The sequence below is a fragment of the Sphaerisporangium sp. NBC_01403 genome, assembly GCF_045040145.1.
Taxonomy (GTDB): domain Bacteria; phylum Actinomycetota; class Actinomycetes; order Streptosporangiales; family Streptosporangiaceae; genus Sphaerisporangium; species Sphaerisporangium viridialbum.
This window is the reverse complement of the sequence record NZ_CP109534.1, coordinates 6,462,589-6,520,259: the sequence shown is the minus strand read 5'-3', so window position 1 is coordinate 6,520,259 and position 57,671 is coordinate 6,462,589. Positions and strand designations below refer to the sequence as shown.

Below are 57,671 nucleotides of genomic sequence, written 5' to 3'. Positions count from 1 at the left end.
ATCACGAGGTCCGTGCCGACGGTGGCGATCGCGTCGAGGACGACGTCCGGGTCCTCCGAGAGCAGAGCGTAGGCGTGCGTGCTTGAGACGGTGAGCCCGAGATCGTCGATCACCCGCCGGAAGCCCTTGGGATCGTCGGTCGGGTCGTACGGTTCCACGGAGCCGTAGCCGATCTCCGCCATCCGCCGTAACACCCCGTCACGATCGGCCTTCATGTGATCACGAACGGTGTACAGCTGCACGCCCAGCGGCTTCACCATCAGGGTCGAATCCTCCTGGCTCACATGGCGGAGTGCTCGTGCGGAGGTGCCGCACGCACTTGCCGGTAATGATTCGGTAAAACGCTAAAACTTCGCATATCGAATGACAACGGGTTAGTGCCGTTCCGACTCGGAAAAGGCGGCTTGATCCCGTCTCCCGGCTGGCGGTTGGCCGGTCGCGGCCATTTACCGAACAATGTTCTGGACATGCGGAGGGGAGGCCGTCACCGGCCTCCCCTCCACTGGTCGCTACGGCCTGCCCGCGCCGCTCACGGCGGGCTCGCTCGGCGCCTCCTCGATGGGAGGCGTCGTGGGCCGCCCGCCCCGGCGCCGCTCCCGCCGGGCCCGGCTCTTCTCCTTGCGGGTCTCGACCATGGTGTACAGGGTCGGCACCAGCAGGAGGGTGAGCAGGGTCGAGCTGATCAGGCCGCCGATGACGACGATCGCGAGCGGCTTGGAGATGAAGCCGCCCCCGCCGGTGATCCCGAGCGCCATGGGCAGCAGCGCGAAGATCGTGGCCAGCGCCGTCATCAGGATCGGGCGCAGCCGCCGCCTGCCGCCCTCGACCACCGCCTCGTGCAGCGGCATGCCCTGCTCGCGGTACTGGTTGATCAGGTCGAGCAGGACGATGGCGTTGGTGACCACGATGCCGACGAGCATCAGCATGCCGATCATCGCCGCCAGGCCCAGCGAGGTGCCGGTCGCCAGCAGCAGGCCGATGGCGCCGGTCGCCGCGAACGGGATCGACACCAGCAGCACCAGCGGCTGGATCAGGCTGCGGAACGTCGCCACCATGACGAAGAACACCAGGGCGATGGCGGCCACCAGCGCGAGCCCGAGGCTGCCGAAGGCCTCCGCCTGGTCGGCGCTCACCCCGCCGATCTCGTACGTCGCGCCGGCCGGGAGCGTGAGGGACGCCAGCTTGGTCTTCAGCGCGGCGCTGGTGGCTCCGAGGTTGGAGCCGGTGGCCTTACCGGAGACCGTGGCACTGCGGTCGCCGTCGATGCGGGTGACCTCGACGGGCCCGTTCACGGTCCTGACGCTCGCCACGTCCCCGACGGTGACCTTCCCGGCGATCTTCAGATCGCGCAGGTCCGCCAGTGACGTGGGGGTGTCGCCGCTCCGCAGGATGACGTCGGCCGTGGTGCCGTCGAAGGCGAGCTGGGTGACGGTGGTCCCCCTGAACGCCTGGGACACGGCCTGGCCGATGGCCAGCTCGCTGAGGCCCTTCTCCGCCGCCTTCTTGCGGTCGACGGTGACGTCGATGCGCGGGGCGGTGTCGGCCACCGTGCTGGTGACCTCGCTGACGTCCGGGACGTCGGCCATGGCCCGCTGGACCGTCTGCGCGGCGGTGCGCAGGGTGTCGAGCTCGGCCGCGCGGACGACGACCTGCATGGAGTCGCCGCCGAAGCCGCCGGACTGGCCGACGGTGATCTCGCCGGCGTCGCTCAGCCCGGCGAGCCGGTCGGTCAGCCTCTTCTCGACGGCGCCCGCGTCGGTGCCGTCGCGGAGCGTCAGAGAGTAGCTGGCGCGGGACGTGCCGCCTCCGCCGCCGCGGAAGCCTCCGAACCCGCCGCCGCCACCACCCACGGTGACCTGGTACGACTCGACCTCGCTCGTGCTGGTGACCACCTGCTCGACCTTCTTGGCCATGGCGTCGGCCGAGGCGAGCGAGGTGCTCACCGGGAAGCTCTGCCTGACGCTGATGGTGTTCTGGCCGGAGTTGTCGATGAAGCTCGTGCGCAGCAGCGGGACCAGGCCGAGGGTGCCGACGAAGATGACCATGGCGATGGCCACCGTGGTCATCCGGTGCCGGGTGGCGAAGCGGATGACCGGGACGTACATGCGCTGGAGCGGGCTCCTGCGCTCCTTCTCGTCGGCGGCCCGCCGGATCGCCTCGGAGTCGCCCTCCTTGGGCCGCTTGAGGAACCAGTAGCTCAGCACGGGGACGACGGTCAGCGACACCAGCAGCGAGGCGAGCAGCGCGACCGTCACCGTGATCGCGAACGGGCTGAACAGCTCGCCCACGAGGCCGCCGACGAACGCGATGGGCAGGAAGACCGCCACCGTGGTCAGCGTGGACGCGGTGACCGCGCCCGCCACCTCGCGCACGCCGCTCTCGACGGCCCGGCGCTTGTCCTCGCCGTACGACAGGTGGCGCTTGATGTTCTCAAGGACCACGATCGAGTCGTCCACCACCCGCCCGATGGCGATGGTGAGCGCGCCCAGGGTCAGCATGTTCAGCGAGTAGTCCTGGGTCCACAGGGCGATCAGGGCGATCAGCACCGACAGCGGGATCGACACCGCCGTCACGATCGTGGAACGCAGCGAGAACAGGAACAGCAGGATGATCAGCACGGCCATCGCCAGGCCGAGCAGGCCCTCGGTGGTGAGGCTCTCGATGGCCTGCTCCACCGACGGCGCCTGGTCGAATATCACGGTGAACTGCGCGCCGCCGCCGAGGGACTTGGCCAGCCCGGGCAGCTTGGCCCGCACGTCGTGCGAGATCGCCACCGCGTTGCCGTCGGGCTTCATGGTGATCGAGACGCCGAGGCTGGGCTTGCCGTTGGTACGGGTCAGCGTGGTGGAGTCGGCGAGACCCAGCTTGACCGTGGCGACGTCGCCGAGCCGCGCGGGTTTGGGAGCGGCGGCCGGACGGGCGGGTGCCGCCGCGCCCTGCGCGCCGGGAACGCCCTGGCCACCCGGCCGCTGTGCCTGCGCCTGACCGCTGGGGACGGCGGCGGACGGCGGGAGGTAGAGGTCGGCGATGTCCTTCACCGAGCCGAGCGCGGTGCCGACCTGAACGGTGAGGGACTGGCCGGTCTTGGTGAGCGTGCCCGCGGGCACCGGCGTGCCGGCCGACTGGATCGCGCCGGCGATCGCCGAGGCGGTGAGCCCCCGCTTGGCGAGCTCCTTGTCGTCGGGCGTGATCGTGATGACCTGCTCGCGCGTGCCGGTCACCGACACGTCCCTGACCCCGGCCACGCCGCTGAGCGCGGGGACCGCCTGCTCGTTCAGCTTGTCGGCGAGCTGCTGCTGGCCCTCGGACGAGGCGACGGCGAGCTGCACCACGGGGATGTCGTCGGTGCTGCCGACGACCGCCTGCGGGTCGACGTCGGAGGGGAGCTGCGGCTTGATCCGGCTGATCGCCTGCTGGATCTGGCCCTGGGCCGCGTCGATGTCGGTCCCGAAGTCGAACTGCACCTGGAGCGTCGCGCTGGACTCGCGGGAGGTGGAGGTGACCCCCGTGACGCCCGTCAGGCTCCGGACGCTGTCCTCAAGCGGCCGGGTGACGCGGTCCTCGACGATCTGCGGCGCGGCCCCGGGGTAGGGCGCGACGATCGACACCGCGGGGAAGGACAGCGAGGGCAGGAGCTGTTGTTTGAGCGCCGGGATGGTGTACACGCCGAAGGCGGCGACCACGATCGTGATGAGGGCGACGAGCCCGCGATTGGCGAGGCTCAGTCTGGCGAGTAACGACATCGGTCCACTTCTTGTCGGTGCGGCGGGGATGCCGGTTGGCGTCCTGGGGAGAGGTCACGGCTCGTGCGAGGCCGGGAGACCGGCCCGCTCTTCAAGGCTTATCGCTGCTGGAGGGGCGGACGTCCGTCGCGGGGAGGGTCTTGGACTACCGCGATCGCCGTAGGCCCCGCCATGGAGTACCACGCGCGCCGGTCCGGGCGGGGGATTCAGCGTGGCTGGGGGCGCACCAGGCCGGTCTCGTAGGCGATCACGACGAGCTGGGCGCGGTCGTGCGCGCCGAGCTTGAGCATCGCCCGGTTGGCGTGCGTCTTGGCGGTCATGCGGCTGATGCCGAGGTGGTCGGCGATCTCGTCGTTGGTCAGCCCGCCCGCGACGAGCGTCATCACCTCGCGTTCGCGGTCGGTCAGCACGGCGAGGACGTCCGGCGCGTGCTCCACCCGCGCGCCGGGAGCCGACAGGAAGCGGGCGATGAGGCTCTTGGTGGCGCCGGGGGAGAGCAGGGCGTCGCCGCGCGCCACGACGCGGATGGCGTCCTGCAGCTCGCCGGCCTCCACGCCCTTGCCGAGGAACCCGCTCGCCCCCGCGCGGAGCGCGGCGAAGACGTACTCGTCGATCTCGAAGGTCGTCAGCACCAGCACCCGAACCGCGGCGAGGCTCGGATCGGAGGTGATGGCCTGGGTCGCGGCGAGCCCGTCCATCTCGGGCATGCGGATGTCCATCAGCACCACGTCGGCCTTGGTCTCCCCGGCGAGCCGCACCGCCTCGACGCCGGTCTGGGCCTCGCCCACCACTTCCAGGTCGGGCGCGGAGTCGACCAGGACGCGGAACCCGGCCCGTACGAGGGCCTGGTCGTCGGCCAGCAACACGCGGATGGTCACAGGGCGCTCGTCTCGGGCGCGGGCAGGACGGCGTGGACGCGGAAGCCCCGGCCCGGGGACGGCCCGACGCTGAACGTCCCGCCCACCGACAGGGCCCGCTCGCGCATCCCCACCAGCCCGTGGCCGGCGGGCGTGCCCGCGTCCGCCTCCGGTTCGGCGGCGGTGCCCGTTCCGGCCCGGACGGCCGCGCCAGCCCGCAGGGTCGTCCGGGTGGCGCCGGCGCCGGTAGCGGTGGTGAGGCCGAGGCCGTCGTCGGTGACGTCCACGGTCAGGTCGCGATGCCCGTAGGTGATGCGCACCCGCGTCGTCGCGTCGCCCGCGTGCTTGCTGACGTTCGTCAGCGCCTCCTGGACGACGCGGAATGCCGTCAGCTCCACCGGAGAGGGGAGCGGTCGCGGGGTGCCTTCGAGATGGCAGTCGACCCTGAGGCCCGCCGACGTGAACGAGCTGATGAGCTGGGGGAGGCGGTCGAGGCCCGGCGCGGGCTCGGTGGGCAGCTCCTCGGTCGTGCCGGGCTGGCGCAGCAGCCCGACCGTGGTGCGCAGCTCGTCGAGCGCGGCCCGCCCGGCCTGGCGGATGTGGCCGAGCGCCTCGCGGGCCTGCCGTGGCTCGTCGTCCATCACGTGCGAGGCGACCTGCGCCTGGACGTTGATGAGCGCTATGTGGTGGGCGAGCACGTCGTGCAGCTCCCTGGCGATGCGCAGGCGCTCCTCCATCACCCGCCGCTGGGCCTCCTCCTCCCGGGTCTGCTCGGCCCGGCGCGCGCGCTCCTCGACGGCGGCGACGTACGCGCGGCGGCTGCGCGCCGAGTCGCCCGCCGCCGTCGCCATGCCGATCCACGCGATCTGACCGGCCACCTCCGGCCCGTACCACGACACGTCGGCGAAGGTGATGCGCGCCGCGGCGAGGACGAGCGCGCAGATCGCTCCCACCGTCCACGCGGCGCGGCGGGGGCTGTGCGTGGCCATGGTGGCGATCGCTATGGCGGGGATGAGGTCGAGGGTGCTGCGCGTGCCGCCGACGACCACGACCACGTGGGCGACGAGGGCGGCCAGGGTCACGGCGACGACCACGCGGGGCCACGCCCGCCGGAACACCAGGGCCGCGCACATCACCGAGCCCAGCACCACGCCGGTGGGGGTCAGCGGCAGGTTCTCCCTGGGGGGCGCCATGACCGTCACCGCGAAGGTCACGGCCGCGATGACGGTGTCCACCAAGTACGGGCGGGCGCGGATGGCGTCGCGCAGTCCGATCAGACGACTCACCTTCCCACGGTAGGGCTGACCTGGTCCTGTTTCCTCGTCCGTGGGGAGAATACGCCGCTACGGCGATCGCAGTACGCGGCCGCGGGCCGTACGGCCGCCGCGTCACGGGGGCCGGCATCCACAGGGGAGGGCATCTCGCGGTGGAAAATCCGTGTCAACTCTTCATAGTCGGGAACCGTGACTCGTGCGGAGATGGTAACAGTGCCGAACATAACCACCCGAGTCAGGATATGTCAGCAAAGGATTCTTGGCTCTGCCGTGAACGCGGCTTGCTTGGTCATGGGTGCAGTGTTGCTGCAGGTCACAGGGTCAGCGAGGTGTCAGTCCCCACAGGGTGGCCGGCGGTGTGACCGGTCTTCGCCTTGACGGCGGTCCCGGGACCGCAGTGAGTCGCACGGCGACAGAGTAAGGAGAAGACATGGCCGGACCGAGGGAAGCTCCCAGCCTGCTCGGTGAACTGGCCGCGGAGTTCGCGGGCACGTTGATCCTCATCCTCTTCGGAACGGCCGTCGTGGCGCAGGTGGTCGCGGGCGGCATCGGCGACCACGACAGCATCGCGTGGGCCTGGGGCCTCGGCGTCACGCTCGGCGTCTACGTGGCCGGCCGCATCAGCGGCGCGCACCTCAACCCCGCCGTCACGGTCGCCCTGGCCGTCTTCAAGGGCTTCGAGTGGCGCAAGGTCCTGCCGTACTCCCTCGCGCAGGTGGCAGGGGCCTTCGTCGCCGCGCTGCTGGTCAGGTGGAACTTCAGCGAAGTGCTCGCCATGGCCGACCCCGGCCACACCATCAAGACCCAGGGCGTCTTCTCCACGCTGCCGGGCAACGGCGCCCTCCCCGTGCACGAGTGGGGGGCCTTCCGCGACCAGGTGATCGGCACGGCGATCCTGCTGTTCCTCATTCTCGCCGTGACCGACCTGAGCAACAACTCCCCGGCCGCGAACCTGGCGCCGTTCGTCGTCGGCCTCATCGTCGTGGCGATCGGCATGGCCTGGGGCACCAACGCCGGCTACGCCATCAACCCCGCCCGTGACTTCGGCCCCCGCCTCGCCTCGTTCCTCACCGGGTACGGCACGGCCTGGCGAGATCAGTACGGCAACCTCTACTTCTGGGTGCCCATCGTGGCGCCCGTCATCGGGGGCGTGCTCGGGGCCGGGCTCTACCAGGTGCTCGTCGCCCGCTTCCTGCCCAAGTCGGGGGAGCCCGAGCCAGGTACCGTTCCCGCCGAGAGGGAAACCGTCTGAGGCCCCGGCCGGCACATCCGCAGGGCACAAAGGAGGCAACACTACATGGCTGACTTCGTTGGAGCGGTCGACCAGGGCACGACGAGCACCCGCTTCATGATCTTCGACCACGGCGGCAACGAGATCGCCCGCCACCAGCTCGAACACCAGCAGATCCTCCCGCAGGCGGGGTGGGTCGAGCACAACCCGGTGGAGATCTGGGAGCGCACCCGCGCGGTCGTCGAGACCGCGCTCGGCAAGGCCGACCTGTCCGCGTCCGACCTCGTCGCGCTCGGCATCACCAACCAGCGCGAGACCACCGTGGTCTGGAACCGCAGGACCGGACGGCCGTACTACAACGCCATCGTCTGGCAGGACACCCGCACCGACCGCATCGCGAGCGCGCTGGAGCGCGAGGGCAAGGGCGAGGTCATCCGCCGCAAGGCGGGGCTGCCCCCGGCGACGTACTTCTCCGGCGGCAAGATCAAGTGGATCCTCGACAACGTGGACGGCGTGCGCGAGGCCGCGGAGTCGGGGGAGGCGGTCTTCGGCAACACCGACACCTGGCTGCTGTGGAACCTCACCGGCGGCACCGACGGCGGCGTGCACGTCACCGACCCCACCAACGCCAGCCGCACGATGCTGATGAACCTCGAGACGCTCGACTGGGACGACGAGCTGCTGTCGTTCTTCGGCATTCCCCGCCGCATGCTGCCGGAGATCCAGCCGTCCGCCAACCCCGGCCTGTACGGCGTGACACGGGCCGACGGGCCCCTGCGCGGCGAGGTCCCGCTCTCCGGCGACCTCGGCGACCAGCAGGCGGCGACCGTGGGCCAGGTCTGCTTCGGCGTCGGCGAGGCCAAGAACACCTACGGCACCGGCAACTTCCTGCTGCTCAACACCGGCAACGAGCTGGTCAGGTCGCGGCACGGCCTCCTCACGACCGTCTGCTACCAGTTCGGCGACGAGAAGCCGGTGTACGCGCTGGAGGGCTCGATCGCCGTGACAGGCTCGGCCGTCCAGTGGCTGCGCGACCAGCTCGGCATCATCTCGGGCGCGGCGCAGAGCGAGTCGCTGGCACGGCAGGTCGACGACAACGGAGGGGTGTACTTCGTGCCCGCCTTCTCCGGGCTGTTCGCGCCCTACTGGCGCTCCGACGCGCGCGGCGCGATCGTCGGGCTGTCCCGGTACAACACCAACGCGCACATCGCCCGGGCCACGCTGGAGGCGATCTGCTACCAGACGCGGGACGTCGTCGAGGCCATGCAGAACGACTCGGGCGTCCACCTCGACGTCCTGCGGGTCGACGGCGGCGTCACCGCCAACGACCTGTGCATGCAGATCCAGTCCGACATCCTCGGCGTGCCGGTGTCCAAGCCGGTCGTGGCCGAGACCACCGCGCTCGGCGCCGCGTACGCCGCCGGCCTCGCCCTCGGCTTCTGGAGCTCCACCGATGAGCTCAAGAGCAACTGGAACGAGGACCGGCGCTGGCTGCCGACCTGGGCGGAGGAGAAGCGCGCGGAGGGTTACACCGGCTGGAAGAAGGCCGTCGACCGCACCATGAACTGGGTCGACGTCGACTGATTCGGCGTAGTCCCCCCCTTCTTCCCCGGAGGCCCGACCGGTACGCCGGCCGGGCCTCCGGCATGTTCGGGCACCCGCCTCGACGGGGCGCGGGCGACTCGGAACGCCGGGAAATCGCCCTGTTCATCGGAAGTTCGCGGGGCGTTCGGGCCGGGCGTGTGTCCGGTGGCGGGCGCCGGGCCGGTGTTCCCGCTGGTAAGCGACGTTCCCTCTGTGGCTAGCGGCATCTCCTGACCAATTTGACCGATTGGTGTCAGCAAAGGCTGATATTTCCCGACATGTGGTGCGGTGAAATGGTCCGTCTGTCTCATCAACCCCCCTTGGACCTGGCACTCCCCGCTGGGACGGGTCCAGAGACAGAAGGAGAGACTCGTGAGACGAGTCGCGTTCCTCGCCACGGCCACCGCCCTGACGTTCGCCGTCACCACAGTGACAACGAGCACCGCCGCAAACGCCTTCACCCCGCCGAACATCCCGTCCGTGACCACGGCGCGGTCCGAGCTGGCCGCCCTCACCGTCGACATCGAGAGGAACTCCGGCACCTACGACCGCAGCCTGTTCCCGCACTGGATCACCATCTCCGGCGCCTGCAACACCCGGGAGACCGTGCTCAAGCGCGACGGGTCCGGGGTGGTGACCGACTCCAGCTGTTACCCGACCTCGGGCAGGTGGACCTCCCCGTACGACGGCGCCACCTGGACCGCCGCCTCCGACGTGGACATCGACCACATGGTGCCGCTCGCCGAGGCATGGCGCTCCGGTGCGTACGCCTGGACCACCTCCAAGCGCCAGTCCTTCGCCAACGACCTGACGAACCCCCAGCTCTGGGCCGTGACCGACAACGTGAACCAGGCCAAGGGGGACTCCGATCCCGCGAGCTGGAAGCCCCCGCTCACCTCGTTCTGGTGCACGTACGCGAAGGCCTACGTCGACGTGAAGTACAAGTGGGGCCTCACCGTCCAGAGCAGCGAGAAGTCGGCGCTCTCCACCATGCTCGGCTACTGCTGACCCGGTAGCGCCGGCCGGTCACCGCGCTGACGGGCCACGAGGGCCGCCGTCCCCTCGCCGGGCGGCGGCCTTCGTCATGTGCCCGTGCCGGTCACCGGTGGTGGGAGACGAAACCGACGTGGATGTGCGGGGCGAGCGCCCGGTGCGGCGGTTCGTTCGCCGCGCGGCCGCACAGCGGCACCACCGGCGTGCCGGACGCGGTGCTCAGGTAGGCGTCCGCGATGTAGCCGCCGGTGCTGATCAGGTCCCAGTACCTGCTTGTGCCGTACGTGCCGGAGACCGGGTCGCCGACCTTGCGGCAGACGATGGTGACCCGCTGGCCGTCCCGGCGCGTGCCGATGATCCTGCTGTCGGCCGACGCCTCGGCCCGTACGTTGATGGGCTCGCCGGTCATGGTGTTCACGGTGACGGTCACGTCCCGCGCCGTGCCGGGCAGGGCGGCCTGCTCTGTGCCGGTCGCGGCCGCGTGGGCCGTGCCGCCGGCCACCGTCGAGAGGGCGGGCCCGGCCAAGGAGGTTACGGCGAACGGTAGCCCGAGCATCGCGATCCGCCCCCGGGACGCTCGCGAAGCGGGTGCGGTGATATCTGTACGCATGGTGACACCTCTTCCTGCCATGTGCCGGCGCTGGACCGGCGTCCCCCGAAATGACTGCCTATTCGAGTAATGTCACTACGCGCTGTCGCCGGTCCAGCGTGGCGCGCACACATGGGGGAACCGGGAAAGTGCCGTACACCAGACGTTCCGGACCACACACGGAACACCGGCGTGGCTTTCCGAAACTCGGAGACGTCACCTCAGAGTGAGCGGAGGTGGTCCACCGCCGCGCGGGCGACCGTGCCGATCGCCGCGTCGGCCCTCGGCTGGTTCTGGGCGGTGCCGATCGAGCGGGTGAACACGGCCACGGCGTAGCGCCCGCCGTCGGGGTACTCCACGACGCCGACCTCGTTGCGGATCGTCGGCAGCGACCCCGTCTTGCCGCTGACCACGACGTCGTCATAGGGGAACCCCGACGACAGGCGGTGCGGCCACACCTGCAGGCCGAGAAGCCGGCGGATCGCGGCGCACGCCTCGGGCCCCGCGGCCTGGTCCCGCCAGACCATGCCGAGCAGCCGGGTCATCTCCCTGGCGGTGCTGCGGTTGGTGCACGCCGGGTCCAGGACGCGCAGGAGGCCGACCGTACGGGGATCCAGCGGCTCGGTCAGGACGGCCGCGTCCGCCTCCAGCGCCGCCAGCAGCCCGCGGCAGTCGTGCTCGATCCAGGTGTCCTTCAGCCCGTGGGCCACGAGCATGGCGTTGACCGAGCCCAGCCCGACCCGGCGCGCCACGACGTCGGCGGCGGCGTTGTCGCTCACCGCGATCATCAGGTAGGCCAGGTCGCGCAGGGAGAGGGTGGCGTCGTCCAGCATGGCGGCGAGCCCCGTGCCGCCCGCCGTGCGTTCGGCGGTCGGCACGCGGCAGGGCTCGGCGGGGTCGAGGGTGCCGGCCTCGGCCTGCCGGTAGAACTCCACCAGCAGCGGCAGCTTGAAGACCGACGACAGGACCACGGGATCATCGGGGCCGATGCCGATCTCGGCGCCGGTGTCCAGGTCGATCGCGTGGAGGTTGCCCGTGACGGAGGCCGCGCGGAAGATGCCCGCCAGGTCCGGGGGCCTCATGCGAGCAGCCCGGAGGCCGGCCGGGGGCTGATGCGCCGGGCCCGCGCCGCGCCGTCGTCCACCATCCCGGCATTGTCCCGCAGCACGCGGACCGCCACTGCGCAGAACCCGGTCATGGTTTCGGACGGCCGCTGCCACGCCACGGACACCCGCCAGGCCAGCGGGTCGCCGAGCAGCGGGCGCCAGGCGACCCCCGGCTGCTCGGTGCGGGGACCGAAGGCGACGGCCGTGCCGGACAGGACGAGCCCCAGCGTGAACTGCGGGTGCCGGCCGTGGTGCACCTCGGCAGGGACGAAGCCGTGGCGGCGGCACTCGGTCAGCGTCTCCTCGTACAGGCCGGGCTCGCTCTCGCGGGGGAACAGGACCAGGTGCCGCGCCGCCAGGTCGGCCAGGTGCACGGAGGAGAAGGCGACCAGCGGATCGCCCTCGGGCAGCAGCACGCCGGGATGCTGCACCAGCACGGGGCCGAAGCTCAGCCCGGCGCCGCTCACCGGGTGGCGCATCACGCCGCCGTCCAGGCCGCCCTCGGCCAGAGCCCTGACCTGGTCGGCCGTGCACATCTCTGTGAGCGCCAGCCGCGCCTCAGGGTGCGCGTCGCGGAACCCGGCCAGAAGCGCCGCGATGGCGGACCCGCCGAGGTCGGGTGGCACGCCGATGCGCAGGCTCTCGACGCCCTCGCCCGACGCGCGCGCCATGAGCTCGCGGAGGCGGTCGACGCGGCCGACGATGTCGCGCGCCTCGACGAGCAGGAGCCTGCCGGGCTCGGTGAGGCGCACCTGGCGGCTGGAGCGGTCGAACAGGCGCACGCCGAGCTCCTCCTCCAGCCGCTTGATGCGCTGGCTGAGAGGCGGCTGCGCCATGCCGAGCCGGACCGCCGCGTTGCCGAAGTGCAGCTCTTCGGCCACCACGGTGAAGTAGCGGAGGTGCCGTACGAGGTCCATCAGCAGCGACTATATCGGAATCACTATCAGTTCAAGCCATATACCAATATTGGACATCATGCCATCGCGTCTGCTGTCCTCCTGGTAGTCGAAGGGGGATCGATGAGACGCAAAGCCGTGATCGCGGCAGTGATGGTGCCGCTCGCCGTGGCGGGCGGTGTGGTGTGGGCGCTGCGCACCCAGGGTTCGGCCGAGGAGACGGCCGCCCGATATCTCGACGCCTGGTCGAAGAGCGACTACGCCGCCATGCGCACCCTGGTGGTGAACCCGCCGGGCGACTTCGAGCGGTGGTACAAGGGGTTCCACGACGACCTGAAGCTGACCTCGGCCCGCTTCACGCCGGGGGCGGCGCGCGAGGGCGAGGCCGGGACCACCGTGGACTTCCGCGCCGAGCTGCGGGGGCCGGTCGACTTCGGGTACACCGGCACGCTGCGGCTGGTCGAGCGCGACCACGGGTGGAGGGTGTCCTTCTCGCCCTCGGCCATCCACGGCGACCTGAAGGCCGGGACGCGCTTCAAGATCACCGAGGTCCCCGCCGAGTCGGCGCCGATCACGGCCGCCGACGGCACGCGCGTGGACACCCCGTCGGCCCCGGGGTCGGTGCTGCAGCTCGTGGAAGGGCTCAAGGCCGAGTACGGCCCGCGCCTGAAGGGGAAGCCCTCGGCGCGGGTCGAGATCGTGAAGGGCGGCCGGCCGCTGAAGACGGTCGCGACGGGCAAGGCGGTCTCGGGCTCGTCCATCCGCACCACCATCGACCTGCGGGTGCACCAGGCGGGGGCGGCGGCGCTCGAAGGGGTGTCCAAGCCCGCCTCCCTGGTGGCGCTGCGCCCGTCGACCGGCGAGGTGCTGGCCGTGGTCAACCGGCCGGGGGGCTTCAACAGGGCGCTGCTCGGCAAGTACCCGCCGGGCTCCACCTTCAAGGTGGTGACGGCCTCGGCACTGGTCGCCGGCGGCGTGGCCCCCGACGACACCGTCGAGTGCCCGCCCGAGCAGACGATCGGGGGGTTCGCCTTCCACAACGCGGAGTTCCACGACTACGGGCGGCTGTCGTTCCGCGACGCCTTCGCCCACTCGTGCAACACGACGTTCGGCAGCATGAGCGTGGACGACCTCGGCGGCTCGCGGCTCGCCGAGGTGGCCCGCAGCTTCGGGTTCGGCGCCCCGATCACGCCGGGAGTGCCCGCCGTGCGCGCGGAGTTCCCCGACCCCCACGACGACACCGACCTCGCCTCGGCCGCCATCGGCCAGGGCCGGGTGCTCGCCAGCCCGCTCAACATGGCGACGGTGGCCGCCGCCATCGCGGACGGCACCTGGCGTCAGCCCCGGCTCGTCCCGCCGTCGCTGGTCCCCGCGGGCGGAGCCGCGCCCCGCAGGCTGGAGCCCGCGGTCGTGAGCGCGCTGCGGAAGCTGATGCCGGCCGTGGTGAGCGAGGGCACGGCGAGCGCCGTCGCGTTCCCGCCGGGCACGGCGGGCAAGACCGGAACCGCCGAGTTCGGCTCGGGTGACGAGCCGCCGACGCACTCGTGGTTCATCGGCTACCAGGGCGACCTGGCGTTCGCGGTGATCGTCGAGGGCGGCGGCACCGGCGCCGCGGTCGCGGCCCCCATCGCCTCCCGCTTCCTCGCAGGCCTCAGCCGGTGAGAATCCTCGCGGGCCTCAGCCGGTGAGAATCCTCGCGGGCCTCAGCCGGTGAGAATCCTCGCGGGCCTCAGCCGGTGAGGATCCTCGCGGGCCTCAGCCGGTGAGGAGGCTCCCCAGGCCGGTGACGTGCGGCTCCGTCAGCGCCGGTCGCGGCCGGTCACCAGGTCGCGGAGCCGGTCGGCGGTGCCCACGAACGGGCTGGTCGCCTTGAGCAGCCCGGGCTTCGGCGGTGTGCGGGGGTGCGGGCGGGTCGGCGCCATCCGCTTGGCCCGCTCGACCTTCGCGCCGAGATCCATGGCCCGCTCGGGGCTGATGACCAGGCGCAGCTCCGGCCAGACCTGCTCCTCCTCGTAGGCGATGTGCTCGCGCGCATCGTTGATGAACCCGACGAGCATCTCCTCGTACCGGATGTGGCCCGGCTCGAAGTCGATCAGGTCGTTCAGCAGGAACTTGGCCTCCTGCTCCTGCTTGATCGCGTGGTCGGCCAGCTCGTTCCCGCGCGGGACCAGCTCGCGGACGGCCGGCCAGAAGTACTCCTCCTCCACGGCCTCGTGCTTGGACTCCTCGGTGATGAGCCTGTTCACCTGCTGCTTGCGCGCCAGCAGCCCCTGGTACTCGCTGACGCCCACCACGGGAGGCCCCGCTTCCAGCTGGTCCAGCAGGTGCCTGACCGCTTCGTGGTCCCGTTCGAGAACTTCGAACACGTTCGCCATGGCTTGCCTCCAATGCCGGTGGCGGCGTTCCCTCCTTTGGGCGTTGCCCGCGTCGTCGCAGGTAAACATGGGTTTCGGATCGAGAAATGATTTTGTCGGACGGCTCCCGTACGCTCCCGGTCATTCGATCAAGGAAGGGATGCCGGATGCCGCCGCGGAGCACATATCTCGAGCTGTCCGAGGACGCCGGAAGTGCGCACAAGTTCTACGAGGTCGTGGTCTCGGGCACGCAGGTGACCATCACCTACGGCCGCATCGGCGAGCAGGGGCAGACCAAGGTCTCCGCCTTCGCGACCGCCGAGAAGGCCGAGGCCGTGGCGGCGAAGAAGATCGGCGAGAAGGTCCGCAAGGGGTACGCCCAGGCGGTGCGCGGGGCGCGGGCGCGGCGCGCGGTCACCCGGCGCACCATGGTGAGCACCCGCTCGACCGCGAGCCAGGCTCCGGTGCTGTGGCGGTTCGCCAGCGGCGCGGCGGCGTTCGGCATCTTCGTCGACGAGGAGCGGTGCTGGGTCGGCAACCAGAACGGCGACGTCTACACCGTCACCCACGGCGGCACGGTCACCGGCCACATCCGGCTTCCCGACGGTGTGAAGTGCATCGTGGCCGACGACTTCTGGATCTACGCGGGGGCCGACGACGGCAGGGTCTACGACCTGAGCGGGAAGGTGCCGCGCGTGGCGTACGAGATCGCCGAGGACGTCGACATCTACTGGCTCGACATCCACGACGGCGTGCTCGGCGTCTCCGACCGCGCAGGGCGGCTCACCACGATCGACCACGAGGACGAGTTCCAGTGGGCCAGGAGCGGCGAGGGGAACGCCGCGTGGATGGTGCGCTGCGAGGACGACGCGGTCTACCACGGGCACTCCCGGGGCGTGGCCCGCTACGACGCCGCCGACGGCACGCCGGTGTGGCACACGGGCGTCGACGGCCAGGTGCTGTTCGGCTGGCAGGAGGAGGACGCCGTCTACGCGGGCACCAGCCACAACAAGGTCTACCGCCTCGGCAAGGAGGACGGCGCGGTCGGCGCGGTCTACCGCTGCGACGGCGCGGTGTTCTCCTGCGCCGCCGCGCCCGACGGGCGCTTCGTCTTCGCTGGGGACAACCACTCGTCCATCTACTGCTTCGACCAGAGCGGCGAGCGGCTGTGGAAGCTCGCCACCGGGTGCGGGTCGGCGTTCTCCATGCAGTTCCTCGACGACCGCCTGTACATCGTGACCACCAACGGCACCCTGGCCTGCGTCGACGCGAGCGAGGAGGCCATCAGGGCGGCCCAGGCGGGCACCGTCCCCGAGCCGGTGGACGTCAAGGCCGCAGCGAGCCTCGCCGTGGTGGAGCCGTCCGTCGTCCTCGAGAGCACCTCACGCGCGGACGACGGCATCGTGGTCGAGTGCGTCCGCGACGGCGACCGCCTCCGCGTCCGCGTGCTCAGCCCCGGGTACGACCCGCAGTGGAACGTCCAGTTCCCCAAGGGGGTGCGCCAGGCGGGTGCGCGCTACCTGGTGCAGGGCATCCGGTCGTCCGAGCGCGGCGGCTTCTACCGGGCGTACGGCGACATCAAGCGCCTGCTCTGACCGTCCTGGCCCGGCCCGAGGCGGGCCGGGCCGGTCGGGTCAGCCCTTCTCCGCGCCCTCGTTGGCGCCCCTGATGAAGTACCGCTGGAACACCACGAAGATGATCGCGACGGGGATGGTGGCGAGCACCGCCGCGCCGAGCTTCAGGGGGTACTGCGTGCCGGTGCCGAGGGAGCCGCTGACCAGGTCGGCCAGGCCGCGCGGCAGCGTGAACAGGCTCGGGCTCTGCACCGCCACCAGGCTGTGCGGGAACTCGTTCCACGTGCCCTGGAACGACATGATCGTCAGCGTGATCAGGGCGGGGCGCCCCATGGGCAGCACGACCGACCAGAAGGTGCGGAACACCCCCGCGCCGTCGATGCGCGCGGCCTCCTCGACGCTCACCGGGATCGAGTCGAAGAACTGCTTCATGATGAAGACCCCGGCCGCGTCCACGATCATCGGCAGGATCAGCGCCGAGTAGCTGTCGTACATGCCGAGCTGGTTGAGCACCAGGAACTTCGGGATGAACAGCACGACCCCGGGCACGGCGATGATCGCGACGATGGTGGCGAACATCGCCCGCCTGCCGCGGAAGCGCAGCCGCGCGAGCGCGTACCCCGCGAGCGAGTCGAAGAAGACCCGCCCGACGGTCACGGCGATCGTGACCAGGAGCGAGTTGCCCAGCCAGAGGGGCAGGTCCGTCACGAAGAAGACCCGGTCGTAGCTCGCCAGCGTGGCCGGGTGGGGTATCGGCGACAGCGGGTGCGCTGACGCGTCCGCCTGGGTCTTGAAGGAGTTCGCGATCTGGATGACGAACGGGTAGAGGAAGACCAGGGCCGAGAAGATCAGCACCGAGTACCCGACGAAGGTGGAGACCAGGCCCCTGCCGTCCGCCGGCCGGCGGTTCGGTCTCCGGTGGGTGTTCACGGCCATGTCACGAGCTCCTTCGCGTGCGAGGGCCCGCGTCGGCGACGCGCTCGCGCATCACCCATCGCTGCACCAGCGTCAGCACCACGATGATCAGGAAGAGGATGAACGAGATCGCCGTTCCCGACCCGTAGTCGAAGTTGCGGAACGCCGTCCGGTACGAGAGGTACGCGGGCGTCAGCGTGGTCTTGGCGGGGTTGCCCTGGCTCATCACGTACACCTGGTCGAACACCTGCCAGGTGCCGACCAGGCCGAGCGTCAGCACCAGGAAGAGGCTGGGCTTGAGCATCGGCAGCGTCACGTAGCGAAGGCGCTGCCAGCGGCCGGCCCCGTCCAGGAGGCTCGCCTCCTCCAGCGTGACCGGGATGTCCTGGAGCGCCGCGAGGAAGATCAGCATGAACGTGCCGGAGGTCGTCCAGACGACCAGGACGATGATCGTGCACATCGCGACGCTCGGGCCGGACAGCCAGTCCCACCACGACAGCCCGAGCGGCCCGCCGTCGGTCAGCGCGGCCGGGGGAGCGTCGGTGTCGACCAGGCCGAGGCCGCCGAGTAGCAGGTGGAGCAGGCCGCGCGAGTCGGAGAACCACTCGGGGCTGCTGATCCCGAACGTCGCCAGCAGGCTGCTGACCGCGCCGGAGTTGGCGAAGATGAACAGGAAGACGACGCTGATGGCCACCGAGCTGGTGACCGAGGGGAAGAAGAACGCGCTGCGGAAGAACGTCTTGCCCTTGAGCATGCGGCTGTTCACCACGAGCGCCAGGCCGAGCGCCAGCACGGTCTGCGCCGGCACGACGATCGCCACGTAGTACACGTTGTTGCGGATGCTCGTCATGAAGTCCTGGCGTGCCAGGTCGTCACGGGTGAACAGCCGGGTGTAGTTGTCGAGCCCAACGAACGGCACCTTGCCGGTGAACGGGCTGCCCTGGCCGTTCCAGGAGGTCAGGCTCACCCACAGCGCCATCACGATGGGCAGCAGCATGAACAGGCCGAGGATGACCACCACGGGCGCGAGGAACAGCCAGCCCGCGAGGTTCTCCCTGGTGGCGGACCTGCGGCCGATACGGCGGTGGGCGCTCTCGGAAGTGATGTCCACCTTGTCTACCTCCTTCCGGTAGAGATTCCCGAGGTGCCGTGGGCCCCGCCCGCGCCTCGCCCGCATCGCGGGACGAGGTGGCGGGCCGGGGCCTTACGCGGGAACGCTCAGCCGGTCAGAGCGCCTTCGGTGTTCTTCTGCACGCGCGCGAGGATGGTCTTCGGCGCGGTGGTGTCGAGCTGCTGGAGCCCGGCGTCGAAGTCGGCCAGCACGCTGTCCATCTTCGGGGCGTTGACGGGCCCCTGGGCGTAGTCGGCGCCGTTCACGAACGCCGTGTCGTCGGGGAACTCCTTGGTGAACTGCTCCTTCGCCGACTGGCGGGAGGGCATGACGCCGAACGCGCGGGCGAACGCCATCTGCTGGTCCACCTTCGTCATCGCCTCGACGAAGCTGATCGCCTGCTCCTTGTGCTTGCTCTTGGCCGCGATGCCCCAGCAGTTGGTGAAGGAGAGGGTGCCCTTGCCCTTCGGGCCGGCGGGCAGCTCGTAGGCGGTGTACTTGAGGTCGGGGTAGTCCGCCTTCATGGCGCCCTTGATCCAGTTGCCCTCGATGGTCATCACGGACTTGGCCTTGCCGAACGCCTCGCCGCCCCATCCGGAGTCGAGCTTCTTCGGGTACTTCGCCAGCCCGCCCTTGAGCATCGACCGGACGTAGTCCAGGGCCTTGAGGTTCTCGGGGGTGTCCGCGGTGGCCTGCTTGCCGTCGGGGCTGGTGATCCAGCCGCCCGCCTCGGCCATGAAGGCCCCGATGCGGTCGCGCGTGTCACCGAGGGCCAGCGGAACGAGCCCCTTCGCCTTGATCTTCTCGGCGACCGAGGTGAGCTGCTCCCAGGTGGCCGGCACGTCCGACTCGCCGAGCCCGGCCTTCTTCCACAGGTCGTCGTTGACGATCAGCGCGAGCGTGGAGAAGTCCTTGGGCGCGCAGTAGAACTTGCCGTCACGGGTGAAGGTGGTGCGCAAGCTCTCGTAGAAGTCGTCCGGGTTGGAGATCTTGTCCCCGTACGGCTCCAGCGCGCCGACGCTCGCGTAGTCGGCGAAGCGGGCGGCGTCCACGTAGAACACGTCGGGCGGGTTGTCCCCGGCGAAGGCCTGGCCGAGTTGCTGGGTGAGGTCCTGCGCGGGCGTCACGGTCGCGGTGTTGCCGCTGGCCGTGGCCCACGCCGCAGCGGCGTCCTTGACGGCGGCCGTCTCGGCGTCGCCCGAGGAGCCGATGAGGATCTGCAGGGAGGCCGGGCCGCTGCTCTGCGTGGTGGGGCTCTGGCCGGCCTTGTCGTCGAAGCCGCTGCCACAGGCCGCCGAGGCAAAGAGGGTGCCGCAGGCGGCCGCTGCCAACGCCGCCGTCCGGAGGTGTCTGCGTTTCATCGCGCTGTCCTGATCTTCGTGATGGGTGGTGAGTTTCCGGAACGCTCAGGCCGACCGTCTGCGGACCAGCGATGGCTGGAGCAGCACGTGTGCCGGCTGGGCCTCCGGGGTGGCGGTGGCCGTGGATCCCCGTTCCACGTCACCTTCGTCCGTGCGTCCCCCGACGTCCTTGCCCGCCTGCCGTGCCCGCGCGCCGTCCCCTTCCAGGGCCCTGATGAGCAGGGACACGCAGCGGGCGGCGACCTCGGCGAGCGGCTGGCTGACGCTGGTCAGCCCCACGGCCCTGGCCGCCGGCGTGTCGTCGAAGCCGATGACGGGGATGCCCCTGCCCGCCTGGAGCGCGCCGAGGGCGAGCGAGTCGCTCACGCAGACCAGCGCGGTCACCGGGCGGTCGGCGTCGAGCAGGGCATGGGCGGCGGCCTCCCCGTGGGGCACGCCGTCATGGGTCCGGTAGTCGAGCTCGGCGATCTCCGCCGGGCTCGCGCCCTCGGCGGCGAGGGTGCGGGCCCAGCCGTCCCTGCGGTCGTCGCCGACGCCGGACTGCGAGGGCCACCCGAGGAAGCCGATGCGCCGATGGCCGAGGTCGAGCAGGTAGCGGGTCGCCATGGCGGTGCCCGCCGCGCCGTCCACGTCGACCCACGGGTACTGCCGGTCCGGCGATACGCCCCACGGCCGTCCGAAGGCGACGAACGGGATCCGCTGTTCGAGCAGCCAGCCGGTGCGGGGGTCGCCGTAGTTGATGCTGGTGAGCACGAAGGCGTCCGGCTCGTGCACCCCGAGCAGGTCGTCGAACGTCTCCAGCTCCGCCTCGTGGTCGTCCGCGGTGTACAGCAGCACGCGGTAGCCGGCCCGTGCCCCGGACTCGGTCAGCCCGTGCAGGAAACGGTCGAAGACGAAGCCGTTGATGCCGTCGTCCTGTGCCGGCTCGATGCGCGCGGCGATCAGTTGTGATCTGCCGGTGCGCATCTGGCGCGCTGCCTGACTCGCCCGGTAGCCGAGCGCCTTCACGGCCTCCAGCACACGGCGGCGCGTCTCCTCGCGGACGACTTCCGGGGAGTTCAGCGCGTTCGACACCGTCTGCCGCGACACGCTCGCGTATCGCGCAACATCGGCGATCGTCACCTTGTCGGCCATGGGCACCTTTCGGCATTTGATCGTTCAACACGGACTATGGCACGATTGGATCGTTCAAGTAAAGACGATGTTTCGTAAGCTGCAAGCGGAGGCAATCCCGCCATGCGGCGCCGGCACGACGTGACCCAGGGGGCCCATCGGTGTTCGACCACGGAGCAACACCCGAAGTCGAGGACGTCTCCACCAGCGTGGCAGACCTCGAAACGGCTTTCGGGGCGCCCCCCGACGCGACTCCCGACGTCTCACCGAGGCTCCAGCCGCTGCTGCACGACCTCGTCAGCGCCGTCCTCGCGCCCACGAGCGCCCTGAGCGGCGCCGACGGGCAGATACGCCCGGTCGGCGCGCAGGGCTTCTTCCACGCGGACTCGCGGGCCCTGTCGCAGGTCAGGCTGCTGGTCGACGGCCGCGAGCCCGACCACATCGCCCACTCCCTCACCGGGCCGGGCGGCGCGCGGTTCGTCTCCCTGCCCCGGTGGCTCGGCGACGCCGGTCCCGACCCGACGGTGCGCGTCGACCGCGTCCGCCAGGTGACGCCGGGCGGCATGCAGGAGACCATCGACATGGTGTCCACCTCCTCGGCGACCGTGACGGCGACGGTCACGCTCGACCTGGAGTGCGACTTCGCCCCTATTGAGGTGGTGAAGTCCGGTGGTGACAGCCGCCCCGCCGCGGCGGCGGGCGGCGCGCCCGGCCGCCTCGCGTGGGGGGCCCACGGCATCCGCGTCACCGTCAACGGCGAGGACGCCCACGCGGAGACCGGCACGGCCGGGCGGGACGCCCGGCTGCGGTGGGAGGTCACGCTGGCGCCTCGCGGGCGGGCCACGCTGCGCTGGGAGGTCGGGGTCGAGGACCCCAAGGCCGTCGTGATGGCGCCCGTCCGTCCCGTCGAGTGGGGACGGCCGCGCGTGACCGCCGCCGACCACCGCCTGACCCGCCTGTTCGACCAGTCGCTCGACGACCTGCGCTCGCTGCGGCTGGCCGAGGTGGGCGCCCCCGGGGACACCTTCCTCGGCGCGGGCGTGCCGTGGTTCCTGACGCTGTTCGGGCGTGACAGCATCTGGGCCGCCCGCATGCTCCTGCCGCTCGGCACCGACCTGGCCGCCGGCACGCTGCGCGTCCTCGCGCGCCGCCAGGGCACGAAGACCGACCCCGGCTCCGGCGAGGCCCCCGGCAAGATCATGCACGAGCTGCGGCGGCACGAGTTCAACGTCGTGGGGAACGGCCTGCGTCTCCCCGCCGCGTACTACGGCACCATCGACGCCACCCCGCTCTGGGTGAGCCTGCTCCACGACGCCTGGCGCTGGGGGATGCCCGAGCAGGAGGTGGCGGAGCTGCTTCCCGCGCTGGAGGCCGCGCTCGAATGGCTCGGCGGCGACGCCGACCCCGACGGCGACGGCTTCCTCGAATACATCGACAGCAGCGGGCGCGGCCTCGCCAACCAGGGATGGAAGGACTCCGGCGACTCCGTGCGGTTCCGCGACGGGCTCCAGGCCGTGGCGCCGATCGCCCTGGTGGAGGTGCAGGGGTACGCCTACGAGGCGGCCAGGAACGGGGCGGCGCTGCTCACGGCCTTCGGGCGTCCCGGCGCCGACCGCTGGCACCAGTACGCGGACGCGCTCGCCGAGCGGTTCCGCGCGCACTTCTGGGTCGAAGGCCCGCACGGCAGGTACCCCGCCCTCGCCCTCGACCGGGACAAGCGGCCGGTGGACGCGCTCACCAGCAACATCGGCCATCTGCTCGGCACCGGCCTGCTGTCGGCGGATGAGTCGGCGGCCGTCGCGGGCCTGCTCGCCTCGCCCGCCATGGCCGGGGGCTTCGGCCTGCGCACGATGTCCGCGGAGGATGGCGGGTTCAGCCCGCTGTCGTACCACTGCGGGTCCATCTGGGCGCACGACACCGCGATCGTGGTGGGAGGCCTCGCCCGTGCCGGGTTCGGGGCCGAGGCCGCGGTGCTGGCCGAGGGTCTGCTGTCGGCGGGGGAGCTGTTCGAGTACCGGCTGCCGGAGCTGTACGCGGGCGACGCGCGCGAGGCGGTCATCCGGCCCGTGCCCTACCCCGCGGCCTGCCGTCCGCAGGCCTGGTCGGCGGCGGCGGCCGTCACCGTCCTGCACGCGGCCGTCGGCGTCTACCCCGACGTGCCCTCCGGCCGCGTGTCGCTCCGCCCTATGGCGGGGGCGCCGCTCGGCGCGGTCGCCGTGGAGGGGCTGCGGATCGCGGGGGCCGAGGTCCGCGCCGCCGTCGGCGAGGACGGCGCGGCCACCATGACCGGTCTCCCCGCCGGTCTCACGATTCCGGGCTGACCCCTGCCGGTGACCAGGCTCAGGCGACCGAGCCGGCGAGGTCGGAGACGGCCTGCTCCGGGTTGACGATGAGGATGTGGCAGCGCGCGTGCCGTCCCAGCTCGCGGCCGGCGCTGGCGTCCATCAGGGCCGCGATGCCGCCGTGGGTGGGGGCGCCGATCACGATGACCCGCGCCCCGATCTGGTTGGCGTGCTCGGCCACCATGCGCCCGACCGCCCCGTGGTCGGACGACCCCTGGTCGGCGGTGCCGAGCAGCACGTGCCCGACGGCGGGCACCTCGCTCGCGGCGAGCTGCTTCAGGTGCTCACGCACGGTCGCGCGGGCGGCGTCCAGGCTCTCGCCCTCGGCCGCCGCCTCGCCGGCCACGGCGCCCTCCCGCGCGTGCACCAGGTGGACGGGCCGCCCGCTCAGCACGGCCAGCCTGGCCGCGGCGGCGGTCACCCGCGTGGCCGCGGGGGAGTCGTCGATGGCGGCCACGATCGGCGCCAGGGTGGCCACGGCTCCGCTGCCGGGGGAGGAGTGACCGTTGGCGGGCGTTCCGCCGACGGCGACGAGGGCGACCTTCGGGGCCGGCTCCCCGGCCTCGGCCGTCTCGTCCACGCCGGACGCCTGGACCCGCTCCGAGTGGGCGAGGTGGCCGTGGGCCGTGGACAGGATCACGATGCCGAGGACGAGCGTCCCCGCGCCGATGTAGAAGGGGACGTGCACGTTGGTGTGCTCGACCAGCTTGCCCGCGGCGAACGGGGCGAGGCCGCCGCCGATGAAGCGGACGAACCCGTAGGCCGCTGAGGCGATCGGGCGCTCGACGGGGGAGACCGTCATCACGGCCTGCGTGGTGACGGTGTTGTTCACCCCGATGAAGACGCCCGCCACGATGACCGCGGCGATCAGCACGGGCGGGTGCGTCGTCCAGATGGCGATGACCAGCACCGTCACGGCGAAGAGCGCGAGGTTGGCGTACAGCGTGCGGGCGATGCCGAAGCGGCGCTGCAGCCAGGGCGCCCCGAAGACGGCGAAGAAGGCGACCAGCAGGCCCCAGCCGGTGAAGACGAAGCCCAGCTCGATCGCGCCGAGGCCCATCGGGAAGGGCGCGTACCCGAGGACGGTGAAGAAGGCCCAGTTGTAGCAGAGCGCGGTCAGCGACATCGTGAGCAGGCCGCGGTGCCGGAGGGCGCGCAGCGGCTCCAGCAGGCCGGTCTTGCGTTCGGGCAGCGGCATCGGGCGCACGAGCACGGCGGTCGCGATCATGGCGATGGCCATCAGGGCCGCGACCCCGAAGAACGGCCCCCGCCAGCTGATGTCGCCGAGCAGCCCACCGAGCAGCGGGCCCACCGCGATGCCCAGCCCGAGCGCCGCCTCGTACAGGATGATCGCGCCGACGAAGCCGCCGCTGGCCGAGGCGATGATCACCGCGAGGGAGGTGGCGATGAAGAGCGCGTTGCCGACCCCCCACCCGGCGCGGAAGCCGACGATCGCCCCGATGCCGGGCGAGGCGCCGGCGAGCGCGCTGAAGACGACGATCAGCGCCAGCCCGGCCAGCAGGGTGTACTTGGCGCCGATGCGGCTGGAGACCCAGCCGGTGATCAGCATGGCGACCGCGGTCACGACCAGGTAGCTCGTGAACAGCAGGGTGACCTGGCTCGGCGTGGCGTTCAGCTCATGGGAGATCGCGGGCAGGATCGGGTCGACCAGCCCGATGCCCATGAACGACACCACGCAGGCGAAGGCGACCGCGAACACGGCCTTGGGCTGCTTGAACGGGCTCACGTTCGCGCCGCCGGGATGACCACTCATCAATACGCTCCATCCAGGAATTCAGGGTTCACACGGACCGGCGGGCGGCCGAACGGTCGTCGGGAGCCAGGCGCGTCAGGCTGCGGACGGCCGGGAGTGCCGCGACGAGCGAGGCCCGCTCGGCCTCGCCGAGCTGGGCGAGCAGCTCGGTGAGCAGCGCGGCGCGGGCCTGCCGGCGCTCGGCAAGCGCGGCGCGCCCGGCGTCGGTGATGTGCACCTGCACCACGCGCCTGTCCTCCGGATCGCCGGCCCGTACGGCCAGCCCGGCCTCCTGGAGGCGGGAGACGAGCTGCGTCATCGCGGGCTGGGTCACGCCCTCGCTCGTGGCCAGGTCGGTCAGCCGGCAGGGCCCCGAACGGTCGAGCGTGGACAGCGTGGCCACCGAGGTGAGCGAGAGGTCGCCGCGGGGGCCCAGCCGCAGGACGAGCCGCGCGAGCCCTTCCAGGGCGGACGTCACTTCGGCGGCGGGGAAGTCACGCTTGGTGACCGTGTCCGGCAGATCCATAAGCAACTTATATCAGTGCATTATGTATATGTCGATGAGCGTCCCACTTGGTGGATGTTCGCGGGTTCAGCGGGGGAGGCGCCGGACTCTCAGCGGCGGGGGTGCTTGAACTTGATGGTGCCCATGCTGACCTGGCCGACCACGCGGAGGATCGGCAGGCCGGGGACGGGGGCGTCGTTGGCCTTGTTGACGATGTTCCCCATGCCGCTGGTCACCTTCTCCAGCCGGACGGTCCAGCCCCGGGGCACGATGACGAGGATGTTGCCGGCCCCGCACTTGGCGTCGAGCAGCACTTCCCGCTGGTGGCAGGTCGCCTGGGTGAAGTCGATCTTGATGTTGCCCCAGGCGCAGTCGGCGGTGATGTGCCTCGGCACCACCCACGGGCCGACCTGCTGGACGTTCCCCGAGCGCGTCTGCAGCGTCAGCGGCTCCTCGGCGACGGCCATGTGCGTCATGGTCGGCAGGTCGGCGATGAGCTCGTCCAGCTCGGCGTAGGTCTTCGCCCTGTAGGCCCGGTCGAGTCGCTCGTCCAGCTCTTCGAGGGAGATGCGGCCGTCGCCGGCGGCGACCCGCAGCCGTTCGGAGACCGCCTCGCGGTCGGCATCAGAAGCGCGCAGATTACCGGTCGCATCCGTCATATCACCACGGTAGCGGAGGATGCCGATCTGTCCGAGTCTCCGTACGGTAGAGATCATGGCCGGGGGTACGCGACAAGATGGGCGATTGTGCGGTACGACGGGAGACGTGGCGGATCCTCCCCCCGACATCTCGGCAGACCGGGATCCTATTGGTGTGATCGGCACCGGAACGGTTGAGATGGATCATCGTGAGCGACGGCAGTTGCCGCCGGCCGTACGCCGGTTGTTCGACGACGGCGGAAACGGGCGCACCCTGTCCGTGGAGCTCCCGGCGGGAGCCGTGGTGTGGCCCGACCCCACCTATGCCAGGTTCCCCTCGCAGCGGCGTCCGGCGTTCTGGCTGAGCCAGGCGCCCGTGACGGGATCCATGTGGGCCCGCCTGCGGGTCGAACATCCGCGCTCGGGCCTGTGGCCGGTGCTCATGGAGGACTCCGTCCAGCCGTGGTCGGTCGGGCAGATCGCCCCGGACGCGGCGGCCGAGATCGACAACTACAACGTGGACGCGTTCATGGCCGAGGTGTGGTCCGACTGGATCGAGCGGGCCGCCGAGGAGCAGGTCGAGATCCTCGACCCGTTCGGCCCCCACTGTCCCGGACCGGCCGAGCCGGCCGAGCTGCGGGCCGACCCCGACGGCCTGGCCGACCGGTACGCCGCCATGCTCGCGGAGCAGGGGACGCCGGTCGGCCTCGCGGCGGTGCAGCGCGGGGCGGACGCGCTGGCCGTCATGGGATGGCAGGGCGCGCTGCACCACAACGAGTGGAACGTCCCCCTCGCGGCCGTGGTGCGGAGCTGGGAGGACAGGTTCGCGGCCCGCCTGGTCGGCTTGGGGTTCAACACGCTCGACCTGAGCGTGGCCGCGCCCCCGGTCACCTCGCAGCACGCCCTGCACGTCGCCGCCGAGCACTGGGCGTTCTGCCCCGACGCCATCGTGCAGGGCGCGGGCACGCTGATCGACTACGCCGAGCAGATCAGGGGGAAGCACATCTGGTCCTTCTGGTGGGACTGACCTGGGACGCTTGTCACCTCATGTCAGCCGAGGTCAGGACGCGCGTACGAAGGGGCAGGGCGACCCGTGAGATGATGTACGGGTGCTTCGCCGGATCTGGGCGTGACGGAATCGGGGGCGGGGTGCAGGACACCGACGCCAGGCGGGCGGTCACGCACGCGCACGTGCGAGGCTGAGTGGTTGCCCCGTCCAAGAGCAGGAGGTCCGCATGACTGCCGACGCACCGGAGCCGGAATCCGAAACCCCGGACGACGAGTTGAAGCGCAAGTTCCGTGAGGCCCTGGAACGCAAGCGCCAGAGCCAGGCGGAGACCAACGCCAACGGCCGGGGGAAGGACGCATCCAAGATCCACGGTGCCCACGGCCCCGCCGGAGGCAAGCGTTCCTTCCGCCGCAAGAGCGGCGGCTGAGCGTCACCCGAGCCGTGTCCGCGGCGACCGGCTGAGCCGCGATGCCGTGCCCGCCGTGGAGCGGCCCCCCGTATGAGCGCCGGCAGGGCGTGAGAGGCCCCGGCCACCGGAGACGGTGGCGGTGACGCCTTGGACGTCCTGCCGGTCCGGCGGAGGTGCACCAGGGCGACGCCCACGGCCTGAAAGGCTCAAAGGGCTCACCGGTGGCCGGAGGCGTCCAGCGGTGTGACGGCGTCGCCGACGCGGATCTCGCCACGGCCGTCGGGAATCAGGCGGATCCCGAACCACGTCTTCCCGTCCCACTTGCGGTGCCGCGCGAGGGTGCGGATGGGCTCCTTGCCCTTGACGGTGGTGACCGGGTCGACGGTGGTGAGCGTGCAGCGGTCGCAGTGCTCCCCGACGCGGAACTCCACCTCTCCTATGCGCACCCGCGTCCAGGCGTCCTCGGCGAACGGCTCCGCTCCCTCGATCATGACGTTGGGCCGGAAGCGCAGCGCCGACAGCGGCTCGGGGATCTCCTCGCCGCGCTCCACGGCCCCCTCGGCGATCCAGTCGTCGAGCCGCCGCAGTGACGAGCCGGAGGTGAGCAGCAGCGGCCCGGTGTCCTGAAGCGTCAGGGTGTCTCCCGGCCTGCCGCCGTGGGATCTCCCGACCGCGCGGCGCAGGGGGTCCTCCAGCCAGAGCAGCAGGGAGGGCAGGCCGAGCGCCCGCGTCATCCACCGGTGGGCCTCCTCGCCCGCGGCGGTGGCCTGGTCCAGGCGGGTGATGCGCAGGGGCGCCGGCGTCCCGCCCACGGGCGGTGCCACCTCGATCGGCGGCAGGCCGGGGGCCGTGAGCCTCACCGCGCCACCCGGGGCGGGCGTGGCGGTCACCGAGAGCATCCTCGGCACCTCGCGGGCGGAGTGGATCTGGCCGTTCTCCGCGACGACGGCCCACCGCCGGTCGCCGTCCAGCCCCCACGGCTCCACCGTCGCGGCGTCGACCCCCACCCCGGTCGTCGACTTAACGGGATATATGCGGATATCGGCGAGCTGCACGATTGCCAGGTTACTCAGCTCATCGGGGCCCGCCCAGCGGATAACGGGCCGCCGCCCTTCTGGAGGCCGGAAAGGCTTCACGTGGCCTGTCGGTTGGGAGCGCTCCCAGACAACTTTCAGAGTTGAGCAGCAGAGCTGTGCCTGCTGAGGCATGAGTAATGCTATGAGGTGCGAGAACAGAGAGTCAGCCGTGTTCGACGGTGGACAGGGAGAGAAACAATCATGTTTCGAGTGATTCACAGCGCCGAACTATTGTCGTAATCTTAGTGGGAGCGCTCCCACGAAGGAGGAGCAGGTGTCCGTCACCTTCCGCGCCAACCACCCTTCCGCCTCGGACTTTCTAGGCTGTCTCCCGCTCCGCACGGCCGAGTGGATCCTGTCCGCCGACGCCGAGAGCGTCCACGCGGCGCGCGTGCTCGTCTGCCAGGAGCTGCGGCGCTGGGGCACCGGAGGGCTCGTCGACGACTGCTCGCTCATCGTGAGCGAGCTGGTGACGAACGCGATCCGGCACGGCGGCACCGCCTTCTCGCTCCGGCTCGGCAGCGACGGGTCCTCGGTCTACGGCGAGGTCTTCGACGCGGGGGACGGCCTGCCATGCGAGGCCCCCGGAGACCTCGACGCCACCGACGGCCGGGGTCTTCTGATCGTGGGCACGCTCGCTGACGAGTGGGGCGTCGTCCCGGCGGCCGGCGGCGGCAAGACGGTCTGGTTCGTCGCCGGTCTCGGCGGCGAACCCGCGAGCTGACCTCGCGGTTCAGGGGTCTGTGAGGTCTCGCCGGGGCACGGTCACCGGGCGGTGCCGTGCCCCGGCGGCGGTTGCGCGCCACCCCGTAAGCGGGGTCGAGCTGGAGGGGCCCGGGCGCCGCGGCCGTGCTCGCCACGGGCCGCTCGGCGGCCCGCCCGCCCGGCGGGCCGTCAGGCGTCCTCAGCGGAAGGCGTCGAGGCCGGTGACGGCCCGGCCGAGGGTGAGGGCGTGGACCTCCTCCGTGCCCTCGTACGTGGCGACCGTCTCGAGGTTCACCATGTGGCGCATGACCGGGTATTCGAGGGTGATGCCGTTGGCCCCGTGGATGCTCCGCGCCATGGCCGCGACGCGCTGCGCCGCCCGGACGTTGGCGAGCTTGCCGAAGCTGACGTGCGAGTGGTGGGCCAGCCCGGCGTCCTTGAGCCGTCCGATCCGCAGGGCGGTCATCGTGGCGTGGTTGACGTCGACGAGCATGTCGGCGAGCTTCCGCTGGGTGAGCTGGAACGCGCCGATCGGCCGGTCGAACTGCACGCGGGTCTTGGAGTAGTCGATCGAGGCCACCAGGCAGGCCCGCGCCGCCCCCGCCACTCCCCAGACGATGCCGAAGCGAGCCTCCGACAGGCAGGACAGCGGCGCCTTGAGCCCCTCGGCCCCGGGCAGCACCGCGTTGTTCGGCAGCCGCACGCCGTCGAGCACCAGCTCGGAGGTGATGGAGGCGCGCAGCGACAGCTTCTTGTGGATGACGTTGGCCGAGAAGCCCGGGGCCGACGTGGGCACGAGGAACCCCCTGATGCCCTCGTCGGTCGCCGCCCAGACGATCGCGACGTCGGCCACGGAGCCGTTGGTGATCCACATCTTGGTGCCGTCGAGCACCCAGTCGTCGCCGTCGCGCCGGGCGCGGGTGCGCATCGAGCCGGGGTCGCTTCCGGAGTCCGGCTCGGTGAGGCCGAAGCAGCCGAGCGCGTCGCCGGTCACCATGCGCGGCAGCCACTCCTCCTTCTGCTCTTCCGACCCGAACCTGTGGATCGCGGTCATCGCGAGCGACCCCTGGACCGAGACGAAGCTGCGCAGCCCGCTGTCGACGGCCTCCAGCTCACGGCAGGCGAGGCCGTAGCTCACGGCGTTGGTGTCCGCGCAGCCGTACCCGGACAGGTGCATGCCGAAGAGCCCCAGCTCGCCGAGGCCCTTGGCCAGCCCGCGCGGGTCGGGGATGGTGCCGGCGTCGAACCAGTCGGCCACGTGCGGCAGGAGCTCGGCGGTGGAGTAGTCGCGCACGGCGTCGCGGATCGCCCGCTCCTCGTCGGACAGGTCACGATCTACTTCGAGGAAGTCATGAGGGTTCATGCGCAGTCACCTAAGAGGGTCGTGGAGGTGCTCGTGGATGCCGCTCCTGTTACCCAGCACCCAATCACAGGCGCTCGGCGCGCCCTCAAGGCACCCGGGGCCGCGCACTTCAGGAGTCTTCGAGGCCCTGGCGGCGCTTCGCCCTCGGACTGAGGCGCTTGAGTACGCGGTCGAAGGCATTGCCGAAGGGGTTGTCCTGAACGAGGTAGGTCCAGGTGGCGGTGGGGCGCTTCAGGCCGCTGTCCAGCGGGTCGAGGCCGTCGGCGGTGATCGTCGCCGTCTCGAACGTCTCGACCGACCGGCTCTCGACCTCGTCCAGCAGCCGCCGGTACGCGGTGACGCCCTCGCGGTGGAACTCGTCGATGGGCTTGAGCCGGTGCCCGAGGGCCCGCAGGTGGATGCCCTCGCGGACGTCGGACATGAACCCCAGGTGCTCGGTCCAGCAGCGGTCGAGGTGGTACAGCAGGATCTCGCGTGCCGCCTCGCGGAGTGTTGGCTCGCCCACGCGCTCGCGAAGGTCGTTCCAGCGCTCGGGGGCGGCGCCGGCGAGGGCGTCCGCGGCGGCGTCGCCACGGAGCACCTTGTCGCGCTGCTCCAGCACCAGGTCGCGCTGCCGCTCCAGCAGCCGGGTGTAGCGCCAGGTGTTGCGGTGGATCTCCATGTGGGTGCCCTCGGCGACCCGCTGGGCGTGGCCGACGACGTACCCGGCCCGCCTGTGGCGCACGACGCCGTCGTCGTCGGCGCGCGGGATCGCCTCGTCGGGGGCGTAGTGGGTGATCAGATCGTCTTCGAGGCTGACCAGGAACACCGAGCCGCCGGGGTCGCCCTGGCGCCCGGCACGGCCCCTGAGCTGGTCGTCCAGGCGGCTGCTCGCGTGCCGGCCCGACCCGATGACGTACAGGCCGCCCAGCTCGGCGACCCCCTCGCCGAGCCGGATGTCGGTGCCCCGCCCCGCCATCTGGGTGGACACGGTGATCGCCGACCGGGCGCCGGCCCTGGCGATGATCGCGGCCTCCTCGGCGTCGTTCTTGGCGTTGAGCACGACGCAGTCGAGACCCTTGGCGCGCAGGTCGTCCGCCAGGCGCTCGGACTCGGACACGTCGAGGGTGCCGATCAGGATCGGGCGCCCCGTCGCATGGACGCTCGCGATCTCCTCGACCAGCGCCCGCTCCTTGTCGCCTGCCGTGCCGAAAACGCGGTCGGGCTCGTCGACGCGGACGCACGGCTTGTTCGGGGGCACGACCGCGACCTTCAGGCCGTAGAACTCCCTGAGGTGCTCCTCGACCGCCACCGCCGTGCCCGTCATGCCACATTTTTCGGGATAGCGGCGGATGAGGCCCTGGATGGTGATCGAATCGAGGATCTCGCCGGTCTCGCTCGCCGGGAGGGCCTCCTTGGCCTCCACCGCCGCCTGGAGGCCGTCGGGCCAGCGCTGCAGGGTCGCCACCCGGCCGCGCGACTGGCTGACCAGGTGGATGCGCCCGTCGCGGACGAGGTAGTCGACGTCGCGGGTCAGCAGCGCGTGCGCGTGCAGGGCGAGGTTGACGCGCGTCAGCATGTCGGGGGTCTCGTAGAGGTTGATGCCGCCCAGGGCCTTCTCGACCGCGTCGGTGCCCTTGGTGGTGAGGAAGACGTTGCGACCCTGGTCGTCCAGCTCGTAGTGGTAGCCGCGCGAGAGCCGCCGTACGAGCTCGGCGGTCTCGGGCGTGTCGGCGCCGGGGTCGGCGGCGCCTGCGAGCACGAGCGGGACGCGGGCCTCGTCCACCAGCACCGAGTCGGCCTCGTCGATCAGCGCGACGGAGGGCTCGGGCACGATGACGTCGTCGGCGGCCGTCGCGATGCGGTCGCGGAGCACGTCGAAGCCGATCTCGCTGACCGAGGCGTAGGTGACGTCCTTGGCGTACGCCTCGCGCCGCTCGCCGGGCGTCGAGGACTGGCCGATCCAGCCCACGGACACGCCGAGGGCCTCGTAGAGCGGGCCCATCCACTCGGCGTCGCGCCGGGCGAGGTAGTCGTTGACCGAGATGACGTGGACGCGCTTGCCCCGCAGGGCGTGCCCGGCGGCGGCGATGGCTCCCGAGAGGGTCTTGCCCTCTCCGGTGGCCATCTCGGCCACGTGCCCGGACAGCAGGGCGAGGGCGCCGACGAGCTGCACGTCGAAGGCACGCATGTCCAGCGTGCGGCGGGCGGCCTCACGGGCGATCGCGCAGAACTCGGCGAGGTCGTCCATGCGGGGTCGCGGAAGCTCGGTCAGCGCCCGGATGCGGTCTTCATGGGCGCCCGCCTGCGTGGCCACGCGTTGAAAAGGGCCAAGGTTGGCGCTTCCCGGACGATCCAGGAGATTTCTGATCAATTGCGATATCGAGGCCACGTCCCCTCCAACGCCTCCTACTGTAACGGCGTTCCCGCACCCGATCGTCTCAGGCGCTGTGCGCGGGGACATCATGCCTGGCCGAGGCCGGGCGGTTCGACAGCGGGATCTCCTTGACGAAGAAGGCGAGGACGAATCCGAGGGCGACGATGGGCGCCACGTACAGGAAGATCGGCGGCAGCGCCTGCGCGTACGCCCTGGCGATCGTCTGGCGCACGGGTGCGGGGAGCTGGTGCACCATCTGCGGGGTGATCGCGTTGACGCTGCGCCCCGGCAGCCTGGCCCCGGTCGCGCTGAGGGCGTCCGACAGGCGGTGGATGAAGACCGAGCCCACCAGCGAGGTGCCGAGCGAGGCGCCGGTCTGCCGGAAGTAGTTCACGGCCGAGGTGGCCGCGCCCACATCGCGGTGGCCGACGGAGTTCTGCACGATCAGTACGAGCGTCTGCAGCACCATGCCGAGGCCGAACCCGGTCACGAACATGTAGAACCCGTTCAGCACCATCGAGGAGCCGGCGGTCATCCGGGACAGCAGCACGAGTCCGGCCGCCAGCAGCCCCATGCCGAGTATCGGGTAGATCCGGTAGCGCCCGGTCGCCGAGATGACCCTGCCCGAGCCGATCGAGGTGATCGTCATCCCGGCGACCATGGGCAGCATCAGCAGCCCCGACCCGGTGGCGCTCGCCCCGTTGACCATCTGCAGGAAGGTCGGCAGGTACGCGATGGCGGCGAACATGCCGATGCCGACGAACACCGAGATGGCCGTCGGCACGACGAACAGGTTGTTCCTGAACAGGTGGAGCGGGATGATCGGCTCCTCCGCCGCCCGCTCGGCGAAGACGAACCCGGCGGCGAGGACGACCGTTCCCGCCGCCAGGCCGATGATCACGGGGGAGCCCCAGGCGTACTCCGTGCCGCCCCAGCTCGTGACCAGCACGACGCATGTGGACGTGCCGGCCAGCAACGCCGTGCCGAGTACGTCGAGCTTCGGCCTGATCGACGGCTTCGGCAGCTTCAGCGCGACGACGGTGATGCCGAGGGCGAGCAGCCCGAGCGGCAGGTTCACGTAGAAGCACCAGCGCCAGCTCGCATGGTCGGTGAAGAAGCCGCCGATGAGCGGCCCGATCACCGACGACAGTCCCCAGACGGCGCCGATGATGCCGGTGTACCTGCCCCGCTCGCGCGGGGAGACGAGGTCGGCCACGATCGCCTGCACGCCGATCATGAGCCCGCCGCCGCCGAGCCCCTGGAGGGCGCGGAACCCGATCAGCTCGGGCATGTTCCGCGCGGCCCCGCAGAGCACCGAGCCGATCAGGAAGATCACGATGGCGGCCTGGAAGACGACCTTCCTGCCGAACAGGTCACCCAGCTTGCCGTAGATCGGCAGCCCGATGGTGGAGGCGAGGATGTACGCCGTGATGGTCCAGCCGATGTGCTCCAGCCCCTTGAGGTCCCCGACGATCGTCGGCAGGGCGGTGGAGACGATGGTCTGGTCGAGGGCCGCCAGCAGGAGGGCCACCATCAGCCCGGCGAACACCAGGTTGACCTGACGGCCGCTCAGCCGTGGTCCTTCGACGCTCATCCACGCCACCTCTCTTATGGGGTTGAATGGTCCTATCCAGGCTTTCCACCGGAAAAACCTTCGTGCCCTATTCGGCCACCGGTTGCCGTGACCGCCACCAAGGTCTAGCACGCCCCGCGAGCGGTGCCGCCGACGGCTAGCCGGACTTGCCCGGCCGCGAGTCCCCGCGTGACTCGCCGAGGGCGAGGAGCACGACGGAGGCGAGCAGCACGCCCGCGCCCGCCGCCGAGGCCGCCGTCAGGCGCTCGCCCAGCAGCAGGACGCCGATGGCCGTGGCGCCCGCCGGTTCCAAGAGCGTCACCACCGAGGCCGTCGTCGCCCGTACGGCCGAGAGCCCGGTGAAGAACAGGCTGTAGGCGAGCGCGGTGGGCATCGCGCCGAGGTAGCCGAGCAGCGCCACGGTGGCCCCCCGCCCACCGCTGGGCACCAGCCCCTCGGCGGCGGCGATCGGAAGCAGCAGGATCCCCCCGATGGCGAACCCCCACATCGCGGTGCCGTACGCGTCCCGCGCCGAGGAGACGGCCGGCCGTACGGAGGGCCGGGCCGAGGCTCGGGAGTGGAGCGTGACCCCGGCGTACGCGACCGCGGACAGCAGGGCGAGGCCGACGCCCGCGGTGGAGGCGGCCGACGGGCCGCCCACGAGCAGGAGCAGCCCGGCGAGCGCCAGTCCCATGCTCAGGGCCCCCACGCGGCCGAGCCTCTCGGCCAGTGCGAGCCGCGCCCCGAGGGCGACCAGCGCCGGGCTCGCGCCGAGCGTGATCACGGTCGCCATGGCGACCCCCGCCTCGGCGACCGCCGCGAAGTAGGCGGCCTGCGACACCGCGAGCCCCGAGCCGACGAGCAGCAGGCCGGTCCAGCGGGGACGCGGTTCGCCGAGCCCGAGCAGGCGGGCGGCGGCGAACAGCAGGGCGGCGCCGAAGACGAAGCGCCAGAACGAGACGGCCACGGGGCCGAGGCCGCTGACCCGGTACAGAACGGCCGCCGCGGGGCCGCCCGTGCCCCAGATGGCCGCGGCGGTGGTGACGTACAGCATGCCTCGCCGTACGGAGACGTGCGTCATGAACTCTCTCCATGGGAGTGGTCGGAAGAAGGGCCCGTGATGCGGGCAGCCGCCACCCACCGGACCGCTCGGGTCCGGATCTATGGAGAGGAACCGCCCGCTAGCGGGCGGTGGGGGGAGAGGTGATGAGAGTCCGTCGCATGGCCGTCACGGTAGCCACCCGACCCAGGGCGGGGCCACCGGTTAACGGCCCCCTCTTGCGTCCTGACTGACTATCCAGTCAGTCTATGTCTGGAGCGGCCCCTGCGCACGAGCTGGAAGGCCGGTCCACGAGTGGGAAGGTGAGGCGGGACATGAACGAGATCGCTGAGCGGCTGGGCATGGTCGGGCTTCCTGAGCCGGTGCGGGCCCTGGCGTCGCGGCGCTGGGACGTCATCGTGGTCGGGGGCGGGCACAACGGGCTCACCTGCGCGGCCTACCTGGCCAGGGCCGGCAGGTCGGTGCTGGTCCTGGAGGCGCTCGACCGCCTCGGCGGCGCCTGCACTCTCGACCGCCCCTTCCCCGACCAGCGGTACGTGATCAGCCCATGCGCGTACGTCATCGGCCTCCTCGACGAGACCGTGCTCCGCGACCTGCGGCTGGACGAGCGCGGGGTCGAGGTGTACCTCGCCGACCCGCAGCTGTGGGTGCCCTTCGACGACGGCACGGCCTTCGCCCAGTGGCTGGACCACGACCGGACGCTGGCCGGCCTGCGGGGACTCGGCCTCGCCCAGAAGGACATTGACGGATATTTCGCTTATGAGGACCTGTTCGACCAGATCCGGATCCGGCTCCGCAAGGGCAAGAGGGACACCTGGGCCGGCGACTCCCCGTCCAGGGCCGAGCTGGAGGAGCTGCTCGGCGGCGAGGGGCTCATGACCGACGTGCTCTTCCACGCCTCGATCTCGGACGTGCTGGACGAGTTCGTGTCCGACCGGCGGCTCAAGGACGCCCTCTTCGGCCAGGGGATCATCGGCACGTACGCGGGGCCCAAGGACCCGGGCACCGCCGCCGTCAAGTTCATGCACTTCGCCGGGGAGGTGCACGGCGAGGGCGCCGTCTGGGGGTACGTGCGCGGCGGCATGGGCGTCGTCAGCTTCGCCATCGCCGAGGCCGCGCGCGAGGCGGGCGCCGTGCTGGCCACCGGCGTGCCGGTCGGCGAGGTGCTGCCGGGGGAGGGAGTGCGGCTGGAGGACGGCACGTTCATCGCCGCGGCCACCGTCGTCAGCAACGCCGACCCCAAGCGCCTCATGACGATGCTGCCGGACGGCGCCGTGCCGCAGGACTACCGGCGGCGGATCGACGACTGGGACATCCGCAGCCCCGTCGTGAAGTTCAACGCGGCCCTGCGGCGCCTGCCCAACTGGACGGCGGCCCCCGGCGAGACCTTCATGGCCCGCGGCGTGGTCAACACGACCACCGGGCTGGAGGAGGCGCAGAAGGCGTTCGAGCGGTGCGACGCGGGCGAGCCGGCGGTCGGCTTCGGGGAGATCTACGTCCAGACCGGGCACGACCCGTCGCCGGCGCCCGAGGGCAGGCACCTGATGAGCGTCTTCGGCCAGTACGCCCCCTACGGCCTGAATGGCGGCTGGGAGAGCCGCAGGGAGGAGGTCGCCCGGCAGTTCATCGACCTCATCGAACGGTTCGCCCCCGGCTTCTCCGACTGCCTGGAGAGCTACGAGGTGCTCGGCGCGCCGGACATCGAGAAGCGCGTCGGCCTGACCGGCGGCCACATCTTCCAGGGAGAGGTGCGCCCCGGCCAGATGTGGGAGAACCGCCTCACCCCCCGCACCCCCGCCCCCGGCCTCTACCTCTGCGGCGCCGCCACCCACCCCGGCGGCAGCGTAATAGCCCTCAACGGCAAAAACGCCGCGATGGCAATCCTCACCGACCTTTCCCCCGACGACTAATGAATCCGCGGCCACACATCTTGCCGACCGCCGAAAATCGCTGTAGGTGAAAGATATGAATGTCCCCTTTTCCGGCGCCCGGAACAAGAGGATGTTTGATGGGGGCACTGCAGCCACGGGAGGCGGGCTTGACAGAGGTCGTGTACACGGCTGATCGGAAACGACAACTCGCATTCGAGGAAAGGGGCCACCCTCGGGGCCATCCCGTGTTCCTCCTGCACGGCACACCGGGAAGCAGGGTCGGCCCATGCCCCCGCGGATCGGTCCTGTACCGCCTCGGCGTGCGGCTGGTCACCTTCGACCGGCCGGGATACGGCGGATCCGACCGCCTCGTCGGACGTTCCGTGGCCGACATCGCACGGGACGTCGAAGCGATCGCGGACGAGCTGAGGATCGACCGGTTCTCCGTGGTGGGAAGGTCCGGAGGCGGCCCTCACGCGCTCGCCTGCGCCGCTCTGCTCCCGGGACGTGTCGTCAGAGCGGCGGTACTGGTGGGCCTGGCGCCGCATGAGGCGGAAGGCCTCGACTGGTTCGGCGGCATGACCGAGTCGAACATCACGGAGTACACCAAGGCTCTCGCCGGCCGTCAGAGCTTCGCGGCCTGGCTGGCCCCGGCCGCACAGCGGATCAGGACCGATCCGGCGAGCCTGATCGTCAGGCTGTACGCCGAGCTGCCGGACGCCGACCGTCGCATGGTCGCCAACCCCGGGGTGCGAGCCATGTTGATGCAGAACTACGCCGAGGCGCTCCGCCGCTCGGAGGACGGGTGGATCGACGACGCGATCGCCTTCTGCTCCCCCTGGGGCTTCGATCTGGCGGCCATCACCGCGCCCACCCTGCTCTGGCACGGTGAGCAGGACAAGTTCTCACCCATCGACCATTCGCGCTGGCTGGCCGAGCGCATCCCGACGGCCACCATGAGGGCCGAGCCGGACGCGGCACACTTCGGAGCGCTCGCCGTCCTGCCTGATGTGCTGCCCTGGCTGGCCACCGGTCTGCCGTGGGCGGCGGCCAGAGACCAGCCGGCCGCGTGATCACCATGGTTGTGGCTCGAGGTCCCGGTCGATCCTCCGCCACGCCGCCAGGTCCGCGATGTGGGGATGGTTCTCGCCCAGAGTATGGTGCATCCCCCTGATCACCTGCTCCCGGATTCCACGAGCCTCCGCGGTCTTTCCGAGGGCGTTCAAGGTCATGGCGAGATTGGCCTGGCAGACGAGCGTGTCCGGATGCTCGGGACCGAGGATTCTCTTCAGGTGCGTTTCCGTCTCCCGGTCGAGCGCCTCGGCGGCCTCCAGGTCTCCCAGCTCGGCGAGGCAGTTCGCCACGTTGATCGCGCAGGTCAGCTTCAGGGGATGAGACTCGCCTACTCTCTCGGACAGGGTGAGCAGCGTCCTCTCGGCGAGGTCCTTGGCCTTCGCTACCTGGCTGAGCTCGCGAAGGTAGGTGGCGATGTTGTTCGCCGCGGCCAACGTGTACGGGTGGCTCTGGCCGAGACTCTCCGAGAAGTGGAGCATGACGTCGGTGGCCAGTTCGTGGGCACGAGCGGTTTGCCCGACCGTGGCCAGGCAGGTGGCGAACTCAAGGCGACACGAGAGGGTCTCTGGAGCGGTGTCGCCGTAGCGGCGGATGTAGCGCTCGTGCGTGTCCGTCGCCAGTTCAAGTGCCTCCGATTCCGCGCCGGTCCTGCGGAGGGATGTGGCCAGGCTCGTGGCCGTGCGGAGCGTGTCGATCAGGTCGTCTCCGAGCACCTGACGGTAGTGCTCCAGGTTCGTGCGCAGTATTTCGACCGACTGGCCGAGCTGCCCCAGCTCCCTTAGGTCATGGGCGAGGTTGGCCGTGGTGTAGAGGGTGTAGGGGTGCATCTCACCGATGACGCGGCGGCGGCGTTCCACCGTCTCCATGTCCAGTTCCCTCGCCGGCGAGAAACTCCCCGCGAGACGCAAGCTGACGCCCAGGTTGTGCGCGGCGACCAGCGTGCGCGGATGATCCTCGCCGAACAGCTCTTTGACCCGCTCATACGTCTCGCCGTCGACCCGCAGTGCTTCCTGGAACTCACCGAGAGCCCTGAGGTCGGCTGCCAGACCACCCGCGGTCATGAGGGTGTACGGATGGAACTCGCCCAGCTCACGGACCTGGTGGGTCAGCACCTGGGTGTCCACGTTGTGCGCCTCTGCGTACCTTCCCATGGAGCGCAACGTGTTGGCCACATGGAAGCGGAGGTGGACGGTCTGCCGGTCGTCCTTGCCCAGCTTGACGTTCCATGTCTTTTCCAGGCTGTTTCCGAGGTCCAGGCTCGCCTCGAAGTCGCCGCGCTTCCACAGATAGCGCACCCGGTCGATGAGGAGCTTGCGTGTCGCCTCCTCGTCGCACTCGGCGGCGTTCGAAGGCACCAGATGGGGCCAGATCTCCTCGTAGCGAGGCCAGTTCTCCGGGTCGTCGGTGTCACCGATACTGGGACGGGCAGCCACCAGGATGCGGTGCACGTCATGAACGGTCGACTCCTTCTCGTCGGCGTTCATCCGGTCCTGGACCACCGCCTGGATCAGCCGGTGCACCTGTATCGACTTGTCTGCCTGATCGACCCGGGCCAGGGCATATCTGCCCAGTTCCCGGATGGCCGGGCCGATCATCAGCTTCTCGCGCATCGCCTCGTCATAGGGCACCAGGCAGGTCGACATCGCGTCGAGGTAGAGCATGTCCATGGAGACCGGTTCGGGTCCGAAGAAGGCGAGCAGCTCCAGCAGCCTCGCCGACGCGGGGGAGCGCGTCTTGAGCCGTTCGAACGACAGGTTCCAGGTCGCCGCGACCGGTGTGGGATAGTCCGTCGGCTGCTCGCCGAGAGACAGCACCTGCGTCAGCTGCTCGCCGAGCAGCCCCACATACTGCTCGGGTGGCATCGCCGTCTCTCCGAGCCAGGCGCTCGCCTGTTCGATCGCGAGGGGCAGGTCGCCGAGAGCGGAGGCGACATTGTCGGCATCCTTGGAGGTGAGCCCGGAGACGCGGCGGAGCAGATGCTCGACGCTCTCTGGGCGATCGAACACCCCGACCTCGAGCGGATTGGCGATGCGCGACCACGCGGGGTTGCGCGAAGTGATGAGAATGTGGCCTGTTCCACTGGGGAGGAAGGTCTCGAGTTCGTTGGGGTTGTCCGCGTTGTCGAAGATCAGCAGCCACCGGGAATACGGTTTGCCGATGCGCAGCGCCTCTCCTGCCGCCTTGGCGGTCTCGGCCACGGTTTCGGCTATTCGCAGTCCGAGCTTTTCCGCGAGCTCGGCCATCTTTCTATTGATGGGTTCGACGTGCTCCGCGGCGATCCACCAGATCACGTCGTAGTCCGCCATGAACCTGTGGGCGTATTCCAGAGCCACCTGGGTCTTGCCGACGCCACCCATGCCATGAAGCGCCTGAGGGCCGCTGATGATCTGGTCCCGGAGCTTCTCAAGAACACTGTTTCGCCCGGTGAAACCGGCGTTGCGGTTGGGGACGTTCCAGACGGGGGGCCGGATGCCCGGGAAGCGAGGGCCGGTGGTGCTCGGACCGGCGGGGAATTCGGCCAGTTGCTCCAGCCGGTTCATCTCCCGTAACAACGCCTCGGTGGCCTGAGCCTCGTTCAGGCGTGTCAGGTCGATCGTCGGGATGTCACTCAGCAGCTGCGACGGCCGTACGTCGGCGACCCGGACCGGTATCGGTGGAACGTGACCGCTCTCGGCCACCGCCTCTGCGTCCCACATGTCCTGCCCCCGTGCCGAGCGCATGTAAGCGGCGGAGAGCACCGCGACGGTTCGGCTGTAGGGCGGGACCTTCTGCGAGCGCTCAGTCTCTTCCGCCGCAAGGGAGCTCTCGTTGCGCTGCATCACCCGGAAGCCGGCCCGCTGGAGGACGAAGGCTATCCAGTCCGCCCACATGCGATCCTCGGGAACGTAGCTGAGAAGGACGTCCGCCGTGATCGCCGCGGGTCTGCGGACGAACTTGTCACGGAAGAGAAGGCGACGTTCCTTCTCCATCGTCGGCATGGAGGTGATCTCACCTTCGGTGATCATGCCGACGAGACGTTCGAAGGCCGCGAGAAGCGAGGTCGGAGATCCGGGAGCGTCACCGAACGCGGCGAGGGTCTCCTCATATGCGTAGAAGCATTTGTAGGGAATCTCCACCGCGCCCCAGTAATCGCGCGCCCGCTCGGCGTTCATGCTCGGGGGGAATCCGTCGAACCGCCGTCTCGCCAGATCACGCCCCGCGTCGAGCTTTTGCTTCTCTCCGTCGTCGATGCGCATGGGCACCGGCAGGATCCTGATGTTCTGGCCGCTGTAGCGATTGTTGATGTGGTGGGCGACCGCGGCTGCCCCTTCGATGCTCTGGTCGCTCAACGTGAAGCACATGACGACGGTGCGGGGAAAGTGCACCGTGCAGATGTCGGCGATGTCGCTCAGACCGGTGCGGCTGTCGATGAGGATGTAGTCATAGTGCCGTTTCATGTCGGCCTTGAGAGCGTCGAAGAACTGGCCCCCGCCGAGTCGTATGTAGAAGTTGTCCCAGTCGAAGGCGGAGACCAGGGAGGCGTAGGCGCGGTCCTGGCGACCGGCGGAGACGAAGTCGAGCGTGCCGTCGCCGGGGAAATCGTCCCAGTTCAACGAGACGGCGTGCCGCTGGACCTTCGCGTAGTCCAGGTGCCAGTCGCCTGGCCGAGGGTCAGGGCTCAGCGTCGAGAGGGAGTACTCGTTGATCATATCGATGACGCCCGCGGTGCCCCCCACCGTGTTCTCGTCAAGGAAGGGATGAAAGAACTTGTGCAAGCCGGGAGACTCCAGGTCCCAGTCCAGGACCAGCACTTTCTTGCCGTTGCTCGCCAGGATCCACGCCGTGTTGGCGAGGGCCATCGTGCGCCCCGTACCCCCCTTGTAGGAGTAGAACGTGATGATGTGGCCTTCGGGAGCGTCACTCATGGCGGAGCCTCCGCGTCGTTGCCGCCGGACAGGGGACCTTGCAGCCTCGGTCGTTCGATGGACGCATGCCCTTTTGGGGGATGCGCTGGAGCATGTCGGAGATATTGGTTCATGGCGGACCGGGCCATCTCCGGGACCGCTTTGCAGAACTGATCGAATGTGGCCATGCCATCGGTGAGGGCTCTTTGCGTGGGGCGTCCCTCGGTGAGTTTGTGGGGAAGGGCCGCTTCCAGACGACCTCGCAGGCGAGACTCCGCCTCCACGGTCTGCGTGTCTCTGTTCCACGGCACCATCACCGTGATCCATGGCTTGCCGGCCTCGTCGAAGCGGCGCAGCGGCTCGGCGAACTTCGAGTAGGTGGTGGCCCAGGCGTCTAGGAGGAGTAGTCCTGCGCTCGTCGGGGCCTTGTCGCTGAGAACGTGGTCGTAGTGGTCGTCCAGAGATCCGATCTCGGGCCGGAAGCCGAGGTGACGCACCAGGTCCGCTGTGTGGGCGCCCAGGGGTCTGTTCAGTGTGGGCCGGTAGGGATTCCACTCCTGCGGGCTGCGCCCATAGTGGTAGGGGTCGCGGTCTTTCGGCAGCGTGTCGATATCGGGAGCGACGATGGTGACTTTGAGACGGTGCCCGTTGGGCCGCCGTGCGTCCTGAGGCCCAAAAGCGCTCTCGAGCGACTTGTAGTCCGCCGGATCGACCGTGGGCAGGTTTACCGCCTGCCCGACTTCCACGATGCGTCTCGCCAGAGTATAGACCGCCGTCTGATAGTCATATCGGAACTGGCGCAGCTTCATGATCCCGTAAAAGCCGTGCTCGACATACTGAGGTCCGAGGCCGGGCTGGCTGTAGTGAATATCCTGAGCCACTTCCGGGAGGGTGTCGGTGGGGACCGGCACCCAAATGGCCGGGACGATGGCCTCGGCATTGTCCCCGCCGCGTGCCCGCTGCTGCAGTATGCGCTGCGAGAACGCGGTCCACTCCTTGCCGCACTGATCGCTGTCGAAGTAGCGCCTGGAGTAGAGCGGGACGAACACCTTGCAGGTGGCGATGCTCTCGGCGAGCCGTTCAGGCCAGTAGCTGCCCGAATGCATGTCGCGGTCCATGAACCCCGGCTTGGCGCCGTGGCCCAGGCCGCTCATGACCATGACGTGCCGGCACAGGTCAGTGAAGAGCGTCTCCACCCATTGATCGGGATCGTAGGGATCGTTTGGATCATGCTTGGGTGTGTGCGCGTAGCTGAGAAAGAAGTACGGGCCGCCCTGTGTATCATCTGACACTCGCAGATGTCACCTCCAGCCCAAATCCTGCGAGATTCTTTAGTGTAGATTCGCACACTAGGCCGGGGAATGGCGGCAGGCAATCAGAACGAGGAAATCATCGCCCCGATTATTGTTCGGTACGAAAACGGGAAATCGGGCGGCCGCGAAGGGCGACACGTCCCCGAAAGGCCTGGTCGCGGCGTATCCCTTGACCGGTGAGGAGGCCGCAGGGAGGCTTATGAGCGGTCGGTGGCATCCGCGCGGTGCTCGTACCACTCTCTTTTGTGAGCGGCGGCGGCCTGGCAGGCCTCGTTCTCGGCCGCGGCGCCGACCGGCTCGTCAAACCATGAAGAGACCGTCTGGCGCATGATTTCGACGAATCGCCGGCCAGTGCCGGTGAGGGCCCCGGAACCGGCCAGAGTGTCGACCGCCTCGGCGGTCTGCGCGCGCCACCGGGCGAACTGGACGGCCGCGCGATGGGCGGCGCCGTCCTCGTCGATCAGGCGCCGGACCCGCCAGAAATCGGTGACCGCGAGATGGGCGTAGGTGCCCTGGAGCAGCCCTTCGAAAGGGCGCGGGTCCTTACGCCAGGGGGCGTAGTAGAGCCTGGTGTCCTTCGGATCGTACAGACCGTGGATATCCAGAATGGCGCCCAGTTTGACGTGCTGGAACTCGTGGATCAACAGCAACGCCAGGGAGACCGCGTCCGAGGGAAGCGCGGCGGCCACGGCACCGAAGGCGTTGCGAGCCGTCGAGCTGACTTCCGAGCCGTCGGCGGAGGGTTCGAGAGGCATGATCACACCGAGCCCGGCGGCGAGGCCGGGCGCGTACCGCGGATGGTCACGAACGATGAGCTCGCCTGCCTTCGCGAACATCGTCGCCCAGCGGTCGAGCTCCTCGCCGCTCAGCCGTGCGGCGGCGGGCCACTGATGGCAGTCACGGTAGAGGTCGACGTCGTCGAGCGACACGGTCCAGCCGCCGGCCACGAGCCGGCGCACCGGGAACCACTCGGGGGTGCGGCGGGGGTCCTCCAGATCTACGAGCAGGCCGCGTCCCTCGGCGTGGACGGTGAAGCGACCGTCCGCGGTCTCCACCGTCGCCTCGGCGACCCTGCCGACCTGGAGACGGCCCAGAGAGGGCAGATGGAGTGATCCATCGCGAATCGGCACCTGGAGAGATGCCTGGACACCGGCGCGAATGGCGGCGACCGCCGCGATCGCCGGCAGGTGACCGTCATCGGTGCCCCCCGTGAGACACCGGACCGCCCACACGCGCACATACGGATGCGCGAGCACGGCGTCGAGCACGGGACGCGCCTCGCGGTCGATCAACGTCAGGAGGCGCCAGGCCTCGACGGACGTCGACGCGCCCCCCACGCTGGCGACAAGGGTGCGGCGCAGGCTCTGCTGACCCTCGTCGAGGCGTCTGACGGCCTCGGCTCCGCCGTAGCCCGCGGCGAACGCCGCCAGGTCCGTCTCGGGAAGGGCATGCGTGGCGCTGTCCATGGCGCTCACCGCGCCCTGGATGTGGGTGATCAGCCGCAGCAGGTCGGCGCAGTAGACGCTGGGGTTGAGGAAGCCGGACCCGGTCCGGTAGCGATGGGCGTAGAGGCCGCCACCGCACGAGGACACCACAGGGCATGACCGGCACTCGTCGCTGAGACCTGCCAGTCCGGTCTGGCGGCCGGTGATGCCAGGATGACGGGCCACAACGTCCAGGGAATCGTGCTCGACGGTGAATCCGGTGGCAGGGGCACCGTCATAAGCGGTTTTGAGCGAGTCGGCCTGTTCGTAGGATCCGTCGGTCTCGATCACGACGAGATCGCTGGGCTCCAGACCGAGTGACTCGGTAAGGCTGCTCCTGGTGCCGAGAGTGCGCAGCGCCGAGTCGAAGATGCGCACGCTCATCGGCCTGCCGTCGGCCAGCCACCGGTCGAAGATCTGTACGAGCCACTCGCCGTGCTCGCGTGGCTTGCCGGGTGGCGGATCGTCCCAGGTGGCATGGGGAAGGAGGAAGTCGACCCGAGGCGGCTCCAGCTCGGCCAACGCCTCGTAGACCGCGACGGGGTCGTTCGCGACGTCGACCGTGCACAGCAGGCCGGAGTACAGCCCGCGGTATCGCCCTCTCAGGAGGTTGATCGCGCGGATCACCTTGTCGTAACTGCTTCGCCCATTCGCGTACAGACGATGCCTGTCGTTGGCGACGCGGTCGCCGTCGAGGGATATACCGACTTTGATCCCACGCTCGGCGAACAGATCGCAGAAGCCCTCGTCCAGGAGGACGCCGTTGGTGTGGATCTTGAGATCGAGCTCGCAGACGCCGGTGAGCGCCTGTGTCAGCTCGCCGGCGATGTGGCCGAGCCGCTCGCGGCCCGCCAGCAGCGGCTCACCGCCGTGCAGGACCACGTCGACGCGTGACAGCTCATGATCTCTCGCATGGTCGGCGATCCTGGCCGCCGACCGCGCGATCGTTGTGTCGGACATGACCGTGGGCCGGCCCCGCCAGCTCTGATCGGCATGCTCGTACACATAGCAGTGGTCACAAGCCAAATCACAGCGGCTTGCGACCTTTAGTACGAATTGCCGAAACGGGAGGTTCGGGTCGCTCACGGAAGGCGCTTAGATCGATGAGTTGAAGGCGGCGACGCCGACTCCGGCATTCGACATCGGAAGTTCACTATGGCCGAGCACTCCGGCCCCGGTCAGTGAGCCGAGGCTCGCCAGCGGCATGTTTCTCACATCCGCAACGGGTTTTACGGCTCCGGGCTTCGAGTCCTCGGCGATGTCGTTCTTCATGGTCTCACCTATTTTAGTCCGGAGTATTGATGAGCTTCAGGATACTAACAAGCTGTGATTGCCGCGTAGCGGAACGTTAAAGATCTGCGACAGAATCACCCACGACGCAGGCAATAACGATACGCCGTCGGCGCAGTCGATCGCCAACGGAATCCGGGTGAACTGTAGCCGCTCTCGGGGTAAGTATGGGGCGGATCGGCCCAAAAACATAGCATTCTTTCCGGGCTTTAAATCCCCTCTGTTGCTAATCGACCGTTAGATACGCTTATTTAGCGATCAGACATTCTATGTGCTCTATGTCCCGGTATGGGGTGATGGAGTTCGGGTCGGATCCGTCATGGGCGGTGATGATCTGGTGCTTTCCCGCGTCGTTACGGAGGGCTCTCGGCGCGCCGGTTCCTGGTAGCGACCATGCCTGGTGACCCATGCCCGATTAATCCGCAGAATCGATAATTGGTAAGATATGTACTTAATGTCCGGAATCTTCGGAAGGGGAGCCCCGGACAGGCGTCCGGTGAGTGGTGTGGAGGCCTGGCCTGTCTGGCTGTAAGCCCAGGCCGCCGGAGGCATTTATTTCGTGTATTTCGGGCTTGTCTCATTGCTGTGTCCCGTGTCTAGAGGGGAAGGGGGTGCGAGAGATATGGCTTGAGTTGGCTTATAAATGCGTTGATCAATCCTGGATGTCGAGGTCGCATATGGTGACCTTGGACCACATGCCATGAGAACCCTTGACACGGTTTCGATTAGCGGTTCCAGTTGACGCATGGAGGGCATTCCGGAGGCGGGATTTCCGGCGCTCTATCGTGCTGCCGATCAGGGGGCCATCGTCGGGCAGCGCAGGTTGCTCACCGCCACCTGCGTGCGGCTCTCGTCGCTGGTGATCGCGGCGATCTTCGGTTCGTTCAGCCTGGACGCCGGGCGCGTGGACGCGGCGGCGATCATCGCCGCGGGGGCTCTCGCCTCGGCGCTGGTCACCGAGGTGTACCTGCTCACCGTCCGTCCTGATCGCCAGTGGTACGAGGCCAGGGCGGCGGCCGAGTCGGCGAAGACCCTGGCGTGGCGCTACCTCGTCGGCGGCGAGCCGTTCGGCTGCGACGCCAGGGACGACCAGAGCGTCGACCTCCTGCTGCTCCGGAGGTTCTCCGAGATCACCGGGGGCATCCACTCGTTCGCCCCGATCCCCACGCTGGAAGAGGAGTGCCAGGTCACCGCCACGATGCGGAGCATCAGGGCGCTGTCGCTCGGCGAGCGCAAGCAGCGCTACATGAGCGGCCGGATCAACGAGCAGCGCGTCTGGTACATCGTCAAGGCCCGCTACCACGAGCGCCGGGCCGCGCAGTGGTCGGTCGCGTTCGCGGCCATGGAGGCCGTCGGCCTGATAGCGGCCGTACTGAACGCCACCCAGCTGGTGAACCTCGACCTGCCCGGCATCGTCGGCGCCCTCGGCGCGGCCGGCATCGCCTGGCTGCAGACGCGGCAGCACCAGCAACTCGCGACCTCGTACTCCATAGCGGCGCTGGAGCTGGGAGATATCGTGTCCCGTGCGGAATGGCCTCGCACGGAGCCCGAGTGGGCCCATTTCGTCGACGAGTCGGAGGAGGCCATCTCGCGTGAAACCATGTTATGGCGAGGTTCACGCAGCTGACGGGCCTCTTCCGGGCGGGCGTTCGTCCTCTGACGGGTCTCTTCCAGGCGGGCGTTCCTCTGACCGGGCTCTTCTGGGTGCGCGTCCATCCCCGCGCGAGGCGCCGCGCCCATCCGTGCGCGAAGGGGTCCGGCCACTCCGTCTCGCCATCTCCGGTCACCGCGGGTTGCCCGCGCGTACGGCCGCGCTGGTCGAGGCCGCCATCAGGCGGACTCTCGCCGAGCACGCCCCCGGGGTGCGGGGCGTCTCGTGCCTCGCCGACGGGGCCGACCAGATCTTCGCCCGGGCGGTGGTCGACCTGGGCGGCACGCTGGAGGCGGTGGTGTGCTCCGAGAGCTACCGCGAGGAGCTCCCCGCCGACACCCACGCCGAGTACGACCTGCTCATGGGCCTCGCCGAGGAGGTCCACCGGCTCAGGTACGCCGAGTCGACCTGCGAGTCCCACATGCAGGGCAGCCTGCTCATGCTCGACCTGGCCGAGGAGCTGTACGCCGTCTGGGACGGGGAGCCGGCGCGCGGCTACGGAGGCACGGCCGACGTCGTGGCGGAGGCACGCCGGCGCGGCATCAGGGTGCACGTCATCTGGCCCGAGGGCGCGCGCCGCGAGTGAGCGGCGCGGCCCGCCGGAGTGCTCGGCCCGTACCTGACAGAGGATGACAGGTACCGGCGAAAGGATGGGCTCATGACGACGAAAGCGAAGCTCATAGCGGTGACCATTGACTGTGCCGAGCCCAAGAAGCTGGCCGAGTTCTACGCACAGATCACCGGATTCGAGGTCCAGTACGCCGAGGAGGAGTACGCCGGCATCGGCGACGGGACCACCAGCATCTACTTCGGCCGGGTCCCCGAGCGCAAGCCCGCGGTGTGGCCGGGGCCCGACAAGCAGTTCCACCTCGACTTCCGGGTGCCGGACGTCGACAAGGCGGTGCGGGAGTACATCGAGCTCGGCGCCACGAAGCCCGAGTTCCAGCCGGGAGACACCTGGACCGTCCTCGCCGACCCCGAGGGCCACCTGTTCTGCGTGTGCCCCGAGCGGTCCTGACTCACGACTGCTCCCCGCCGACGCGCAGGTCGACGCGGCGCAGGAGCTGGGCGTTGAGGGCCACGACGATCGTGGACAGGCTCATCAGGATCGCGCCCACCGCGGGGGAGAGCGTGATCCCCACCGGGGCGAGCACCCCGGCGGCGAGGGGGATCGCCACGAGGTTGTAGCCGGTGGCCCAGGCGAGGTTCTGCAGCATCTTGCGGTACGTCGCCTGGGACAGCCGGATGACGCTCACCACCGAGCGCGGGTCGTCGCTGACGAGGACGACGCCCGCCGACTCGATGGCCACGTCCGTCCCCGCGCCGATCGCGATGCCGACGTCGGCCCGCGCCAGGGCGGGGGCGTCATTCACCCCGTCGCCCACCATGGCGACGCTGAGGCCGCGTTCCTGCAGCTCGGCCACCTTGGCGTCCTTCTCCTCGGGCAGCACCTCGGCGAAGTACTCGTCCACGCCCAGCTCGTCGGCCACCGCCCGCGCGACCTGCTCCGCGTCGCCGGTGATCATGACCACGCGCCTGCCGAGCCGGTGCAGCTCCCGTACGGCCTCGCGGGACTCGGGCCGGATGGCGTCCTCCAGGGCGACGACCCCGGCGACCCTGCCGTCCACGACCACGTGGAGCACGGCGGCGCCGCGCTTCTTCCACTCGTCGGCGTCCAGCTCCGAGAGCCCCAGTTCGCGGAGCAGCGCCGGCCCACCGACGGCGACGGTGTGCCCGTCGACGGTCGCCTGGACGCCGCGTCCCGTCATGGAACGGAAGCCGGTGGCCTTCGGAAGCTCGCCACGCGCCCGGGCGGCGGCCACGATCGCGCGGGCGAGCGGGTGCTCGCTGTCGGCCTCGACCGCGCCCGCCGGCCGAAGCAGCGTGTCCTCGTCGCCGTCGACGGCCAGCACGCCGGTGACCTCGGGCTCGCCCTTGGTGAGCGTGCCGGTCTTGTCGAACAGGACGGCCCGCACGGTGCGCATCCGTTCGAGGGCGATGCGGTCCTTGATCAGGATGCCGTTCCTGGCGCTGACCGCCGTGGAGATCGCGATCACGAGCGGGATGGCGAGCCCGAGGGCGTGGGGGCAGGCGATCACGAGCACCGTGACCGTGCGCTCCACCGCCTCGCGCGGGTCGCCGAGCGCCATCCAGGCGGCGAAGGTCAGCGCGCCCGCGGCCGTCGCGACGTAGAAGAGCAGGGCGGCGGCGCGGTCGGCCAGCGCCTGGGCCTTCGAGCGGGACGACTGGGCCTGCTCGACCAGGCGGCGGATGCCCGCGAGCGCGGTCTCCTCGCCCACCGCGTCGACCTTCACCCGGACCGCGGAGTCGAGCGCGACCGTCCCCGCGACGACCCGGTCACCGGCCGTCTTCGGCACCGGACGGGACTCGCCGGTCAGCATCGACTCGTCGAACTCCGCCTCGCCGTCGACGACCACGCCGTCGGCCGGCACGCGCGAGCCGGGACGGACCAGCACGACGTCACCGGGCCGCAGGTCGGCGGTGGGCACCGTCTCGGTGCCGCCGTCGGTCACCCGCTCGGCCTCGTCGGGGAGCAGGGCGGCGAGCGCGTCCAGGGCGCTGGACGCCTGGCCGAGCGCGCGCATCTCCAGCCAGTGGCCGAGCAGCATGATGTCGATCAGCAGGGCCAGCTCCCACCAGAAGTCGAGGTGGAAGAACCCCAGCGCGGTGGCCGCGCTCGCCCCGAAGGCGACGGTGACGGCGAGGGAGATCAGCAGCATCATCCCCGGCGCCCGGCTCCTGACCTCCTCGGCGCCGCCCTTCAGGAAGGGCCATCCTCCGTAGAGGAAGACGCTCGTGCCGAGCACGGGCGCCACCCACTCGGAGCCGGGGAAGCTTGGCGGCGTGAACCCCAGCCACATCTGCACCATGTGGCTGTAGAGGATGACCGGCACGGAGAGGGCCACGCTGATCCACAGACGGTCCCTGAACCGCGCGGCATGGTCACCGTGCCCGCCGTGCCCGGCGTGTCCTTGTACGGCCGGCCCGGTGTGGTCGTGTTCCATGGCTGCTCCTTCGACATATACCCCCTAGGGGTGTCTCTGGAAACGCCTCCGATTGTTCTGCCATTCCCCGGGAAGTGGAAGAACCCCTGCCCCCCACTGTGAAGGGCCCTACCGTGGACGCGCCGGCCGGTATCTCGAAGCTGCCCTCTACGTGCAATTTGTCCGCGTATGGTGCCATAAGAACGTCACCCCCGGGCCTATGCGAAATGGTGGGATTGACGAACTGGCCACTCAGGTTTGTCCCTAAGCTGACGGGGTGCTCCCACTGATGACCTCACAACTGCTCTCCCCTGCCCTCACGCATACGCCCGGCGGCCGGCCATGATCTGGATGGGCGTGTCGATCGCCCTCGTCGGCGCGTTCGGGTATGCCGGTGGCGCGGCCCTCCAGCAGTACGAGGCGATCCACGGGGGCGCGACCCTCAAGCTGGTCAAGCGGCCGCGATGGCTGATCGGCGGAGCCATCGGGCTGGCCGGCGCCTCCCTGCACGCGGTCGCGCTGAGCTTCGCGCCGCTGGTGCTGGTCCAGCCGGTCAGCGTGGCGACGCTGGTGTTCGCCGTCCCGCTGGCGGCGGCCCTGCACGGCAGGCGTCCCAAGAAGGCGGAGGTGCTCGGCTCGATCGCCGTGGCCGTAGGCCTGCTCGGACTGATGCTGCTGATACCGCAGAGCAACACGCGGCCCGAGCTGTCGACCCCGGCGGCGCTGGGATTCCTGGCCTGCGTGGGCGCGGTCGTCGCGGTCTGCCAGCTCGCCGCGCGGCGCGCCCGCGGTTCGGGGAAGGCCCTGCTGCTGTCCATCGGGGCGGGCTCGGTCACCGCGTCGGTGTCGACGTTCGTACGGGTCGTCGGGGGAGGGCTCGGCGGTGACCTGTCGCGGCTGGTCCACTGGTTCACCCTGGCCATCCCAGTGCTGCTCCTCTGCGCGATCGTGCTCCTGCAGAAGTCCTACGCCGTCGGCTACTTCGGCATCGCGTACGCCGGCGTCCAGGTGGTGGACCCCGTCACCTCGGTGCTCGCGGGCACGGTCCTGCTCGGCGAGCCGCTGCCGAGCGGCGTGGGGAACGTCATCCCGGCGGTCATCTCGGCCGCCGTGCTGATCGCGGGGACGATCACGCTCGGCCGCCTCGCCCCGGAGACCTCGCACGAGGTCTCGCCCCCGCACCCCGAGATCCCCGTGCCCGTCACGACACGGGTGGCCGCCAGGTGAACACCTCGTCGAACTGGCGCAGGGTGACGTCACCGAGCCGTCCGGCGAGCGACATGAGCATCTCCCTGGCGCGCACGGCCGTGGGGTTCGACCACAGGGTCAGGCGGCAGATGGCCGCGGATCTCCGCATGATCTTCGTCGTCCGCGCCAGCCGCGCCGCGGTGTAGCGGCCGAGCTCCGCACCTCCCGCACCGGCGACGTGCGCGAGGACCACCGCGTCCTCGATCGCCTGGCAGGCGCCCTGGCCCATGTTCGGGGTCATCGCGTGTGCGGCGTCGCCGAGCAGGGCCACCCGGCCCACGTGGAGGGCAGGCAGGGGAGCGGCAAGCGAGAAGATGTCGTGCCGCAGGATCGTGTCCTCCTCCGCGGCGGCGAGCAGCCGGGGGATCGGGTCGTGCCAGTCGCCGAACAGGCGCGTCAGTTCGGCCCTGCCGCCGTCGCCCTGGTCTCCGCGGGCGACCGGCGCGGTGGCGTAGCAGTACACCTGGCCGCCGGAGAGCGGCATGATCCCGAAGACCTGGCCGGGCCCCCAGGTCTCGCTGCTCCGGATGTCCCCCTCGGGCCGGGCGACGACGGCCCGCCAGCTCGTCACCCCTGAGTGCGCCGGCCCCGGATGGGCTGGGAACAGCGACCGGCGGACGGCCGAGTTGATGCCGTCGGCCGCGACGACCAGATCGGCTTCCAGGTCTCCCTCGCTGGTGGACACCCGCCCGGTGCGCGGATCCACCGCCTCGACGGTGGTGCCGAGCCGCAGCGTCCCGGGGGCGAGCCGCCGCGCGAGCGCGTCCACCAGGGTCGCGCGGAGCAGCAGGACGGTCGGGTCGCCGAACCGTGCCAGGGCGGCCTCGGCGCTCGCGCGGACCAGCCACCGGCCGTCCGCCCTGCGCATCCCCGCCTCGCCCTGCATCGCCGCGTGCGCGCGCACGTCGTCGCCCACGCCGATCGTGTCGAGGGCCTTCAGCGCGTTGGGGGCGATGGCGATGCCGGATCCCACCGGCGCGAGGGACGCGGCGCGCTCGCACACCGTCACCGACCAGCCTTTGAGTGACAGGGCGGCCGCGGCGGTCAGGCCGCCGATCCCCCCGCCGATCACTACCGCACGAGACATGATCCACTCCACTCCACTACACCTGTAGTCAGGGTACTACACGTGTAGTCTGGGCCCATGCGCAGGGAGGAGCTCGTCGCGGAGACCGCGATAACGTTGCTGGTGGAGAGGGGTATGCGTGGCCTCACCCACCGCGCGGTCGACGAGGCGGCCGGGCTGCCCCAGGGCTCCACGTCCAACCTCGCGCGCACCCGGGCGGCCCTCCTCGCGCTCACGCTGGCCCGCCTCACGGCGCTCGAAGAGGGCTACTTCACCGCCGTCCCGTCCACCGCCGTCCCGTCCGCCGGAGACCCGTCCGCCGGAGGCCCGGACACGGGCGGCTCCGAGGCGCACGGCGGCGCGTACGGCGCGTACGGCGCGTACGGCCCGGACGCGCTCGCCGGCCTGATGGCCAGGCTGCTGTTCACGCAGCTCACGGACGGACGGCGCACCACGATCGCCCGCTACGAGCTGGCCCTGGAGGCGACCCGCCGCCCCGAGCTCCGGAAGGTCTACGACGAGGCCGGCCGCCGCTTCCGGGAGGTGGCGACCGCCGTGCTGGCCGCCGCCGGCTCGGCCGATCCGGTGCGGCACGGCAGGCAGCTCGTCGCCTTCGGGGAAGGGGTGCTCTTCGACGCGGTGGCCGGTGCCGGTGCCGTCCCGGGCCTGGAAGAGCTCCGGGACGGCATGCGCGAGCTCCTCCGCGGCATGCTCCAGACCTGACGGCCCGGTTCAGCGCTCTTCGCGGGGCCTGGTGCCGATGACGACGGTCGCGTCCAGCTCCTCGAATCCGGCCACCCGGGGGATGAGACCGCTGCGGGCGATGGCGGCGAGGGTCTCGTCCGCCTGCCGCTCGCTCGTCTCGACCAGCAGGTGGCCGCCCGGTGCCAGCCAGAGCGGCGCGGCGGCGACCACCCGCCGCACGACGTCGAGCCCGTCGGCGCCCCCGTCGAGCGCCACCCGGGGCTCGTGGACGCGGGCCTCCTGGGGCAACAGCCCTATCGCCTCCGTCGGCACGTACGGCGCGCTGGCGAGCAGGACGTCGACGTGGTTCCGCAGCCCGGCGGGAAGCGGCTCGTACAGGTCGCCCTCGTAGACGTGGCCCCCGGCGGCGGCGAGGTTGCGGCGGGCGCACCGCACAGCGGCGGGGTCGATGTCGACGGCGTGCAACTCCACCTCGTCCAGGGCCGCGGCCAGCGCGGCGCCGATCGCCCCCGAGCCGCAGCACAGGTCGACGACCACGGCGCGGGGCGGGGCGAGGGCCTTGCCCCCGAGGGCGCCCGCCGGGCGGGCGGCGGGGGACCCGGACCGCACGGCCTCGCCCGCGAGGACGGCGGCCTGGCGGATGAGGAACTCCGTGCGGCGCCGCGGGACGAAGACCCCGGGATCCACGGCTATGCGCAGCCCGCAGATCTCCGCCCAGCCGAGGACGTGTTCGAGGGGGAGACCACCGGCTCGCCGCTCGACCATGGCGGAGAGGTCGGCGGGAGTGCGTGCCGTGGAGACCAGCAGCCGCGCCTCGTCCTCGGCGAAGACGCATCCGGCGGCGCGAAGGGTGGTGACGATGAGGGATTCGGACAGTGGTGAAACCGACATTGGAGCCTTTCGGGACGCCCATGGGCGCTCCCTCGGTTCACCTATGCCTGATGGACCGCGCGGTCGTGAGATGGGAGCACCCGACCTGGTACAGCGGTAATGGGGCTCACCTCCTCAGTACGTCTCCTGCCGGAGACCGTGACGCCGGCCGACGCCGGTAGACCGATCATCGACCACTAATTCGGATGATATACCGAAGACCACGCTGATTGCCGAAATCCTGCCGGCGAAGTACGTGGTCAGCGGTCGAGCAGCCGCTCCAGCCGCCGCCTGCGCGGCGGCCACTCGTCGTCGAGGATCCCGAAGTAGACGGTGTCGCGCCACGTGCCGTCCGGGCGCTGCCGGTGCCTGCGCAACGTGCCCTCGTACACCCCGCCGATGCGCCTGATCGCGTCCTGCGAGCGGGTGTTGAGGCAGTCGGTCTTGAGCAACACGCGGTTGTGGCCGAGCTCGTCGAACGCGTGGCCCAGCATGAGCAGCTTGCACTCGGTGTTCACGGCGGTCCTCCACACGGCCCTGCCGTACCACGTCCAGCCGATCTCGACGCTCTGGTCGAACCCGGGGACGTCGTGGAAGGTGGTCCACCCGACCGCACGTCCCGTCTCGCGCAGGATGACCGCGAGCGGCACCATTATCGGGCCGCCCATCACCGTGACGGCGACCTCCCGCAGGCGCTCCTCGGTGCGCGGGGTCGGCACCGGCATCCAGCGCCACACCTCGTCGTCGTTCCCCCCGGCCGCGAACAGGTCGGGGACATGATGGAGGCCGAGCGGCTCCAGCCGTACGGTGCGGCCTTCGAGGACAACGGGATCCGGCATCTTCGCGGTCATGGCGCACAGTCTCGCGGTCACGGCGGCCCGGGCGACAGGGCCACTCGCCGCGGTTCGATGGCGACCACTCCTGTGGTCGACACGCATACCGTCCGGTCGGTACGCTCCAGGTACTGGGACGACTGGGGAGCGCGATGCCCGCACATATCGAGACCGGCCCGCCGGGTCTTGACCTCGACCGCCTGAGAGACCGCCTCGCGAGGCACGGCCTCGCCGAGGGGCCGCTGGCGGCCGAGGTGATCCACGGAGGCAAGTCGAACCTGACCTATCTCGTACGCGACGGCGGGCGCCGGTTCGTCGTGCGCAGGCCGCCGCTCGGGCACGTGCTCGCCACGGCGCACGACATGGGCCGGGAGTACCGCGTCATGACGGCGCTGCGCGACACCGGCGTGCCCGTGCCCCGCACCTACCACCTCTGCGAGGACCCCGACGTCGTCGGGGCGCCCTTCTACGTCATGGAGTACGTCGAGGGAGGCCAGCCCCCGGCGACGCCCGCCATCGAGGCAGACCTGGTCGACGTCCTCGCCAGGCTCCACGACGTGGACCCCGCCGCCGTCGGGCTCGCGGACTTCGGCCGGCCGGAGGGCTTCCTGGAGCGCCAGGTCAAGCGCTGGAAGCGGCAGCTCGACGCCTCGCGCAGCCGGGACCTTCCGGACATCGACCACCTGTTCGCCCGCCTGGCGGGAGCGGTGCCGAAGACACAGCGCCACGCGATCGTGCACGGCGACTTCAAGCTGGGGAACACGCTGATCGCCGGCGGGCAGGTGCGCGCCGTGCTCGACTGGGAGATGTCCACGCTCGGCGACCCCCTCACCGACCTCGCGCTCTTCCTGCTCTACGGCGACTTCGCCGCCCTGGACATCGCCGAGCCCGGGGAGGCGGGCGAGCACATGCCGAGCGCCGGGCTGGCCGGGCGGTACGCGCGCGGCACCGGCCTCGACATCTCGCGCCTTGGCTGGTACGTCGCCCTGGCCTGCTTCAAGCTCGCGGTGATCTCCGAGGGCATCCACTTCCGCTACACCCAGGGTCTGACCGTCGGAGACGGCTTCGACGAGATCGGTGAGCACGTCGCGCCGCTCGTGACCCACGGCCTGCAAGCACTGGAGTCACTGGAGGACTGATGGACTTCGCGTTCGACACCACGACCGAGGAGCTGCGTAAGCGGCTGACCGAATTCATGGACGAGTGTGTGTACCCGGCGGAGGAGGCCTTCGAGCAGCAGGCGGCCGAGAGCGGCTGGAGCTCCCCGCCGATGATGGAGGACCTCAAGGACGAGGCCCGCCGGCGTGGCCTGTGGAACCTCTTTCTTGTGAACCAGCACAGCCTGCCGGGCGGGCACGGCGCCGGCCTGACGAACCTGCAGTACGCCCCGCTGGCCGAGATCATGGGCCGCAGCCCGCGCATCGCGCCGACGGCCACCAACTGCGCCGCCCCGGACACCGGGAACATGGAGGTCCTTTCCATGTTCGGCGACGAGTGGCAGCGCAAGGCCTGGCTGGAACCGCTGCTGAACGGCGAGATCCGGTCGGCGTTCGCGATGACCGAGCCGGACGCCGCCTCCTCCGACGCGACCAACATCGCCACCTCCATCGTGCGCGACGGTGGCGAGTACGTCATCAACGGGCGCAAGTGGTTCGCCTCCGGCGCGATGAACCCGCGCTGCGCGATCTTCATCGTGATGGGCAAGACCTCCCAGGAGGGCTCCTCCCACCGGCAGCAGAGCATGGTGCTCGTGCCGCGTGACACCCCGGGGCTGACCGTCAAGCGCGGCATGCACGTCTTCGGCTACAGCGACGCCGACCACGGCGGCCACGCCGAGCTGCTCTTCGAGGACGTCCGCGTGCCGGTGGAGAACCTCATCGGCGAGGA

At 70.3% G+C, this 57,671-nt stretch carries 46 protein-coding genes (2 of these 46 only partly in view); 18 read left to right on the top strand and 28 right to left on the bottom strand.

Annotated elements, in window-relative coordinates; all coding sequences use genetic code 11:
* The 4 genes from OG589_RS29035 to OG589_RS29020 form a co-directional block, all read right to left on the bottom strand.
* Positions 1-260, bottom strand: partial view of a sugar phosphate isomerase/epimerase family protein gene (locus OG589_RS29035; protein ID WP_405140962.1) — the 5' end (the start) only. Its footprint begins 484 nt before the window's first position; only the first 260 of its 744 coding nucleotides appear in the window; its start codon is at positions 258-260; its stop codon lies beyond the left edge, outside the window.
* Positions 261-509: 249 nt separating this feature from the next.
* Positions 510-3,743 (bottom strand): efflux RND transporter permease subunit, encoded by a 3,234-nt coding sequence (locus OG589_RS29030; RefSeq protein ID WP_405140961.1) that lies wholly within the window; start codon positions 3,741-3,743, stop codon positions 510-512.
* Between the two features lie 206 nt (positions 3,744-3,949).
* Positions 3,950-4,621, bottom strand: a complete 672-nt coding sequence (locus OG589_RS29025) for a response regulator (RefSeq protein ID WP_405140960.1) — start codon at positions 4,619-4,621, stop codon at positions 3,950-3,952.
* Positions 4,618-5,886 (bottom strand): sensor histidine kinase, encoded by a 1,269-nt coding sequence (locus OG589_RS29020; RefSeq protein WP_405140959.1) that lies wholly within the window; start codon positions 5,884-5,886, stop codon positions 4,618-4,620. The genes OG589_RS29025 and OG589_RS29020 overlap by 4 nt, the downstream gene beginning before the upstream one ends.
* A 418-nt stretch (positions 5,887-6,304) precedes the next feature.
* On the opposite strand from OG589_RS29020, the gene OG589_RS29015 reads away from it, so the two are divergent.
* From OG589_RS29015 to OG589_RS29005, 3 genes are all read left to right on the top strand, one after another.
* Positions 6,305-7,126 carry an MIP/aquaporin family protein gene (locus OG589_RS29015; protein ID WP_405140958.1) on the top strand — a complete coding sequence of 274 codons (822 nt, stop codon included), beginning with the start codon at positions 6,305-6,307 and terminating at the stop codon, positions 7,124-7,126.
* Positions 7,127-7,171: 45 nt separating this feature from the next.
* The gene (glpK, locus tag OG589_RS29010) at positions 7,172-8,689 is read left to right on the top strand and encodes a glycerol kinase GlpK (RefSeq protein ID WP_405140957.1); all 1,518 of its coding nucleotides are present in this window, start codon (positions 7,172-7,174) and stop codon (positions 8,687-8,689) included.
* A gap of 372 nt (positions 8,690-9,061) precedes the next feature.
* Positions 9,062-9,697, top strand: a complete 636-nt coding sequence (locus tag OG589_RS29005) for an HNH endonuclease family protein (protein WP_405140956.1) — start codon at positions 9,062-9,064, stop codon at positions 9,695-9,697.
* A gap of 91 nt (positions 9,698-9,788) precedes the next feature.
* Here the strand turns inward: OG589_RS29005 and OG589_RS29000 are convergent, their stop codons facing one another.
* From OG589_RS29000 to OG589_RS28990, 3 genes are all read right to left on the bottom strand, one after another.
* Positions 9,789-10,292: a hypothetical protein gene (locus tag OG589_RS29000; RefSeq protein ID WP_405140955.1), complete on the bottom strand. Its 504-nt coding sequence runs from the start codon at positions 10,290-10,292 to the stop codon at positions 9,789-9,791.
* Between the two features lie 200 nt (positions 10,293-10,492).
* Complete coding sequence (locus OG589_RS28995) at positions 10,493-11,353, bottom strand: serine hydrolase (RefSeq protein ID WP_405140954.1); 861 nt, start codon at positions 11,351-11,353, stop codon at positions 10,493-10,495.
* Positions 11,350-12,294 (bottom strand): LysR family transcriptional regulator, encoded by a 945-nt coding sequence (locus OG589_RS28990; RefSeq protein WP_405140953.1) that lies wholly within the window; start codon positions 12,292-12,294, stop codon positions 11,350-11,352. Before OG589_RS28990 ends, OG589_RS28995 begins: the two co-directional genes overlap by 4 nt.
* Positions 12,295-12,396: 102 nt before the next feature.
* On the opposite strand from OG589_RS28990, the gene OG589_RS28985 reads away from it, so the two are divergent.
* Entirely contained in the window at positions 12,397-13,935 is a 1,539-nt protein-coding gene (locus tag OG589_RS28985; RefSeq protein WP_405140952.1) for a penicillin-binding transpeptidase domain-containing protein, read from the top strand.
* A 137-nt stretch (positions 13,936-14,072) separates the two neighbouring features.
* On the opposite strand, the gene OG589_RS28980 is transcribed toward OG589_RS28985, so the two are convergent.
* Entirely contained in the window at positions 14,073-14,648 is a 576-nt protein-coding gene (locus OG589_RS28980) for a hemerythrin domain-containing protein (protein ID WP_405140951.1), read from the bottom strand.
* 146 nt (positions 14,649-14,794) lie between these two features.
* Here OG589_RS28980 and OG589_RS28975 point away from each other — a divergent pair, with 146 nt between their 5' ends.
* On the top strand, positions 14,795-16,222 hold the full coding sequence (locus OG589_RS28975) for a WGR domain-containing protein (protein ID WP_405140950.1): 1,428 nt from the start codon (positions 14,795-14,797) through the stop codon (positions 16,220-16,222).
* 39 nt (positions 16,223-16,261) lie between these two features.
* Here OG589_RS28975 and OG589_RS28970 read toward each other — a convergent pair whose 3' ends face one another.
* From OG589_RS28970 to OG589_RS28955, 4 genes are all read right to left on the bottom strand, one after another.
* Positions 16,262-17,137 (bottom strand): carbohydrate ABC transporter permease, encoded by an 876-nt coding sequence (locus OG589_RS28970; protein ID WP_405140949.1) that lies wholly within the window; start codon positions 17,135-17,137, stop codon positions 16,262-16,264.
* 1 nt (position 17,138) lies between these two features.
* Positions 17,139-18,227, bottom strand: coding sequence for a carbohydrate ABC transporter permease (locus tag OG589_RS28965; protein WP_405140948.1), 1,089 nt, complete (start codon positions 18,225-18,227; stop codon positions 17,139-17,141).
* Positions 18,228-18,334: 107 nt separating this feature from the next.
* Positions 18,335-19,588 (bottom strand): extracellular solute-binding protein, encoded by a 1,254-nt coding sequence (locus OG589_RS28960; protein ID WP_405140947.1) that lies wholly within the window; start codon positions 19,586-19,588, stop codon positions 18,335-18,337.
* 45 nt (positions 19,589-19,633) lie between these two features.
* Complete coding sequence (locus tag OG589_RS28955) at positions 19,634-20,722, bottom strand: LacI family DNA-binding transcriptional regulator (protein WP_405140946.1); 1,089 nt, start codon at positions 20,720-20,722, stop codon at positions 19,634-19,636.
* 188 nt (positions 20,723-20,910) lie between these two features.
* Here OG589_RS28955 and OG589_RS28950 point away from each other — a divergent pair, with 188 nt between their 5' ends.
* Positions 20,911-23,022 carry a glycogen debranching N-terminal domain-containing protein gene (locus OG589_RS28950; RefSeq protein WP_405140945.1) on the top strand — a complete coding sequence of 704 codons (2,112 nt, stop codon included), beginning with the start codon at positions 20,911-20,913 and terminating at the stop codon, positions 23,020-23,022.
* Between the two features lie 19 nt (positions 23,023-23,041).
* Here the strand turns inward: OG589_RS28950 and OG589_RS28945 are convergent, their stop codons facing one another.
* From OG589_RS28945 to OG589_RS28935, 3 genes are all read right to left on the bottom strand, one after another.
* Positions 23,042-24,817 carry an MFS transporter gene (locus OG589_RS28945; RefSeq protein WP_405140944.1) on the bottom strand — a complete coding sequence of 592 codons (1,776 nt, stop codon included), beginning with the start codon at positions 24,815-24,817 and terminating at the stop codon, positions 23,042-23,044.
* A 28-nt stretch (positions 24,818-24,845) separates the two neighbouring features.
* Positions 24,846-25,322, bottom strand: coding sequence for a MarR family winged helix-turn-helix transcriptional regulator (locus OG589_RS28940; RefSeq protein ID WP_405140943.1), 477 nt, complete (start codon positions 25,320-25,322; stop codon positions 24,846-24,848).
* A gap of 89 nt (positions 25,323-25,411) precedes the next feature.
* Positions 25,412-25,960: a DUF1707 domain-containing protein gene (locus OG589_RS28935; protein WP_405140942.1), complete on the bottom strand. Its 549-nt coding sequence runs from the start codon at positions 25,958-25,960 to the stop codon at positions 25,412-25,414.
* A gap of 178 nt (positions 25,961-26,138) precedes the next feature.
* On the opposite strand from OG589_RS28935, the gene OG589_RS28930 reads away from it, so the two are divergent.
* Entirely contained in the window at positions 26,139-26,966 is an 828-nt protein-coding gene (locus tag OG589_RS28930) for a DUF4253 domain-containing protein (RefSeq protein ID WP_405140941.1), read from the top strand.
* A 208-nt stretch (positions 26,967-27,174) separates the two neighbouring features.
* The gene (locus OG589_RS28925; protein ID WP_405140940.1) at positions 27,175-27,375 is read left to right on the top strand and encodes a DUF5302 domain-containing protein; all 201 of its coding nucleotides are present in this window, start codon (positions 27,175-27,177) and stop codon (positions 27,373-27,375) included.
* 197 nt (positions 27,376-27,572) lie between these two features.
* On the opposite strand, the gene OG589_RS28920 is transcribed toward OG589_RS28925, so the two are convergent.
* On the bottom strand, positions 27,573-28,412 hold the full coding sequence (locus tag OG589_RS28920) for an MOSC domain-containing protein (RefSeq protein ID WP_405140939.1): 840 nt from the start codon (positions 28,410-28,412) through the stop codon (positions 27,573-27,575).
* A gap of 295 nt (positions 28,413-28,707) precedes the next feature.
* On the opposite strand from OG589_RS28920, the gene OG589_RS28915 reads away from it, so the two are divergent.
* Complete coding sequence (locus tag OG589_RS28915; protein ID WP_405140938.1) at positions 28,708-29,157, top strand: ATP-binding protein; 450 nt, start codon at positions 28,708-28,710, stop codon at positions 29,155-29,157.
* A gap of 180 nt (positions 29,158-29,337) precedes the next feature.
* Here the strand turns inward: OG589_RS28915 and OG589_RS28910 are convergent, their stop codons facing one another.
* From OG589_RS28910 to OG589_RS28895, 4 genes are all read right to left on the bottom strand, one after another.
* Positions 29,338-30,501 carry an acyl-CoA dehydrogenase family protein gene (locus OG589_RS28910; RefSeq protein WP_405140937.1) on the bottom strand — a complete coding sequence of 388 codons (1,164 nt, stop codon included), beginning with the start codon at positions 30,499-30,501 and terminating at the stop codon, positions 29,338-29,340.
* A 109-nt stretch (positions 30,502-30,610) separates the two neighbouring features.
* Positions 30,611-32,872 carry an accessory Sec system translocase SecA2 gene (gene secA2, locus OG589_RS28905; protein WP_405140936.1) on the bottom strand — a complete coding sequence of 754 codons (2,262 nt, stop codon included), beginning with the start codon at positions 32,870-32,872 and terminating at the stop codon, positions 30,611-30,613.
* Between the two features lie 49 nt (positions 32,873-32,921).
* On the bottom strand, positions 32,922-34,451 hold the full coding sequence (locus OG589_RS28900) for an MDR family MFS transporter (RefSeq protein ID WP_405140935.1): 1,530 nt from the start codon (positions 34,449-34,451) through the stop codon (positions 32,922-32,924).
* Between the two features lie 136 nt (positions 34,452-34,587).
* Positions 34,588-35,511 (bottom strand): DMT family transporter, encoded by a 924-nt coding sequence (locus tag OG589_RS28895; protein WP_405140934.1) that lies wholly within the window; start codon positions 35,509-35,511, stop codon positions 34,588-34,590.
* A gap of 293 nt (positions 35,512-35,804) precedes the next feature.
* On the opposite strand from OG589_RS28895, the gene OG589_RS28890 reads away from it, so the two are divergent.
* Together OG589_RS28890 and OG589_RS28885 are read left to right on the top strand one after the other, a co-directional pair.
* Positions 35,805-37,400, top strand: coding sequence for a phytoene desaturase family protein (locus OG589_RS28890; protein WP_405140933.1), 1,596 nt, complete (start codon positions 35,805-35,807; stop codon positions 37,398-37,400).
* A gap of 59 nt (positions 37,401-37,459) precedes the next feature.
* Positions 37,460-38,434, top strand: coding sequence for an alpha/beta fold hydrolase (locus tag OG589_RS28885; protein WP_405140932.1), 975 nt, complete (start codon positions 37,460-37,462; stop codon positions 38,432-38,434).
* Here the strand turns inward: OG589_RS28885 and fxsT are convergent, their stop codons facing one another.
* The 4 genes from fxsT to OG589_RS28865 all read right to left on the bottom strand — a co-directional run bounded on the left by fxsT (position 38,435) and on the right by OG589_RS28865 (position 46,388).
* Positions 38,435-42,340: an FxSxx-COOH system tetratricopeptide repeat protein gene (fxsT, locus tag OG589_RS28880; RefSeq protein WP_405140931.1), complete on the bottom strand. Its 3,906-nt coding sequence runs from the start codon at positions 42,338-42,340 to the stop codon at positions 38,435-38,437.
* Positions 42,337-43,611 (bottom strand): TIR-like protein FxsC, encoded by a 1,275-nt coding sequence (locus OG589_RS28875; RefSeq protein WP_405140930.1) that lies wholly within the window; start codon positions 43,609-43,611, stop codon positions 42,337-42,339. The genes fxsT and OG589_RS28875 overlap by 4 nt, the downstream gene beginning before the upstream one ends.
* A 218-nt stretch (positions 43,612-43,829) precedes the next feature.
* Positions 43,830-46,202: an FxsB family cyclophane-forming radical SAM/SPASM peptide maturase gene (locus OG589_RS28870; protein WP_405140929.1), complete on the bottom strand. Its 2,373-nt coding sequence runs from the start codon at positions 46,200-46,202 to the stop codon at positions 43,830-43,832.
* Positions 46,203-46,211: 9 nt separating this feature from the next.
* Positions 46,212-46,388: a hypothetical protein gene (locus tag OG589_RS28865; protein WP_405140928.1), complete on the bottom strand. Its 177-nt coding sequence runs from the start codon at positions 46,386-46,388 to the stop codon at positions 46,212-46,214.
* A gap of 763 nt (positions 46,389-47,151) precedes the next feature.
* On the opposite strand from OG589_RS28865, the gene OG589_RS28860 reads away from it, so the two are divergent.
* From OG589_RS28860 to OG589_RS28850, 3 genes are all read left to right on the top strand, one after another.
* On the top strand, positions 47,152-48,033 hold the full coding sequence (locus OG589_RS28860) for a DUF4231 domain-containing protein (RefSeq protein ID WP_405140927.1): 882 nt from the start codon (positions 47,152-47,154) through the stop codon (positions 48,031-48,033).
* 115 nt (positions 48,034-48,148) lie between these two features.
* Entirely contained in the window at positions 48,149-48,643 is a 495-nt protein-coding gene (locus OG589_RS28855) for a hypothetical protein (protein ID WP_405140926.1), read from the top strand.
* A gap of 72 nt (positions 48,644-48,715) precedes the next feature.
* Positions 48,716-49,075, top strand: coding sequence for a VOC family protein (locus OG589_RS28850; protein ID WP_405140925.1), 360 nt, complete (start codon positions 48,716-48,718; stop codon positions 49,073-49,075).
* A gap of 1 nt (position 49,076) precedes the next feature.
* On the opposite strand, the gene OG589_RS28845 is transcribed toward OG589_RS28850, so the two are convergent.
* On the bottom strand, positions 49,077-51,083 hold the full coding sequence (locus OG589_RS28845) for a copper-translocating P-type ATPase (RefSeq protein WP_405140924.1): 2,007 nt from the start codon (positions 51,081-51,083) through the stop codon (positions 49,077-49,079).
* A gap of 321 nt (positions 51,084-51,404) precedes the next feature.
* Between OG589_RS28845 and OG589_RS28840 the strand changes: the two genes are divergently transcribed.
* Complete coding sequence (locus OG589_RS28840; RefSeq protein WP_405140923.1) at positions 51,405-52,289, top strand: DMT family transporter; 885 nt, start codon at positions 51,405-51,407, stop codon at positions 52,287-52,289.
* On the opposite strand, the gene OG589_RS28835 is transcribed toward OG589_RS28840, so the two are convergent.
* Positions 52,264-53,397: an FAD-dependent monooxygenase gene (locus tag OG589_RS28835; RefSeq protein ID WP_405140922.1), complete on the bottom strand. Its 1,134-nt coding sequence runs from the start codon at positions 53,395-53,397 to the stop codon at positions 52,264-52,266. The genes OG589_RS28840 and OG589_RS28835 overlap by 26 nt on opposite strands.
* A 57-nt stretch (positions 53,398-53,454) precedes the next feature.
* On the opposite strand from OG589_RS28835, the gene OG589_RS28830 reads away from it, so the two are divergent.
* Positions 53,455-54,099, top strand: a complete 645-nt coding sequence (locus OG589_RS28830; RefSeq protein ID WP_405140921.1) for a TetR/AcrR family transcriptional regulator — start codon at positions 53,455-53,457, stop codon at positions 54,097-54,099.
* 9 nt (positions 54,100-54,108) lie between these two features.
* On the opposite strand, the gene OG589_RS28825 is transcribed toward OG589_RS28830, so the two are convergent.
* Both OG589_RS28825 and OG589_RS28820 read right to left on the bottom strand, forming a co-directional pair.
* Complete coding sequence (locus OG589_RS28825; RefSeq protein ID WP_405140920.1) at positions 54,109-54,972, bottom strand: putative protein N(5)-glutamine methyltransferase; 864 nt, start codon at positions 54,970-54,972, stop codon at positions 54,109-54,111.
* 239 nt (positions 54,973-55,211) lie between these two features.
* The gene (locus OG589_RS28820) at positions 55,212-55,802 is read right to left on the bottom strand and encodes a GNAT family N-acetyltransferase (protein ID WP_405140919.1); all 591 of its coding nucleotides are present in this window, start codon (positions 55,800-55,802) and stop codon (positions 55,212-55,214) included.
* A gap of 134 nt (positions 55,803-55,936) precedes the next feature.
* On the opposite strand from OG589_RS28820, the gene OG589_RS28815 reads away from it, so the two are divergent.
* Together OG589_RS28815 and OG589_RS28810 are read left to right on the top strand one after the other, a co-directional pair.
* Complete coding sequence (locus OG589_RS28815; protein ID WP_405140918.1) at positions 55,937-56,923, top strand: phosphotransferase family protein; 987 nt, start codon at positions 55,937-55,939, stop codon at positions 56,921-56,923.
* A protein-coding gene (locus OG589_RS28810) for an acyl-CoA dehydrogenase family protein (protein WP_405140917.1) crosses the window boundary here: on the top strand, positions 56,923-57,671 show its 5' portion. The gene runs 481 nt beyond the window's last position; the window shows 749 of its 1,230 coding nt (coding positions 1-749); the start codon lies at positions 56,923-56,925; its stop codon lies off the right edge, out of view. The genes OG589_RS28815 and OG589_RS28810 overlap by 1 nt, the downstream gene beginning before the upstream one ends.

Excerpts from the sequence above, each read along its gene's own strand:
- OG589_RS29000 (WP_405140955.1), bottom strand. The coding sequence starts at position 10,292 with ATGCGTACAGATATCACCGCACCCGCTTCGCGAGCGTCCCGGGGGCGG.
- OG589_RS28930 (WP_405140941.1), top strand. The coding sequence starts at position 26,139 with ATGGATCATCGTGAGCGACGGCAGTTGCCGCCGGCCGTACGCCGGTTG.
- OG589_RS28840 (WP_405140923.1), top strand. The coding sequence starts at position 51,405 with ATGATCTGGATGGGCGTGTCGATCGCCCTCGTCGGCGCGTTCGGGTAT.
- OG589_RS28890 (WP_405140933.1), top strand. The coding sequence starts at position 35,805 with ATGAACGAGATCGCTGAGCGGCTGGGCATGGTCGGGCTTCCTGAGCCG.
- OG589_RS28845 (WP_405140924.1), bottom strand. The coding sequence starts at position 51,083 with ATGGAACACGACCACACCGGGCCGGCCGTACAAGGACACGCCGGGCAC.
- OG589_RS28990 (WP_405140953.1), bottom strand. The coding sequence starts at position 12,294 with ATGGACCTCGTACGGCACCTCCGCTACTTCACCGTGGTGGCCGAAGAG.
- OG589_RS28910 (WP_405140937.1), bottom strand. The coding sequence starts at position 30,501 with ATGAACCCTCATGACTTCCTCGAAGTAGATCGTGACCTGTCCGACGAG.
- OG589_RS28940 (WP_405140943.1), bottom strand. The coding sequence starts at position 25,322 with ATGGATCTGCCGGACACGGTCACCAAGCGTGACTTCCCCGCCGCCGAA.
- glpK (WP_405140957.1), top strand. The coding sequence starts at position 7,172 with ATGGCTGACTTCGTTGGAGCGGTCGACCAGGGCACGACGAGCACCCGC.
- OG589_RS28995 (WP_405140954.1), bottom strand. The coding sequence starts at position 11,353 with ATGAGGCCCCCGGACCTGGCGGGCATCTTCCGCGCGGCCTCCGTCACG.
- OG589_RS28830 (WP_405140921.1), top strand. The coding sequence starts at position 53,455 with ATGCGCAGGGAGGAGCTCGTCGCGGAGACCGCGATAACGTTGCTGGTG.
- OG589_RS28825 (WP_405140920.1), bottom strand. The coding sequence starts at position 54,972 with ATGTCGGTTTCACCACTGTCCGAATCCCTCATCGTCACCACCCTTCGC.
- OG589_RS28975 (WP_405140950.1), top strand. The coding sequence starts at position 14,795 with ATGCCGCCGCGGAGCACATATCTCGAGCTGTCCGAGGACGCCGGAAGT.
- OG589_RS28895 (WP_405140934.1), bottom strand. The coding sequence starts at position 35,511 with ATGACGCACGTCTCCGTACGGCGAGGCATGCTGTACGTCACCACCGCC.
- OG589_RS28970 (WP_405140949.1), bottom strand. The coding sequence starts at position 17,137 with ATGGCCGTGAACACCCACCGGAGACCGAACCGCCGGCCGGCGGACGGC.
- OG589_RS28935 (WP_405140942.1), bottom strand. The coding sequence starts at position 25,960 with ATGACGGATGCGACCGGTAATCTGCGCGCTTCTGATGCCGACCGCGAG.
- OG589_RS28860 (WP_405140927.1), top strand. The coding sequence starts at position 47,152 with ATGGAGGGCATTCCGGAGGCGGGATTTCCGGCGCTCTATCGTGCTGCC.
- OG589_RS28850 (WP_405140925.1), top strand. The coding sequence starts at position 48,716 with ATGACGACGAAAGCGAAGCTCATAGCGGTGACCATTGACTGTGCCGAG.
- OG589_RS28885 (WP_405140932.1), top strand. The coding sequence starts at position 37,460 with ATGTCCCCTTTTCCGGCGCCCGGAACAAGAGGATGTTTGATGGGGGCA.
- OG589_RS28955 (WP_405140946.1), bottom strand. The coding sequence starts at position 20,722 with ATGGCCGACAAGGTGACGATCGCCGATGTTGCGCGATACGCGAGCGTG.
- OG589_RS28815 (WP_405140918.1), top strand. The coding sequence starts at position 55,937 with ATGCCCGCACATATCGAGACCGGCCCGCCGGGTCTTGACCTCGACCGC.
- OG589_RS28945 (WP_405140944.1), bottom strand. The coding sequence starts at position 24,817 with ATGAGTGGTCATCCCGGCGGCGCGAACGTGAGCCCGTTCAAGCAGCCC.
- OG589_RS28960 (WP_405140947.1), bottom strand. The coding sequence starts at position 19,588 with ATGAAACGCAGACACCTCCGGACGGCGGCGTTGGCAGCGGCCGCCTGC.
- OG589_RS28980 (WP_405140951.1), bottom strand. The coding sequence starts at position 14,648 with ATGGCGAACGTGTTCGAAGTTCTCGAACGGGACCACGAAGCGGTCAGG.
- OG589_RS29030 (WP_405140961.1), bottom strand. The coding sequence starts at position 3,743 with ATGTCGTTACTCGCCAGACTGAGCCTCGCCAATCGCGGGCTCGTCGCC.
- OG589_RS28835 (WP_405140922.1), bottom strand. The coding sequence starts at position 53,397 with ATGTCTCGTGCGGTAGTGATCGGCGGGGGGATCGGCGGCCTGACCGCC.
- fxsT (WP_405140931.1), bottom strand. The coding sequence starts at position 42,340 with ATGAGTGACGCTCCCGAAGGCCACATCATCACGTTCTACTCCTACAAG.
- OG589_RS28865 (WP_405140928.1), bottom strand. The coding sequence starts at position 46,388 with ATGAAGAACGACATCGCCGAGGACTCGAAGCCCGGAGCCGTAAAACCC.
- OG589_RS28925 (WP_405140940.1), top strand. The coding sequence starts at position 27,175 with ATGACTGCCGACGCACCGGAGCCGGAATCCGAAACCCCGGACGACGAG.
- OG589_RS29015 (WP_405140958.1), top strand. The coding sequence starts at position 6,305 with ATGGCCGGACCGAGGGAAGCTCCCAGCCTGCTCGGTGAACTGGCCGCG.
- OG589_RS28900 (WP_405140935.1), bottom strand. The coding sequence starts at position 34,451 with ATGAGCGTCGAAGGACCACGGCTGAGCGGCCGTCAGGTCAACCTGGTG.
- OG589_RS28985 (WP_405140952.1), top strand. The coding sequence starts at position 12,397 with ATGAGACGCAAAGCCGTGATCGCGGCAGTGATGGTGCCGCTCGCCGTG.
- OG589_RS28820 (WP_405140919.1), bottom strand. The coding sequence starts at position 55,802 with ATGACCGCGAAGATGCCGGATCCCGTTGTCCTCGAAGGCCGCACCGTA.